General features: G+C 64.1%; 57 protein-coding genes (2 of these 57 only partly in view). 28 read left to right on the plus strand and 29 right to left on the minus strand.

Annotation, left to right across the window (positions count from 1 at the left end; all coding sequences use genetic code 11):
- The 3 genes from F474_RS18710 to F474_RS18720 all read right to left on the minus strand — a co-directional run.
- On the minus strand, positions 1-968 hold the 5' portion of the coding sequence (locus F474_RS18710) for a M12 family metallo-peptidase (RefSeq protein ID WP_097087107.1). Its footprint begins 754 nt before the window's first position; the window shows 968 of its 1,722 coding nt (coding positions 1-968); the start codon lies at positions 966-968; its stop codon lies beyond the left edge, outside the window.
- A gap of 86 nt (positions 969-1,054) precedes the next feature.
- Positions 1,055-2,158 (minus strand): GlxA family transcriptional regulator, encoded by a 1,104-nt coding sequence (locus tag F474_RS18715; RefSeq protein WP_097087105.1) that lies wholly within the window; start codon positions 2,156-2,158, stop codon positions 1,055-1,057.
- A 361-nt stretch (positions 2,159-2,519) separates the two neighbouring features.
- Positions 2,520-3,896, minus strand: a complete 1,377-nt coding sequence (locus F474_RS18720; protein WP_097087103.1) for an L-serine ammonia-lyase — start codon at positions 3,894-3,896, stop codon at positions 2,520-2,522.
- Positions 3,897-4,324: 428 nt separating this feature from the next.
- Here F474_RS18720 and F474_RS18725 point away from each other — a divergent pair, with 428 nt between their 5' ends.
- The 4 genes from F474_RS18725 (at position 4,325) to betI (ending at position 8,249) form a co-directional block, all read left to right on the plus strand.
- Entirely contained in the window at positions 4,325-5,272 is a 948-nt protein-coding gene (locus F474_RS18725) for a choline ABC transporter substrate-binding protein (RefSeq protein WP_097087100.1), read from the plus strand.
- A 69-nt stretch (positions 5,273-5,341) separates the two neighbouring features.
- Entirely contained in the window at positions 5,342-6,187 is an 846-nt protein-coding gene (gene choW, locus F474_RS18730) for a choline ABC transporter permease subunit (protein WP_097087671.1), read from the plus strand.
- Positions 6,184-7,407 carry a choline ABC transporter ATP-binding protein gene (choV, locus tag F474_RS18735; RefSeq protein WP_097087098.1) on the plus strand — a complete coding sequence of 408 codons (1,224 nt, stop codon included), beginning with the start codon at positions 6,184-6,186 and terminating at the stop codon, positions 7,405-7,407. Before choW ends, choV begins: the two co-directional genes overlap by 4 nt.
- 242 nt (positions 7,408-7,649) lie before the next feature.
- A complete protein-coding gene (gene betI, locus F474_RS18740; protein ID WP_097087095.1) occupies positions 7,650-8,249 on the plus strand; it encodes a transcriptional regulator BetI in 600 nt (199 codons plus the stop codon).
- A gap of 23 nt (positions 8,250-8,272) precedes the next feature.
- Here betI and serB read toward each other — a convergent pair whose 3' ends face one another.
- A complete protein-coding gene (gene serB, locus F474_RS18745; protein WP_165830346.1) occupies positions 8,273-9,466 on the minus strand; it encodes a phosphoserine phosphatase SerB in 1,194 nt (397 codons plus the stop codon).
- Between the two features lie 121 nt (positions 9,467-9,587).
- On the opposite strand from serB, the gene F474_RS18750 reads away from it, so the two are divergent.
- Positions 9,588-11,093 (plus strand): AhpA/YtjB family protein, encoded by a 1,506-nt coding sequence (locus F474_RS18750; RefSeq protein ID WP_097087094.1) that lies wholly within the window; start codon positions 9,588-9,590, stop codon positions 11,091-11,093.
- Here F474_RS18750 and F474_RS18755 read toward each other — a convergent pair.
- From F474_RS18755 to F474_RS18765, 3 genes are read right to left on the minus strand one after another with little or no spacing between them, the layout of a single operon-like run.
- On the minus strand, positions 11,090-11,680 hold the full coding sequence (locus F474_RS18755; RefSeq protein ID WP_097087092.1) for an LON peptidase substrate-binding domain-containing protein: 591 nt from the start codon (positions 11,678-11,680) through the stop codon (positions 11,090-11,092). The two genes, F474_RS18750 and F474_RS18755, sit on opposite strands and share 4 nt — an antisense overlap.
- Positions 11,681-11,694: 14 nt before the next feature.
- Positions 11,695-12,411, minus strand: coding sequence for an LrgB family protein (locus tag F474_RS18760; RefSeq protein ID WP_097087090.1), 717 nt, complete (start codon positions 12,409-12,411; stop codon positions 11,695-11,697).
- Positions 12,408-12,755 (minus strand): CidA/LrgA family protein, encoded by a 348-nt coding sequence (locus F474_RS18765; RefSeq protein WP_097087088.1) that lies wholly within the window; start codon positions 12,753-12,755, stop codon positions 12,408-12,410. The genes F474_RS18760 and F474_RS18765 overlap by 4 nt, the downstream gene beginning before the upstream one ends.
- Positions 12,756-12,877: 122 nt before the next feature.
- On the opposite strand from F474_RS18765, the gene F474_RS18770 reads away from it, so the two are divergent.
- The 3 genes from F474_RS18770 (at position 12,878) to F474_RS18780 (ending at position 15,835) form a co-directional block, all read left to right on the plus strand.
- On the plus strand, positions 12,878-13,333 hold the full coding sequence (locus F474_RS18770) for a MaoC family dehydratase (protein ID WP_097087667.1): 456 nt from the start codon (positions 12,878-12,880) through the stop codon (positions 13,331-13,333).
- A 62-nt stretch (positions 13,334-13,395) separates the two neighbouring features.
- Positions 13,396-15,099 carry a C13 family peptidase gene (locus tag F474_RS18775; RefSeq protein WP_097087085.1) on the plus strand — a complete coding sequence of 568 codons (1,704 nt, stop codon included), beginning with the start codon at positions 13,396-13,398 and terminating at the stop codon, positions 15,097-15,099.
- A gap of 94 nt (positions 15,100-15,193) precedes the next feature.
- Complete coding sequence (locus F474_RS18780; protein ID WP_097087083.1) at positions 15,194-15,835, plus strand: NAD-dependent epimerase/dehydratase family protein; 642 nt, start codon at positions 15,194-15,196, stop codon at positions 15,833-15,835.
- 31 nt (positions 15,836-15,866) lie between these two features.
- Here F474_RS18780 and F474_RS18785 read toward each other — a convergent pair whose 3' ends face one another.
- Genes F474_RS18785 through F474_RS18800 form a run of 4 tightly spaced genes read right to left on the minus strand, consistent with a single transcriptional unit; the run spans position 15,867 to position 20,067 of the window.
- On the minus strand, positions 15,867-16,154 hold the full coding sequence (locus F474_RS18785) for a YceK/YidQ family lipoprotein (protein ID WP_097087080.1): 288 nt from the start codon (positions 16,152-16,154) through the stop codon (positions 15,867-15,869).
- Positions 16,147-16,776, minus strand: a complete 630-nt coding sequence (gene ubiX / locus F474_RS18790; protein ID WP_097087078.1) for a flavin prenyltransferase UbiX — start codon at positions 16,774-16,776, stop codon at positions 16,147-16,149. The genes F474_RS18785 and ubiX overlap by 8 nt, the downstream gene beginning before the upstream one ends.
- Positions 16,773-18,122 carry a UDP-N-acetylmuramate:L-alanyl-gamma-D-glutamyl-meso-diaminopimelate ligase gene (mpl, locus tag F474_RS18795; RefSeq protein ID WP_097087075.1) on the minus strand — a complete coding sequence of 450 codons (1,350 nt, stop codon included), beginning with the start codon at positions 18,120-18,122 and terminating at the stop codon, positions 16,773-16,775. Before mpl ends, ubiX begins: the two co-directional genes overlap by 4 nt.
- A gap of 58 nt (positions 18,123-18,180) precedes the next feature.
- Positions 18,181-20,067, minus strand: coding sequence for a sigma-54-dependent Fis family transcriptional regulator (locus F474_RS18800; RefSeq protein ID WP_097087073.1), 1,887 nt, complete (start codon positions 20,065-20,067; stop codon positions 18,181-18,183).
- 271 nt (positions 20,068-20,338) lie between these two features.
- Here F474_RS18800 and F474_RS18805 point away from each other — a divergent pair, with 271 nt between their 5' ends.
- The 4 genes from F474_RS18805 (at position 20,339) to ppa (ending at position 24,074) form a co-directional block, all read left to right on the plus strand.
- On the plus strand, positions 20,339-21,859 hold the full coding sequence (locus F474_RS18805; RefSeq protein ID WP_097087070.1) for an aldehyde dehydrogenase family protein: 1,521 nt from the start codon (positions 20,339-20,341) through the stop codon (positions 21,857-21,859).
- A gap of 113 nt (positions 21,860-21,972) precedes the next feature.
- Positions 21,973-22,620, plus strand: a complete 648-nt coding sequence (locus F474_RS18810) for a DedA family protein (protein WP_097087068.1) — start codon at positions 21,973-21,975, stop codon at positions 22,618-22,620.
- The gene (locus F474_RS18815; RefSeq protein ID WP_097087066.1) at positions 22,620-23,426 is read left to right on the plus strand and encodes a zinc-dependent peptidase; all 807 of its coding nucleotides are present in this window, start codon (positions 22,620-22,622) and stop codon (positions 23,424-23,426) included. The genes F474_RS18810 and F474_RS18815 overlap by 1 nt, the downstream gene beginning before the upstream one ends.
- A gap of 120 nt (positions 23,427-23,546) precedes the next feature.
- Positions 23,547-24,074 carry an inorganic diphosphatase gene (gene ppa, locus F474_RS18820; RefSeq protein WP_097087063.1) on the plus strand — a complete coding sequence of 176 codons (528 nt, stop codon included), beginning with the start codon at positions 23,547-23,549 and terminating at the stop codon, positions 24,072-24,074.
- A gap of 261 nt (positions 24,075-24,335) precedes the next feature.
- Here ppa and hpxZ read toward each other — a convergent pair whose 3' ends face one another.
- The 3 genes from hpxZ to hpxX are packed head-to-tail and all read right to left on the minus strand — an operon-like array spanning position 24,336 to position 26,276.
- On the minus strand, positions 24,336-24,719 hold the full coding sequence (hpxZ, locus tag F474_RS18825) for an oxalurate catabolism protein HpxZ (RefSeq protein ID WP_097087061.1): 384 nt from the start codon (positions 24,717-24,719) through the stop codon (positions 24,336-24,338).
- A complete protein-coding gene (locus tag F474_RS18830) occupies positions 24,709-26,088 on the minus strand; it encodes an AtzE family amidohydrolase (protein ID WP_097087059.1) in 1,380 nt (459 codons plus the stop codon). Before F474_RS18830 ends, hpxZ begins: the two co-directional genes overlap by 11 nt.
- Entirely contained in the window at positions 26,085-26,276 is a 192-nt protein-coding gene (gene hpxX, locus F474_RS18835) for an oxalurate catabolism protein HpxX (protein ID WP_097087057.1), read from the minus strand. Before hpxX ends, F474_RS18830 begins: the two co-directional genes overlap by 4 nt.
- Positions 26,277-26,357: 81 nt before the next feature.
- Here hpxX and F474_RS18840 point away from each other — a divergent pair, with 81 nt between their 5' ends.
- The 8 genes from F474_RS18840 to F474_RS18875 all read left to right on the plus strand — a co-directional run bounded on the left by F474_RS18840 (position 26,358) and on the right by F474_RS18875 (position 34,371).
- Complete coding sequence (locus tag F474_RS18840; protein ID WP_097087055.1) at positions 26,358-27,197, plus strand: MurR/RpiR family transcriptional regulator; 840 nt, start codon at positions 26,358-26,360, stop codon at positions 27,195-27,197.
- 227 nt (positions 27,198-27,424) lie between these two features.
- Positions 27,425-28,210 carry a transporter substrate-binding domain-containing protein gene (locus F474_RS18845; RefSeq protein ID WP_097087053.1) on the plus strand — a complete coding sequence of 262 codons (786 nt, stop codon included), beginning with the start codon at positions 27,425-27,427 and terminating at the stop codon, positions 28,208-28,210.
- A 12-nt stretch (positions 28,211-28,222) separates the two neighbouring features.
- Positions 28,223-28,885 carry an amino acid ABC transporter permease gene (locus F474_RS18850; protein WP_097087051.1) on the plus strand — a complete coding sequence of 221 codons (663 nt, stop codon included), beginning with the start codon at positions 28,223-28,225 and terminating at the stop codon, positions 28,883-28,885.
- Positions 28,882-29,541 (plus strand): amino acid ABC transporter permease, encoded by a 660-nt coding sequence (locus F474_RS18855; RefSeq protein ID WP_097087048.1) that lies wholly within the window; start codon positions 28,882-28,884, stop codon positions 29,539-29,541. Before F474_RS18850 ends, F474_RS18855 begins: the two co-directional genes overlap by 4 nt.
- Positions 29,522-30,259, plus strand: a complete 738-nt coding sequence (locus F474_RS18860; RefSeq protein WP_097087046.1) for an amino acid ABC transporter ATP-binding protein — start codon at positions 29,522-29,524, stop codon at positions 30,257-30,259. Before F474_RS18855 ends, F474_RS18860 begins: the two co-directional genes overlap by 20 nt.
- Before the next feature lie 30 nt (positions 30,260-30,289).
- Entirely contained in the window at positions 30,290-31,528 is a 1,239-nt protein-coding gene (locus F474_RS18865) for an alanine--glyoxylate aminotransferase family protein (protein WP_097087043.1), read from the plus strand.
- Positions 31,525-32,778 carry an allantoate amidohydrolase gene (gene hpxK, locus F474_RS18870; protein WP_097087040.1) on the plus strand — a complete coding sequence of 418 codons (1,254 nt, stop codon included), beginning with the start codon at positions 31,525-31,527 and terminating at the stop codon, positions 32,776-32,778. The genes F474_RS18865 and hpxK overlap by 4 nt, the downstream gene beginning before the upstream one ends.
- A gap of 3 nt (positions 32,779-32,781) precedes the next feature.
- The gene (locus F474_RS18875) at positions 32,782-34,371 is read left to right on the plus strand and encodes a gamma-glutamyltransferase family protein (RefSeq protein ID WP_097087038.1); all 1,590 of its coding nucleotides are present in this window, start codon (positions 32,782-32,784) and stop codon (positions 34,369-34,371) included.
- A 13-nt stretch (positions 34,372-34,384) separates the two neighbouring features.
- Here F474_RS18875 and F474_RS18880 read toward each other — a convergent pair whose 3' ends face one another.
- The 3 genes from F474_RS18880 to F474_RS18890 all read right to left on the minus strand — a co-directional run bounded on the left by F474_RS18880 (position 34,385) and on the right by F474_RS18890 (position 39,210).
- Positions 34,385-35,725 (minus strand): hypothetical protein, encoded by a 1,341-nt coding sequence (locus F474_RS18880; RefSeq protein ID WP_097087036.1) that lies wholly within the window; start codon positions 35,723-35,725, stop codon positions 34,385-34,387.
- A 162-nt stretch (positions 35,726-35,887) separates the two neighbouring features.
- Positions 35,888-38,371, minus strand: coding sequence for a lytic polysaccharide monooxygenase (locus F474_RS18885; RefSeq protein WP_256577815.1), 2,484 nt, complete (start codon positions 38,369-38,371; stop codon positions 35,888-35,890).
- Between the two features lie 236 nt (positions 38,372-38,607).
- Positions 38,608-39,210 (minus strand): response regulator transcription factor, encoded by a 603-nt coding sequence (locus F474_RS18890; RefSeq protein WP_097087031.1) that lies wholly within the window; start codon positions 39,208-39,210, stop codon positions 38,608-38,610.
- A 36-nt stretch (positions 39,211-39,246) separates the two neighbouring features.
- On the opposite strand from F474_RS18890, the gene F474_RS18895 reads away from it, so the two are divergent.
- Complete coding sequence (locus F474_RS18895; RefSeq protein ID WP_097087029.1) at positions 39,247-40,554, plus strand: HAMP domain-containing sensor histidine kinase; 1,308 nt, start codon at positions 39,247-39,249, stop codon at positions 40,552-40,554.
- Here F474_RS18895 and F474_RS18900 read toward each other — a convergent pair.
- Both F474_RS18900 and F474_RS18905 read right to left on the minus strand, forming a co-directional pair.
- Positions 40,545-41,054, minus strand: a complete 510-nt coding sequence (locus tag F474_RS18900; RefSeq protein ID WP_097087026.1) for a hypothetical protein — start codon at positions 41,052-41,054, stop codon at positions 40,545-40,547. The two genes, F474_RS18895 and F474_RS18900, sit on opposite strands and share 10 nt — an antisense overlap.
- A gap of 194 nt (positions 41,055-41,248) precedes the next feature.
- Positions 41,249-41,908 (minus strand): M24 family metallopeptidase, encoded by a 660-nt coding sequence (locus F474_RS18905; protein ID WP_097087023.1) that lies wholly within the window; start codon positions 41,906-41,908, stop codon positions 41,249-41,251.
- A 180-nt stretch (positions 41,909-42,088) separates the two neighbouring features.
- On the opposite strand from F474_RS18905, the gene F474_RS18910 reads away from it, so the two are divergent.
- The 3 genes from F474_RS18910 (at position 42,089) to dxs (ending at position 45,208) form a co-directional block, all read left to right on the plus strand.
- On the plus strand, positions 42,089-42,331 hold the full coding sequence (locus F474_RS18910; RefSeq protein ID WP_097087021.1) for an exodeoxyribonuclease VII small subunit: 243 nt from the start codon (positions 42,089-42,091) through the stop codon (positions 42,329-42,331).
- On the plus strand, positions 42,328-43,215 hold the full coding sequence (ispA, locus tag F474_RS18915) for a (2E,6E)-farnesyl diphosphate synthase (RefSeq protein ID WP_097087019.1): 888 nt from the start codon (positions 42,328-42,330) through the stop codon (positions 43,213-43,215). Before F474_RS18910 ends, ispA begins: the two co-directional genes overlap by 4 nt.
- A 106-nt stretch (positions 43,216-43,321) precedes the next feature.
- Positions 43,322-45,208 carry a 1-deoxy-D-xylulose-5-phosphate synthase gene (gene dxs, locus F474_RS18920; RefSeq protein ID WP_097087017.1) on the plus strand — a complete coding sequence of 629 codons (1,887 nt, stop codon included), beginning with the start codon at positions 43,322-43,324 and terminating at the stop codon, positions 45,206-45,208.
- Positions 45,209-45,226: 18 nt separating this feature from the next.
- Here the strand turns inward: dxs and ribA are convergent, their stop codons facing one another.
- The 10 genes from ribA to nrdR form a co-directional block, all read right to left on the minus strand.
- Positions 45,227-45,826, minus strand: coding sequence for a GTP cyclohydrolase II (gene ribA / locus F474_RS18925; RefSeq protein WP_097087014.1), 600 nt, complete (start codon positions 45,824-45,826; stop codon positions 45,227-45,229).
- 64 nt (positions 45,827-45,890) lie between these two features.
- Positions 45,891-46,625, minus strand: a complete 735-nt coding sequence (locus F474_RS18930) for an ABC transporter substrate-binding protein (protein WP_097087665.1) — start codon at positions 46,623-46,625, stop codon at positions 45,891-45,893.
- Between the two features lie 47 nt (positions 46,626-46,672).
- Positions 46,673-47,176, minus strand: a complete 504-nt coding sequence (locus F474_RS18935; protein ID WP_097087012.1) for a phosphatidylglycerophosphatase A — start codon at positions 47,174-47,176, stop codon at positions 46,673-46,675.
- On the minus strand, positions 47,173-48,138 hold the full coding sequence (gene thiL / locus F474_RS18940) for a thiamine-phosphate kinase (protein ID WP_097087011.1): 966 nt from the start codon (positions 48,136-48,138) through the stop codon (positions 47,173-47,175). Before thiL ends, F474_RS18935 begins: the two co-directional genes overlap by 4 nt.
- A gap of 11 nt (positions 48,139-48,149) precedes the next feature.
- Entirely contained in the window at positions 48,150-48,647 is a 498-nt protein-coding gene (gene nusB, locus F474_RS18945; RefSeq protein WP_097087008.1) for a transcription antitermination factor NusB, read from the minus strand.
- Entirely contained in the window at positions 48,644-49,120 is a 477-nt protein-coding gene (ribE, locus tag F474_RS18950) for a 6,7-dimethyl-8-ribityllumazine synthase (protein WP_097087006.1), read from the minus strand. The genes nusB and ribE overlap by 4 nt, the downstream gene beginning before the upstream one ends.
- A gap of 79 nt (positions 49,121-49,199) precedes the next feature.
- Positions 49,200-50,291 (minus strand): bifunctional 3,4-dihydroxy-2-butanone-4-phosphate synthase/GTP cyclohydrolase II, encoded by a 1,092-nt coding sequence (gene ribBA / locus F474_RS18955; RefSeq protein ID WP_097087005.1) that lies wholly within the window; start codon positions 50,289-50,291, stop codon positions 49,200-49,202.
- Between the two features lie 17 nt (positions 50,292-50,308).
- On the minus strand, positions 50,309-50,971 hold the full coding sequence (locus F474_RS18960) for a riboflavin synthase (RefSeq protein ID WP_097087003.1): 663 nt from the start codon (positions 50,969-50,971) through the stop codon (positions 50,309-50,311).
- A gap of 25 nt (positions 50,972-50,996) precedes the next feature.
- Positions 50,997-52,133, minus strand: a complete 1,137-nt coding sequence (gene ribD, locus F474_RS18965) for a bifunctional diaminohydroxyphosphoribosylaminopyrimidine deaminase/5-amino-6-(5-phosphoribosylamino)uracil reductase RibD (RefSeq protein WP_097087001.1) — start codon at positions 52,131-52,133, stop codon at positions 50,997-50,999.
- On the minus strand, positions 52,130-52,594 hold the full coding sequence (gene nrdR / locus F474_RS18970) for a transcriptional regulator NrdR (RefSeq protein WP_097086998.1): 465 nt from the start codon (positions 52,592-52,594) through the stop codon (positions 52,130-52,132). Before nrdR ends, ribD begins: the two co-directional genes overlap by 4 nt.
- Before the next feature lie 117 nt (positions 52,595-52,711).
- Here nrdR and F474_RS18975 point away from each other — a divergent pair, with 117 nt between their 5' ends.
- The 4 genes from F474_RS18975 to F474_RS18990 all read left to right on the plus strand — a co-directional run.
- Positions 52,712-53,170: a hypothetical protein gene (locus F474_RS18975; RefSeq protein WP_097086996.1), complete on the plus strand. Its 459-nt coding sequence runs from the start codon at positions 52,712-52,714 to the stop codon at positions 53,168-53,170.
- A complete protein-coding gene (locus F474_RS18980) occupies positions 53,171-53,824 on the plus strand; it encodes a methyltransferase (protein ID WP_097086994.1) in 654 nt (217 codons plus the stop codon).
- Between the two features lie 66 nt (positions 53,825-53,890).
- Positions 53,891-54,763, plus strand: coding sequence for a thioredoxin (gene trxA / locus F474_RS18985; protein WP_097086992.1), 873 nt, complete (start codon positions 53,891-53,893; stop codon positions 54,761-54,763).
- Positions 54,764-54,819: 56 nt separating this feature from the next.
- Positions 54,820-55,547 carry the 5' portion of an aldo/keto reductase gene (locus F474_RS18990; protein ID WP_097086990.1) on the plus strand. Its footprint extends 97 nt past the window's final position, so only the first 728 of its 825 coding nucleotides appear in the window; its start codon is at positions 54,820-54,822; its stop codon lies beyond the right edge, outside the window.

Raw genomic sequence — 55,547 nt, forward strand, 5'->3', positions numbered from 1 at the left:
TTCACCACGGAGAAGGCTGAAGTTTTGGTACTGCTCAAATAAGCCATCCCGCAATACTCGCCGGCCCTTATGACCATCGTCACCATGTCTGCCCGCGCACGCTGGCGCTCCAGGTCCACCGGGCGGCCCAAGGGGCCGGCGGTATTGCGCAATGCCGCTAATAAAGAACCGTGGCCCTGCCCGTTTTCGGCGTAATCCGCATTATAGATACCCGCCAGGCGGTAGGTCAGGTAGACCTTGCTATTCTTGTTGATTCGGTTGAGCAGCTCGATCTCATTAACGATCCTCATTTGAAGATCCGGCCACTTTTCCCGGGCGTCGGCGGTGGTGACATACAACAGCCGAACGATCGTCTGTTCATCGGCTGCCGCCCGCGAAGGGGATGTTTCGGGTTGAGCGCTGGAGGGCGCCACCTCAGGTTCCCCCTCTGGCGGCAAACGATTCTCGTCGACCTGAAGCACGGCATAACGCCCATCTTCTAAGGTCACCAACTCATAACGAATGCCCTCGACTCTCATCGTACCTATTAGCAGATCATGGTCTCGTACGAACTGGGCGTTGTTGAAGGGATCGATATCCACCTCGGTCGGCTCGGAATAACGTTGCTTTCGTTCAGAGGGCGTTTCGCCCTGCCAGATCAACATCTGGTCGGACACAACGAAATTGCGCATCGCAAAATGCGCCGTTGTACCGTTGGGCAGCGGCACATCGAGAGTAGGCGTGGTTTCATTGACGAGCGCGGGAGAGCCGTTACCGAGCAACACCGCCACATTGGCAGGGTCCTCCAGCAACCTTGCAAGGTAGCCATGCGCATGGCTTGCGACTGCATCGCGGCTGTTGACGGGCTCGGGCTGAAGCAAAGCCGGTGCAGCGGCGGCGCGCGGGTCAGCGCCAACCGTGCACCCTGTACTGAGCAGGGCCGCCGTCAGTAACGCCGCCCAAGACAAGTTTCCATTATTCCAGGCCATTTCTCTTCTCCTCACCCTCGGTTGTGCAAGGAGAACAGAAATGGCTCACGCTGGGAGCTGGTGGATCTTACAGTTTTACCGCTGCGTCAGACCCTGACGCTGGCAAAGGTCGACTCATTACGCGCCTGGCTCAATGCAGCCATTGGCCCCGACAGCGGCGCCATGACCATTGCCTGAGGAATCGGCATCATCGCCACCTGCTGAGTAGTGTTGGAGCTGACACGTTCGTCACGCGGCGGAATGCCGAAATACTCGCGGTAGCACTTCGAGAAGTGCGGCGTAGAGACGAAACCGCACACCGAGGCCACTTCGATGATCGACATCGGGGTTTGCTTGAGCAGCTGCCGCGCGCGGATCAGCCGCAATTTCAGGTAGTAGCGCGACGGCGAACAATGCAGGTACTTCTGGAACAGTCGCTCCAACTGGCGACGAGAAACCTGTACGTAAACGGCCAACTCGTCGAGGTCGATAGGCTCTTCGAGGTTGGCCTCCATCAGCGCCACGATTTCTTGCAACTTGGGCTGGTTGGTACCGAGCATGTGCTTGAGCGGCACGCGCTGGTGGTCCTGTTCGTTGCGAATGCGTTCGTAGACGAACATTTCGGAGATCGCTGCCGAGAGCTCGCGGCCATGGTCGCGGCTGATCAGGTGCAGCATCATGTCGAGCGGCGCGGTGCCGCCGGAGCTGGTGAACCGGTTGCGGTCGAGGGTGAACAGGCGCGTGCTCATCGCCACCCGCGGGAAGGCTTCCTGCATGGCAGCCAGGCATTCCCAGTGCACGCTGCACTCGAACCCATCGAGCAACCCGGAGCAGGCCAGCGCCCAACTGCCGGTGCAGACCGCACCCAGGCGGCGCGACTGGCGGGCCTGGGCCTGTAGCCAGCTCACATGCTCCCGGGTGACAGCACGCTGGATGCCCACGCCGCCGCAAACGATCACGGTGTCCAGCGCAGGCGCCTGGGCGACCGACGCGTCCGGGGTGATCTGCAAACCGTCGCTGGCCCATACCTGGCCGCCGTCCAGGGTCATGGTGGTCCAGCGATACAGCTCGCGACCGGAAAGCTGGTTGGCCATACGCAGCGGCTCTACTGCCGACGCCAGCGAAATCAGCGTGAAGTTATCCAGCAGCAGGAACCCGATCGACTGCGGTGTACGGTTTTGAGCGGCAGTGCCGGTATTGATCGACGTCATCACTGTGTCTCCTCACAAGGCGGTTTTGGCCTCACCCGGGAGGCTCTTGTTATGTTCGCGACCGAGGTTGGCCGTCGTTGGCATTGAAAGAGCAAATGCCGTGCCGAGAACGGTGAAGTCGCTTACAGAAACCTGTATGCGACGTCGCAATCGGTCTGTGGTGGGGTTTCAGCCCCTGCGAGGAAATACCCTGAAACATGCGGGTTTGAAGGCTTTGAGCACTTTGGTAGCACCGGTGATAAAAAAGGGGCCGTTACCGGCCCCAGAGGTGTCACCGCAAGCACATTCAGAGGAGGCGACTGGCGGTGCGCCAAAACGCGGCGCCAGAGAGGTTGCGTGTACGAAAAGCGGGCATGAGCCCTCAGCACTCGATGGCGTTGACCGCCAGGCCGCCGCGGGAGGTTTCCTTGTACTTGTCATGCATGTCTGCGCCGGTGTCGCGCATGGTGCGGATGACCTTGTCGAGGGAAATGAAGTGCGAACCGTCGCCGCGCAGCGCCATCTGCGCTGCGTTGATCGCCTTGACCGCAGCAATGGCGTTGCGCTCGATGCAGGGCACCTGCACCAGCCCGCCAACCGGGTCGCAGGTCAGGCCCAGGTTGTGCTCCAGGCCGATTTCGGCGGCGTTCTCGAGTTGCTCGGGCGTGGCGCCGAGCACCTCGGCCAGCCCCGCCGCCGCCATGGCACAGGCAGAGCCCACCTCCCCCTGGCACCCTACTTCAGCGCCGGAGATCGATGCATTCTTCTTGCACAGGATGCCCACGGCGGCAGCACCGAGGAAGAAGTCCACGACATTGGCCTCGCTGACCTGGTCGCTGAAACGCATGAAATAGTGCAGCACCGCCGGGATGATGCCAGCTGCGCCGTTGGTGGGGGCTGTTACCATGCGCCCGCCTGCGGCGTTTTCTTCGTTGACGGCCAACGCGTACAGGTTCACCCACTCCATGGCATTGAGCGTGGAGCCGATGACGTTGGGCTTGCCCAGCTCCTGGAGGCTGCGGTGCAGGCGCGCGGCACGGCGGCGCACGTTCAGGCCACCCGGCAGGATGCCTTCCTCGCGCAGCCCCTGGGTCACGCAATCCTGCATGGCGTGCCAGAGCTTGAGCAGGCCGGCGCGGATCTCGCCTTCGCTGCGCCACACTTTCTCGTTGGCCATCATCAGTTCGGACACGCGCAGGTTGTGCTGCCGACACAGACGCAGCAGTTCTTCGGCGCTGTTGAAGTCATAAGGCAGCTCGGTATTGTCGGCATCGAGCACGCCGCTGGCGGCCTGGGCGGCATCCACCACGAAACCGCCACCGACCGAGTAGTAGGTGTCTTCGTACAACACACCGCTGTCGCCCTCGGCAACCAGGGTCATGGCGTTGGGGTGGTAAGGCAGGTTTTCTTCCAGCAGGCGCATGTCGCGTGCCCACACGAAAGGCACCTGGAACCGCCCATCGAGCTGAAGCACATTCTGCTCGCGCAACTGCGCCACGCTCGAGCCGATGATCGAGGGGTCGACCGAATCGGGCCACTGCCCCATCAGCCCCAGAATCACCGCATTGTCGCTACCGTGGCCGACGCCGGTGGCCGACAGCGAACCATACAAGCGCACCTCGATGCGGCGTACGCGATTCAATTCGCCGCGCTCGCGCAGCGTTTGAACGAACAGCGCCGCTGCACGCATGGGCCCTACCGTATGCGAGCTTGAAGGCCCGATCCCGATTTTGAACAGGTCGAACACACTGATCGCCATTATTTTTAAACCTCCGGGGCTAATCACGGTCTGCGATCCTGCTACGCTCACGCTCGCATACCGCCATTTGCCTTGATCATCGGCCTTTTGGCGGCGGATTCGTCGTCTGCAACCGACTTGCTCTTGTCCAGCAACGCCCCGGCCTCAAAGCGGCCGTTTTCAGGCGTCAAACCGTCGATTTAGCGGCCTTAGCCCAGTGGATCGCTACTGTATGCGACCTCATCGACACTGGATGCGACCCTGCCTGTACTGGTTACGACCCCCCCAGTAGGCGAAGCAAACCCACTGGGGGATTATCGAAAACGACCCGCTTGCAAGGTGAAGTCGGCCAGAGCAGCCGCAGGCAGCGAATCCTCATGTGATCTCGCAGCAACCAAAGAAACGACGCCCCCTGGGTCGTCGACGTGAATCGCCAAGGAGTCCTCTCGATGAAAGCTTCCACTTCCGTGTTGTTGGCTACGCTGCTCAGCTTGCCGGTCATGGCCCACGCTGCCGAACCGGCGCAATGCTCCACCGTCAATTTCTCCGACGTCGGCTGGACCGACGTGACCGTTACCACCGCTACCGCAAGCGCCGTACTCCAGAGCCTGGGCTACAAGACCAACACCACCATGATTTCCGTGCCAGTGACCTTCAAGAGCCTGGCCGACGGCAAGAACATGGACGTCTTCCTGGGCAACTGGATGCCCACCATGGAAAACGACATCAAGCAATACCGTGATGCCGGCACCGTGGTGAGCGTTCGCGCCAACCTGGAAAACGCCAAGTACACCCTGGCAGTGCCGCAAGCACTCTGGGACAAAGGCCTGAAGGACTTTGCCGACATCGTCAAGTTCAAGGACGAGCTGGGCGGCAAGATCTATGGCATCGAGCCGGGCAACGACGGCAACCGCACCATCCAGACCCTGATCGACAAGAACGCCTTCGGCCTGAAAGACGCAGGCTTCAAGGTGGTCGAGTCAAGCGAAGCCGGGATGCTGGCCCAGGTGGATCGCGCCGAGAAACGTGGCACCGCCATCGTGTTCCTGGGGTGGGAGCCGCACCCGATGAACAAGCGTTTCAAGATGAAATACCTCACCGGTGGCGATGACTCCTTCGGCCCGAACTTCGGCCAGGCGACCGTCTACACCGTGACCCGCAAGAATTACGAGCAGGAATGCCCGAACGTTGCACAGTTCCTGAAAAACCTGAGCTTCACCCTGGACATGGAAAACACCCTGATGGGTAACGTCCTGGACGACAAACAAAAACCCGATGCGGCCGCGAAGGCCTGGCTGAAGAAGAACCCACAGGTTCTCGACACCTGGCTCAACGGCGTGACCACCATCGATGGCAAACCAGGCCTGGAGGCCGCCAAGGCAAAACTGACCCAATAAAGCCGCTGAGCTCCCGGCGGCCAGGGCCGCCGGGATTTGTAGACAAACCGCAGGTGGATGCCCGATACCATGCTGACCGATCATAAACTTCCCTTAGGCGAGTACATCGCCTCCTTCGTCGACTGGCTCACCCGCCACGGCGCCAATGTATTCGACTGGATTGCCGTTACCCTCGAAGGAATCATCCACGGCTTCACCAACGGCCTGACCTGGTTCAACCCCTACGTGCTGGTGGTGCTCTTCGCAGCCCTGGCGTACTACATTCAGCGCAAAATCAGCCTCACAATATTCGTCGCCGTGTCGTTCCTGCTGATCCTCAACCTGGGGTACTGGCAGGAAACCATGGAAACCCTCGCCCAGGTGAGCTTCGCGACATTGGTCTGCGTGGTCATCGGCGTTCCCCTAGGCATCATCGCGGCCCACAAACCCTGGTTCTACACCGGCCTGCGCCCACTGCTCGACCTGATGCAGACGGTGCCCACCTTCGTGTACCTGATCCCGACCCTGACGCTGTTCGGCCTGGGCGTGGTTCCTGGCTTGATTTCCACGGTCGTGTTCGCAATCGCCGCACCGATCCGCCTGACCTACCTGGGCATCTGCGATGTGCCTCACGAATTGATGGACGCCGGCAAAGCCTTCGGCTGCTCTGGCCGCCAGTTGCTCACCCGCATCGAGCTGCCGCATGCCATGCCCAGCATCGCTGCCGGGGTTACCCAATGCATCATGCTGTCGCTGTCGATGGTAGTGATTGCCGCCCTGGTGGGCGCCGATGGCCTGGGCAAGCCGGTGGTCAACGCCCTGAACACCGCCGATATCGCCCTGGGCTTCGAAGCAGGCCTGGCCATTGTGCTGTTGGCGATCATGCTCGACCGCATCTGCAAGCAGCGTGAAGTGAAAGTGGGAGGTGACGCATGAGCATCATCCGTTTCGAAGATGTCGACGTCATCTTTTCCGAGCGCCCGCGCCCTGCGCTGGAATTGCTCGACCAAGGCCTTTCGCGGCCAGAGATTCTCAAGAAAACCGGCCTGGTGGTCGGCGTCGAAAAGGCCAACCTGGAGATCAACAAAGGCGAGATCTGCGTGCTCATGGGCCTGTCGGGCTCGGGCAAATCGAGCCTGCTGCGCTGCATCAACGGCCTGAACACCGTCAGCCGCGGCAAGTTGTTCGTCGAGCACGAGGGTTCGCAGATCGACATTGCCAACTGCACCCCGGCACAGTTGAAAATGATGCGCACCCAACGTATCGCCATGGTGTTCCAGAAGTTCGCCCTCATGCCCTGGCTGACGGTGCGTGAAAACATCAGCTTCGGGCTGGAGATGCAAGGCCGCCCCTCCGAGGAGCGGCGCAAGCTGGTAGATGAGAAGCTTGAGCTGGTGGGCCTGACCCAATGGCGCAACAAGAAACCCGACGAGCTTTCCGGCGGCATGCAGCAGCGGGTGGGCCTGGCCCGTGCGCTGGCCATGGATGCCGACATCCTGCTGATGGACGAACCCTTCTCCGCACTCGACCCGCTGATCCGCCAAGGCCTTCAGGACGAGCTGCTGGACCTGCAACGCAAGCTGCACAAGACCATCGTATTCGTCAGCCACGACCTGGACGAAGCGCTCAAGCTCGGCACGCGCATCGCCATCATGAAAGACGGCAAGATCATCCAGTACAGCAAGCCTGAAGACATCGTACTCAACCCGGCCGATGACTACGTGCGCACCTTCGTGGCGCATACCAACCCGCTCAACGTGCTGCGCGGCCGCAGCCTGATGCGCCCGCTCACGGCGTGCACTGGCAGTGGCCGCGACGCCCTGCTCGACCCAGGCAGCGACACTTGGTTGAGCCTTTCGGAAAACGGCTACCTGCAAGGCGCCCGCCAGGGCAACGTTGCATTGGACGTGCAGAACTGGGCGAACGGGCAAGACATCGAAAGCCTGGCACGCCGCCCTACGCTGGTCCAGGCGGACATCTCCATGCGCGATGCGTTGGCGATTCGTTATCACACCGGCAACAAGCTGGTGCTGCACGATGACAACCGCGTCGTCGGCATCCTGGGCGACAGCGAGCTGTACCATGCGCTGCTGGGCAAGAATCTCGGCCACCATGAGGAGCAGGGGCAGGTCGTTCCGCTTCGCAAAGCCAACTGACCCTAAGCTGTAAGCGCCTGGCCGCAAGCCTCACGTTCGAAGCGCAGTACTTCGAGCGTGGGCTTGCGGTTTTTGCATCTGGGGTGTTTGAAGTTTTTCTGGCGAGTACAATCCCTCCTCTTTGCATAGCCACTAACGACGTCGCTTTCGTTAATTGAACGACCAATCAAAATAAAATAGACTGGCCCTCGCCAGCGCTCGATGGTTCGCCATGGGCACTTGGGCCGTGAGGAGATTCACCGATGCCTAAAGTCGGGATGCAACCCATCCGCCGCCAACAGCTGATCGAGGCCACCTTGCAAGCGGTCGATCAAGTAGGTATGGCCGACGCCAGCATCGGCAGAATCGCCAAGATGGCCGGGGTTTCCAACGGCATCATCAGCCATTATTTCCAGGACAAGAACGGCTTGATCTTCGCCACCATGAGCTACTTGCTCAAGGAGCTGTCGACCAAGGCCGCCGAACGCCGCCGGGCGCTGACCTGCAATAGCCCGCGTGCACACCTGCAGGCAATCATCGAAGCCAACTTCGACGCCAGCCAGGTGAACAACGCAGCGATGAAAACCTGGCTCGCCTTCTGGGCCGCCAGCATGCACCAAGCCTCGCTGCACCGCCTGCAGCGGGTCAATGACCACAGGTTGTATTCGAACCTGTGCAGCCAATTCCGCCGAGCGCTGCCGCTGCCACAGGCACGCAGCAGCGCACGGGGGCTGGCCGCCTTGATCGACGGCCTATGGCTGCGCGGTGCGCTTTCGGGCGATACCTTCGATACCGCACAGGCCCAACGTATCGCGCTTGAGTACGTCGACCAGCAACTGGCCAAGCAACCGGCGCAGGGCTGACCGGCGCCGGGCATGTGACGTGGCTACCGGGCCTTGAGCTTGCCGTTGGCAACACCCAGCAGATAGAGCACGCCGTCCAGGCCCAGGGTGGTAATGGCATGCTGGGCCGACTGGCGCACCAGAGGCTTGCCGCGAAATGCAACGCCCAGCCCGGCCAGCGCAAGCATCGGCAGGTCGTTGGCGCCGTCACCCACAGCGATGGTCTGGGCGAGTGTCAGCCCTTCCCTGGCGGCCAGCTCACGCAGCAGGTCGGCCTTGCGCTGGGCATCGACGATCGGCTCGACGGCGACCCCCGTGCATTTGCCATCGACGACTTCGAGCTCGTTGGCGAACACATAATCGATGCCAAGGCGCGCCTGAACCTGCTTGGCGAAGTAGGTAAAGCCGCCGGAGAGAATGGCGGTCTTGTAGCCAAGCCTGCGCAGGCCGGCGAACAGTTCTTCTGCACCCTCGCTCAGGCGCAAACCGGCCCCTATCGAATCCAGCACGCTGACATCCAGCCCCTTGAGCAGCGCCAGGCGCTCCTTGAAGCTGGCACGGAAGTCGAGCTCGCCGCGCATCGAGCGTTCGGTGATCTCCGACACACGCTCGCCGACCCCTGCCGCCTTGGCCAGCTCATCGATGACCTCGGCCTGAATCAAGGTGGAGTCCATGTCGAAAACTGCCAGCCGGCGGTGAGTACGTTCGAGGGTATCGGCCTGGATGGCTACATCCATGCCCAGCGCGTCAGCGGCGGCCAGGCAGTCGGCACGCAAACCTTGGGGGTCGACGGGGGCACCGGCCAACGTGAGCTCAACGCAGCCCCTTTCGCCCCCGTCGAGCGGGGTGATGGCCGAGAGGCGTTGGGCGCTTTCGACCTGCAGGCCATGAGCCTGCACGATCGCCACCACGCGGCCCAACTGCTCAGCGGTAACCCGGCGGGACAGCAACGAAAGGACGTAGCGCTGCTCGGCCTCTAGCTGCATACGGTCGTGATACTGAACTTGCGTGAGCACGCAGGTCTCGACTTTCGCCGCCAGCGCGTTGAGCGCTACCTGCAAACCGTCACTGCTTTCCAGTGGCAGGCGCACGATAAACCCCATGCTGTGCTTGCCCAATGTCGTCGCGCTTTTGACTTCCAGCAATTCGGCACGAGCCTTTGCCAGCAAGCCAGCCACCTCGCCGAACAAACCTTGCGTTTGCTCAGCGGTGATGTTGATCAGGACGATTTGAGCCAAGACACACCTCGATTTCGCAAAAAAAAGCGCATTCTACTCAGTTTCCGTGCCGGGCGGCGCTTTGACGCCCAATAGGCCCTCGCTATACTGCGCAACAAATTTATGGCCAGAGAAAAGCGAAGTGAACCGGCCCGCGCCTGTGAAAAACGATAATTTCTTCCTGCTGATCTTTCGCGCCCTGCGCCATCGCCGCACCCCGATCGCTCTGCGAATCGCCAGCCACAACGTCATCATCGTGGCAGTGGCGCTGGTGATCTACACCTGCGTGATGGGTTTGCAGTTCAAGGAGGCCATGCACAAGCAGGCGGATGCGGTCGGCACGAGCCTGACCACCCAGACCGCCTCCTCAGCCACCGAGCTGTTGATGTCCAACGACATCCTCAGCCTGAATGTGCTGCTGGGTAACCTTGCCAAGAACCCGCTGGTGGCGCACGCCGCTATCTATAGCGCAGACGGCCGCACCATCGCCGAAGCGGGTCAGAAGCCTCGAACCGGGCTGCTGACCATGTCGGGGGGGGTGTACGAGCAGAAGATCAGCTTCCAGGACGTCAATACAGGCACGCTGCGCGTGAGCCTCGACATGAGCCAGTTCCAGCAGCCGATGACCATCAGCCTGCAAAGCATGGGCATCCTCAGCGTGATCCTGCTGGCACTGTCGCTGGCCTTCAGCCTGCGCATCGGGCGAAACATCACCCTTCCGCTCCTTCAATTGCGCGTCTGGCTGCGTGACCTGGACCCCTACACCCCAGGCGTTGAACGCCAGGACGAAGTTGGCGATCTTGCGCGCAACCTTCAGAAGAAGTTTGCTGCGCCCATGCCAGAGCCTGAACCAGAGCCGGAGCCTGAAGACGACCTGGACGACGAACCTGCCTACACACCTCCGCCCAATGCCAAGGCCGCCTTTGGCAGCAAGCCGGCGCCACAGCGGCAGGTGCGCGCCGAAGAGGACGACGAGGATGATGAAGTCTTCGCCGATTTGGGCAGCTTCGATGAACAAGGCGAGGCACCGCGCAAGGCCGTGCCGGCTGTCGCCCAAGCGGCTGCTGATGTGCGCGCACCGCAGTTCACTGCGCTGCTGGCCGTTCAGCTCGGCGCCCAGGAGCAACTGCGTCGCCTGCCTCGCACCCGCCTGCTGGAGCTGCTTGAGCGTTATCGCGATGTGCTGGCGCAGGCTGCCTCGTTGTACCAAGGCGTCGTACACACGCTCAGCGATGGCAGTTCGTTGATCCTTTTCCATACCGACGATTGCGGTGACGACTACCTGACCAACGCCCTGTGTTGCGGTGAGTTGTTGCGGGCCATGGGGCATCAGCTGCAGATCGAAGTCGCTGACAGCGGCATCACCCTGCAACTGCAATTGGGTTTGATGCTGGCCGATGACCTCTATGGCATCAGCCAAGTCGACCTGTTGCTGACCGAGCCGGCCCAGGCCGCACTGGCGCTTTCTCAGCACAGCCGCAACCTGCTGCTGGTAGAGCGCCGGGTCGGGGAAGACCTGCTGATCCGCCAGCGCGCGCGCATCCGCCCGATCGCCAGCCCTGAGGGGGCTTGCTGCGTCGAGCGTCTGCTGGAGCCCTATCCGTCGCTGCTGGAGCGCCAGCTCACGCGGATGGCCGACCGTAACTAGACCAGCAAATCGCCCTGCATGCGTTCCAGCAGGCCCTGGATCGCATCCAGGCGCAGGCCAGGGTCGTCGGTTTCCAGCAAGCGCAGCTTCTCCTGGTCCTCGAACGGCAGCAGGTAGGCCAATTTGTTGCCCAGGGCATGCTGGCCACTGGCATGGCTGCCCATGTCCAGCGACTCCACCAGCGGGTGCTCAGCCAGCGCCGCCAGCAGCGCGAGCAGGTCTTCGTCACGCTCCTCCAGCGGTGCATCCGGCAACTCGTTGAGCCACTGCACCTCGCCGATCAGCAATTGGTCCTTCTGGGTGTGGGTTTCGAGCACTCGGAAGCGGCGCCCGCCTTCGACCCGGATGCCCAACAGGCCGTTGTCCTGGCGCTGGAAGTCGCGGATCAGGGCCTCACAGCCTACCTTGGCGTGCTCACGGGGGGGCGCGCCAACTTCATCGCCCTGCACGATGCACACCACACCGAAACCGGTGCCTGCCTTCATGCAGCGGCCGATCATGTCCAGGTAGCGCGCTTCGAAGATCTGCAGGTCCAGTGTGCAGCCCGGAAACAGCACGGTATTGAGGGGAAACAGCGGCACATTCATGGTTGCATCCTTCATCAAACGAAGAGGCTGATCGACAACGGCAGCAGGATCGCGGTGCTGACGCCCATCAGGCTCATGCCCAGCGCCGCGAAGGCGCCGCACTCCTCACCTTCGGTAAGCGCTACCGAGGTGCCCACAGCATGGGCACATATACCCAGCGCCATGCCGCGCGCCGCCGGCGCATCGACCTTGAGCAGGCGCAACACACCCGGGCCGACGATGGCACCTACGACCCCGGTGATGAGCACGAACACCGCCGCCATGCCCGCCACGCCCCCAAGCTGGTCAGCCACCAGCATGGCGATCGGCGAGGTCACCGATTTGGGGGCGAGGGTCATCAGCAAGAGATGGTCGGCGCCCAGCCAGGTGCCCAAGGCCAAGCCGGAAACGGTCGCGAACACACCCCCTGCCACCAGCGTAGCCAAGGTGGGCCAGAACAGTTGGCGAATACGCCTGACATTCAGATAAAGCGGCACGGCCAGGGCTACCGTGGCGGGCCCCAGCAGAATGCCGAGGATCTCGGTATTGCGCTTGTACTCATCGAACGCCAGGCCACACAGCCAGAGCACAGTGATCACCGCCACCATCGACAGCAACACCGGCTGCAGCAGCACCAGGCGAGTTTTTTCGAACAGCTTCAGCGCCAATTGATAAGCACCCAAGGTAATGCCGAGCGCGAACAGCGGGTGATGCACTACCGCACTCAAGGCGTGCTGCCAGGCCAGGTTCATTGCCCACCTCTGCGCAACAGGCGATTCATCAGCGCGCCGGCGAACGCGATACTCAGGACGACTGAAACGCATAACGAGCCGACGATCGCCCAGAAATGCTCCGCGATTACGCCGGCATAGGCCATTACCCCCACTGCCGGCGGCACCAGCAGCAGCGGCAGGTAACGCAGCAGCGAAGCCGAAGCCTCGCTCACAGGTGCCGGCACCTCGCCGTTCCACATCAGCCAGGCGAACAGCAGCAGTAGCCCGATGATGGGCCCAGGCAGCAGCGAAAGGCCCAACGCATTCAGGCCCGTGCCCAGCAATTGGAAGAAAATCAGCCATGTCAGGCCGCGCAACAGCATAGAATCGCCCCCTTCGTTGGTGGCGCAAGTATACCCACCGAACCCTGCGAGCGAACCCGCCTTGGCGGCACGATGGTCGGATGCGGCCGCCCCTGGCAGCCTTGATGAGGAGTTTCGACACCATGCGCTATGTACCGGTTGCTGACCTGGCACAGTACGTTGGCCAGCACCTGGGCCATTCCGGCTGGCTGGTGATCGACCAGCAGCGAATCGACCAGTTCGCCACAGCCACTGGCGATCACCAGTTCATTCATGTCGACCCGGCGCGCGCCGCCGCGACGCCGTTCGGGGGCACCATAGCCCATGGCTTTCTGCTGCTTTCGCTAATGCCGCAGTTGATGGCAGGGGTGATGGTGATGCCCGAAGGCACCGAAATGGCTGTTAACTATGGTGCCGAGCAGGTGCGGTTCATTCGGCCGGTGCCGGCGGGCGCTGAGGTACGGCTTGGGGTCGAGTTGCTCGAATCCCGGGAAAAACAGCCTGGCCAGTGGCTGCTACGTGCCCGTGCGACGCTCGAAATCGCCGGCCAGGAAAAGCCCGCCTGTGTCGCCGAGCTGCTTTCATTGTGTTTCATCTGACGGCTGTGTCTTAAGGCCATTATCTACGGCATACTCGGCGCCTCGATTTTCCGGACCGGACCATGCGCCTGATCTACCCCCTCGCCCTGGCCTTGCTGCTCACTGCGTGCGGCGAGGGTGAATCCCTGCTGCCTCCCGATGCACGGCTGCCCGACGGCGGCCGCTACCGCGGTGATATCGTCAACGGCGTGCTGCAGGGCAACGGCCGCATCGACTACCCCAATGGCAGCTGGTACGAAGGGCAGTTCGAGCATGGCCAGTACAACGGCCAAGGCCAATGGCATGGCAGCGATGGGCACATCTACCGCGGCGGTTTCGCCGGTGGGCTGTTCGATGGCCAGGGCAGCCTGACCACCCCGCAAGGCAGCTACAGCGGCGGCTTCAGCCAGGGCAAGCGCGAGGGTGAAGGCACCCTGAAAGAGCCGGGCCGCACGTACCGTGGCAACTTTCACAACGATCAGTTTTCCGGCAACGGTCGCTTGGAGCTGGCCGATGGCACCACGCTGCAAGGCCAGTTCGAACAAGGCCGCCTCAACGGCGAGGGCGTGCGCACCGATGATGCCGGCAACCAGTTCAGCGGCCACTTCGTCAACGGCCAGCTCGACGGCCATGGCAACTTTGTCGGTACCGACGGCGACCAGTACACCGGTGCGTTCAGCAAAGACCAGATGGAAGGCCACGGGCGGTACGAGACCCAAGGCGGCGACGTATGGGTGGGCGCCTTCCACAACGGCTCACCCAACGGCCTCGGTGAACTGATCGGCGCCGATGGCAGCCGCTACGTCGGCGAATTCGCCGACTGGCACTTCAACGGTAATGGTCGCCTGACATTGGCAGATGGCACGGTGTACCAGGGCCAGTTCCAGAACGACGCCTATCAGGGCCGCGGCACGCTGACCCGCAAAGACGGCAAGGTCGAAAGCGGCTACTGGGCCAACGGCCAGCGCGTGCGCGACGGCAAGGGCCGGCTGCTGCCCGACCCGCTGGAAGTCGGGCTGCTCAAGCAAGGCCAACTGCTCGACAACGCCTTGGCGCAGATCCCGCCCTCCACACCTGCTACCGAGCTGTACAGCCTGGTGCTCGCCGGTGACGGCCAGCAAAGCGTGTTCATGCGCGAAGCCGATTACGTGACCCAATTGCTGGCCAGCCGCTTCGGTGCACACGGCCAGGTGACCCTGGTCAACCACCGCGACCATCTGGCCGACCGCCCCATGGCGAGCCGCGAGACCTTGAGCCGCTCAATCCAGGCCCTGGCCCGGCGCAGTGGCCCGGAAGACCTGATCTTCATCTACCTCACCAGCCACGGCACCCATGACCATGAGCTGGTGCTCGACCAGCCGCGCCTGGAGCTGGGCAACTTGCCAGCCGACGAGCTGGCGTCGCTGCTGGCACCGCTGAAGAATCGCGATAAAGTCGTGGTGATCTCCGCCTGCTATTCCGGCGGGTTCATTCCCGCCCTCAAAGACAACCACACCTTGATAATGACCGCTGCAAGCGCGGATCACGTGTCGTTCGGCTGCTCGGAAGAGGCAGACTTCACTTATTTTGGCGACGCGCTGTTCGCCCAGGCGCTGCACCAGACCGACGATCTCGAGCAAGCTTTCAACCAGGCCAGCGCCATTGTCGCAGCGCGCGAACTCAGCGAGAACTACGAGCCTTCCGAGCCACAGCTGTGGGCGCCCAAGCCTGTGCTTGAGCACTGGCGCCTTTTGCGTGCTCAGCAGGCCAGCCGGGCCCTTCAGAGTGCCGGGTTGAGCCGCCACTGAGTCATCGCGCCCGGCGGGTGGTCAAACCGCATGAGCACGCAGTGCCCGCTGCGCTGCGCTACAGTCAGGTTGATGGCCATGAGAGGGACTCCCGATGTATCTCACACCGCAGCACATCCTGCTTGCCGGGGCCACCGGCCTGACCGGCGAGCATTTGCTCGACCGCCTGCTCAGCGAACCGACCGTCAGCCGGGTGCTGGCGCCCAGCCGCCGGTCGCTTGCTCCTCATTCACATCTGGAGAACCCGGTCGGTGAACTGGCCGAACTGCTGCCCGCCCTAGAAGGCCCGGTCGACATTGCTTTCTGTTGCCTGGGCAGCACGTTGAAGCAGGCCGGCTCGCAAGGGGCCTTTCACGCTATCGACCACGACCTGGTGGTTGCCTTCGCCGCCCGTGCACGTGAGCTAGGCGCCCGGCACCTGTTGGTGATCAGCGCTGTGGATGCCTCGCCGGACGCCTCGGCGTTCTATAACCGTGTCAAAGGTGAGATGGAGCAGTCGCTCAAGGCACAGGGCTGGCCACAGCTCACCCTCGCCCGCCCTTCCCTGTTGCTGGGCCAACGGCGGGAGGCGCGGTTGGTCGAGCAGTTGGCAGGGCCGTTGTCCAGGCTCATTCCAGGCAAATACCACGGTATCGAAGCATCCCATCTGGCCAGGGCGCTGTGGCGGCTGGCGCTGGAGGAGCAGGATGGGGTTCGGGTGGTGGAGTCCGATGAATTGCGCAAGCTGGGTAAATAGGCCCGGTCACAGGGCCGCTCAACCTATCAGCTCAATTGCCACCTTCGGCGTGATAGCTCACGCCCAATGTCGCCAACAGCGACAGCGGCAGCACTACGGTGTCGAATACCGCGCTGGCGGGCATATCAAGGCGCGGCCAGCTGGGCGCTTCGGCACCGAAGTGATCTTTGGCACAACAGCCACCCTGCGCGGCGTACCAGTCCAGGCGCGTGCCGGCGTACACCAGCGGGCCGCCTGGCTTGCTGGCATCGAGCACGCGCAGGCTGGCGCAGCCGCTGAGCAGCGCCAGGCAGAGGCAGAACAGCACTTGTTTATTCATCGTGCGCCACATGGTGTTCGCCCCAACGCGGGAGCATGTCCTGGGGAATGTCGAGCAAGTTGAGCACCCGCGCCACCACGAAATCCACCAGGTCGTCGATGGTCTGCGGCTGGTGGTAAAAGCCTGGCGAGGCCGGGACGATCACGGCGCCCATCTGCGACAGCTTGAGCATGTTCTCCAAGTGGATGGTGGAATACGGTGCCTCGCGCGGCACCAGAATCAGCTGCCGACGCTCCTTGAGGGCCACGTCGGCGGCCCGCTCGATCAGGTTATTGCAGGCGCCGGCGGCAATGGCCGACAGCGTACCGGTAGAGCAAGGCACCACCACCATTGCCGAGGGCGCGCCGGAACCAGAAGCTACGGGTGCCATCCAGTCTTCCTTGCCGTATACGCGAATCTGGCCGCTGGCGGCGCCGGTGTATTCGGTCAGAAAAGCCTGCATGGCCTGCGGCTTGGCAGGCAGGGCCACGTCGGTTTCGGTGGCCATCACCAACTGCGCCGCCTTGCTGATCAGAAAGTGCACTTCGCGGTCTTCGCTGACCAGGCAATCGAGTAGGCGCAGCCCGTACTGCGCACCTGAAGCGCCGGTCATGGCCAGGGTTACGCGCTCTGGGCCAGTCATTTCAGCGCCTCGGCCAGCTTGCCGTGCAGGCCACCGAAGCCGCCATTGCTCATGATCACCACCTGGGTGCCCGGCGTGGCGGCGGCCTTGACCTGCTCGATGATGGCGTCGAGGCTGCCCGCCACAGTGGATGGGGTCGAGCACTGGGCGGCTGTCGCCGCCAGGTCCCAGCCCAGGTTGGGCGGGGCGTACCAGATCACCTGGTCGGCATCGCGCACGCTCTCGGGCAGCCCGTCTCGGTGGGCGCCCAGCTTCATGGAGTTGGAGCGCGGCTCGATGATCGCGATCACCGGCGCCTCGCCTACCCGCTTGCGCAGGCCGTCGAGCGTCATGGCGATCGCCGTGGGGTGGTGGGCAAAGTCATCATAGATAGCGACGCCGTTGACCTGGGCCACCAGCTCCATACGCCGCTTGACGCTTTTGAATGCACACAGTGCCGCGATGCCCATGGCCGGCACCACACCCACATGCCGGGCTGCCGCCAGGGTGGCCAGGGCATTGGCAACGTTGTGCTGGCCGGTCATGGCCCATTCGACCACCCCTTGTGGCTGGCCATCGAACAGCACTTCGAACCGCGAGCCGTCATCTGCCAGCAGGCGCGATTGCCATTGGCCGCCCTCGCCGGTGGTCTGCACCGGGCTCCAGCAACCCATGCCCAGCACGCGATGCAGCGCCGTTTCGGCCTGAGGGTGGATGATCAGCCCTTCGCCGGGGATGGTGCGAACCAGGTGATGGAACTGCCGCTCGATCGCGGCCAGGTCAGGGAAGATGTCGGCGTGGTCGAATTCCAGGTTGTTCAGGATTGCCGTTCGCGGGCGGTAGTGCACGAACTTGGAGCGCTTGTCGAAAAAGGCGCTGTCGTACTCATCGGCCTCGACCACGAAGAACGGGGTGTCGCCCAGACGAGCCGATACTGCGAAGTTCTGGGGCACGCCGCCGATCAGAAAGCCCGGCGCCATGCCGGCATGTTCGAGTACCCAGGCCAGCATGCTGCTGGTGGTGGTCTTGCCATGGGTACCTGCAACGGCGAGCACCCAGCGGCCTTGCAATACATGGTCGGCCAGCCACTGCGGGCCCGAAACGTAAGGCAGCCCCTGGTTGAGCACATGCTCCACCGCCGCGTTGCCACGCGACAACGCGTTGCCGATCACGACCAGGTCAGGGGCGGGGTTCAGATGGGCGGGGTCATAGCCCTGCATCAGCTCGATGCCCTGCGCTTGCAGCTGCGTGCTCATCGGCGGGTAGACATTGGCGTCGGAGCCGGTCACGCGGTGGCCCAGTGCCTTGGCCAGCACGGCCAGCGAGCCCATGAAGGTGCCGCAGATACCAAGAATGTGAATATGCATGTTCGACCTCGGGAAATCTTGCCGCAGGGTAGCCCAAGCGGCAGAAAATCTCACCCGGTCATCGTGCCAGGCCGTGGCGGTGCAACTTGCGGTACAGGGTATTGCGGCTCACGCCCAGGCTCGCCGCCACGCGCGTCATGTGCCAGCGCTCTTGCTCGAGCACCCGCAGCAGGGCCGCGCGCTCGGCGTCGGCCAACGGTGCCACCGGCTCCTCCAGCGGGCGGTGGCGGCGCAACGGGGCCGGCAGGTCATCGAAGCGCACCGTGCCGCCCTCGCACAAGGCCACCAGCGTGCGCAGCACTGTGCGCAACTGCCGCACATTACCCGGCCAGTCGTGCGCCAGCAGTGCCTGGCGTGCCGCCGCCTCCAGGCGCACGGCTTCGCCGCCTGCTTCGAGCGCCAGCAGATGATCGATCAACGTGCCCTTGTCGGCGCGCAAGCGCAGTGGTGGCACACTGACCTCCAGGCCGTTGAGGCGATAGTAGAGGTCTTCGCGGAAGCTGCCGGCCTGAACCCGCTCGCGCAGGTCGTGGTGGGTGGCGCTGAGGATGCGCACATCCAGCGCCTGTGGCTCGCCGCCGATAGGCACCACCTGGCGGTCTTCGAGCACGCGCAGCAATCGCGTCTGCAAAGCCAGCGGCATGTCGCCGATTTCGTCGAGCAGCAGCGTGCCACCGTCGGCTTCAAGCAACTTGCCGCGCATGCCTTCCTTGCGCGCGCCGGTGAAGCTGCCGGCGGTGTAGCCGAACAGTTCGCTTTCGATCAGGCTCTCGGGCAACGCGGCGCAGTTCAGGGCCACGAAGGGGCGGCTGGCGCGGCTGCTGGCCTGGTGAACGGCGCGGGCGAAAGCCTCTTTGCCCGAGCCGGTTTCCCCCTGGATCAACAAGGGCACGTCGCGCTCATAGACCTTCACGGCACGCTGGTGCTCACGCGCCACGACCGGGTCTTCCAGGCACCAACGCGAGCGCTTGGCCACCTTGTTGGTGGGCACAGGGCCGGGTGCACGCGCCACCCGCGGTGCGATGCCGCGCACGCTGGCGAACAAGGTTCGCCCGTCGTGGCAGCGCAACGGCCAGCGCAGGGCCCCGCTGTCATTGGCGCGGCCGAACAGCTCGCTCGGCCGGCAGTCGAACAGCGCCTCCAACGGCTGCTGCTCCACTGCGCTACGGGGCTGGCGCAGCAGGTTCAGGCCACTCTGGTTGATCGCCAGCACTCGCCCTTCATTGTCGAACGCCAGCAGGCCCTCGCTGAACAGCCCGGCCGGGTCAGCCTGCAAATGAAAACGCAGCAGCCACTGGTGCTCGAAGTGCCGCAGGAAATACGCGCTCTCGATCATCTTGGCCGAGAGGTTGACCAGCGTCATGGTGTGGAACTGGCTCTGGCGCGAGTCCTGGGCCTGTGCCGAAGAAACGTCCAGCACTGCCATAAGCTCACCATACGGGTCGAAGACCGGGCTGGCCGAGCAGGTCAGGCCAGTGTGGCGGCCCCGGAAGTGTTCTTGTTGATGAATGGTGATGGCCTGGCGCTCCACCAGGCAGGTGCCAATGCCGTTGGTACCCTCGCGGGCCTCGCTCCAGTCGGCGCCCAGCCACAGGCCTGCCCGCTCGAACACCTGGCGCTCGCTCGGCGCGGTGATGCAGTTGAGGATCACGCCACGCGCGTCGGTCAGCAGCACTGCATGGCCGGCGCCGGCCAGTTGCTGATGCAGGTGGTTCATCTCGCCGTCGGCGATCATCAGCACCTGGCGCAGGCGCTCGCGCCCTGCCAGCACCTGGCTGTGCTCGACCACAGTTGGCGCCAACGCCTGGGCCGGGTCGAGGTTGTAATCGCGCAGGCAACGCTGCCAGGAACGGGCGATGGAGGGATCGCTGAGCAGCCCGGCGGGTTCGCCTGCGGCGACGGTCATCACATGGTGCGCATGGCGGCGCAGTTGCTCGCTGTGCATGGTGTTCGGCTCCCTTGGCGGGTTGGCCCAGCATGGGGCAGGCGCTGGTGCAAGGCAATCCCGCTACGACCATGGGAGCAGGATAATGCGCCGAAAGTCGTACGAAGTGTCACGCATGACTGTTCCATAAATGACACACATTGGAGGGCGCTCTCCCCTACCCACGCCGATTCAGGCCTGTGCCCGGGCACTGGCCCAACCTTTGCTCTACGCTTGATAGCGCCACAGAGCGCGTGTTCTCACCTAAAACAAGAGCCAGGAGACACCTACCATGCGTTACGCACATCCCGGGACCGAGGGCGCCAAGGTTTCCTACAAGAGCCAGTATGGAAACTACATCAATGGCGAGTTCGTCCCGCCGGTCGATGGCCAATACTTCTCCACCACTTCGCCCATCAACGGCAAAGTGATCGCCGAATTTCCTCGCTCCACTGCCAAAGACATCGACAAAGCGATAGACGCTGCCCACGCCGCCGCCGAAGCCTGGGGCGCAACCTCCGTGCAAGCCCGTTCGCTGGTGCTGCTCAAGATTGCCGACCGCATCGAGCAGAACCTCGAAACCCTGGCCATCACTGAAACCTGGGACAACGGCAAAGCCATCCGCGAAACCCTCAACGCCGACATCCCACTGGCCGCCGACCACTTCCGCTACTTCGCCGGCTGCCTGCGTGCGCAGGAAGGCAGCGCTTCGGAAATCGACGGCAACACCGTGGCCTATCACATTCACGAGCCGCTGGGCGTGGTCGGGCAGATCATCCCGTGGAACTTCCCGATCCTGATGGCCGCCTGGAAGCTGGCCCCTGCCCTGGCAGCCGGCAACTGCGTGGTGCTCAAGCCTGCCGAGCAAACCCCGTTGGGCATCACCGTTCTGGTCGAGCTGATCGGCGACCTGCTCCCACCCGGGGTGCTGAACGTGGTGCAAGGCTTCGGCAAAGAGGCCGGCGAAGCCCTGGCCACCAGCAAACGCATCGCCAAGATCGCCTTTACCGGCTCCACCCCGGTGGGCTCGCACATTCTCAAGTGCGCCGCCGAGAACATCATCCCCAGCACGGTCGAGTTGGGCGGCAAATCGCCAAACATCTTCTTCGAAGACATCATGCAGGCCGAGCAAAGCTTCATCGAAAAAGCGGCCGAGGGCGTGGTGCTGGCGTTCTTCAACCAAGGCGAGGTGTGCACCTGCCCATCACGGGTACTGGTACAGGAGTCGATCTACCCGGCCTTCATGAAAGAAGTGATGAAAAAAGTCGAGCAGATCAAGCGAGGCGACCCACTGGACACCGACACCATGGTCGGCGCCCAGGCCTCCCAGCAGCAGTTCGACAAGATCCTCTCCTACCTTGAAATCGCCAAGCAAGAAGGCGCCGAGTTGTTGTCGGGCGGCCAGGTGCAGAAGCTCGAAGGCGACCTGGCCTCGGGTTACTACATCCAGCCCACGCTGCTCAAGGGCAACAACAAGATGCGCGTGTTCCAGGAAGAAATCTTCGGCCCGGTGGTGAGCGTGACTACCTTCAAGGACGAAGCCGAAGCCTTGGCTATCGCCAACGACACCGAGTTCGGCCTGGGCGCTGGCGTGTGGACCCGCGACATCAACCGTGCCTACCGCATGGGCCGGGGCATCAAGGCCGGCCGCGTATGGACCAACTGCTATCACCTGTACCCGGCCCACGCCGCGTTCGGGGGCTACAAGAAGTCCGGCATCGGCCGTGAAACCCACAAGATGATGCTCGACCACTATCAGCAGACCAAAAACCTGCTGGTGAGCTACGACATCAACCCGCTCGGGTTCTTCTGACCCCCTGCACGCTGCCGGCCAATACGGCGGGCAGCGTGCAGCTTCATCCTCTCGCCTGCCGTATACTGCGCCCTTTTCGCTTGCCTACCGCAGGCGACCGAACAGGTGTGCACATGGACTTCAACCCGCTTGACCTCATCCTGCATCTCGACGTCTACCTCGACATGCTGGTCAATCACTACGGCGCATGGATCTACGCCATCCTGTTCGCTGTTATCTTTTGCGAAACCGGCCTGGTGGTCACCCCGTTCCTGCCGGGTGACTCCTTGCTGTTCATCGGGGGGGCGGTGGCGGCTGGCGGCGCGATGGACCCGGTGCTGCTCGCGGCCCTGCTGATGGCCGCAGCCGTGCTCGGTGACAGTACCAACTACGTGATCGGGCGCACGCTGGGCGAGCGGCTGTTTCGTAATCCGAACTCAAAAATCTTCCGCCGCGACTATCTGGAGCAAACCCAAGCGTTCTATGCCCGCCATGGTGGCAAGACGGTAACGCTGGCGCGCTTCCTGCCGATCCTGCGGACCTTCGCCCCCTTCGTGGCAGGCATCGGCAAGATGGCCTATCCCCGCTTTCTGGCCTTCAGCGTGCTGGGCACCGTCGCCTGGGTCGGTGGGCTGGTCGCGCTGGGGTACTTTTTCGGCAACGTGCCATTCATCAAGCAGCACCTGACCGTGCTGATCCTGGCGATCATCCTGCTTTCGCTGGTGCCGATGCTGATTGGCCTGGTTCGTGCCCGCCTCAATCGCCCGGTAAAAAGCCACTGATGGGCTGGCTACGCGCCTGGCGCCGGCGCAGGGCCCTGGCGCGGCAGCCTATCCCCGAGGCGCTGTGGGCCGAGGTGTGCGGCCGGCTGCCGGTGCTCGACGGCCTGACCGACGAAGAAAACGCCCTATTGCGTGAGCGCGCCACCCTTTTTCTGCAGGACAAAACCCTGACCGCGCTGCCAGGCCTTGAGCTGGATGACGGCGGGCGCGCCCACCTGGCCGCCCTGGCGCAACTGCCGTTGCTGCACTTGGAAGAGCTGAACTGGTACCAGGGCTTTCACGAGATCGTGCTCTACCCCGGCGACTTCCTCAGCCCCCAGCGCCACCGGGACGCCGGTGGCATCGAGCACGAGTGGGACGCTGAGCACAGCGGCGAGGCGTGGCAACAGGGCCCGGTGATCATGGCCTGGCCCGGCGTACAGGCCAGCGGCGAATGGGAGGGCTACAACCTTGTGGTTCACGAGCTGGCGCACAAGCTCGACATGCTCAACGGTGACGCCAATGGCCTGCCCCCGCTGCATGGCAACATGCGTGTAAGCGCCTGGGCGCAGGCCATGCAAGCCGCCTACGACGATCTCAACCATCAGCTGGACGAAGACCCGGACCGCGAAACCGCCATCGACCCTTATGCAGCAGAGAACCCGGCCGAGTTCTTCGCCGTGTGCTGCGAATACTTCTTCAACGCCCCCGACTTGCTGGCCGAGGCTTACCCGGCGGTGTACGAGCAATTGAAGCTGTTTTTCCGGCAGGATCCGCTGGCGCGCTTCGAACGCCTGCACCCTGCCAACGCGCAGCGGGTGCCATAGCACTATGGTCGTGCGGCACGGTCCGATGCGTGGCATGGCCGGGCGTATATGCCTATAATCGCCGCCACTTTCGCCGGCAACGGCCAAATCGATCCGACTGATTAACGGGGGCAACACCCAATGAGCTACAGCAAGATCCCTGCGGGCAAGGACCTGCCGAACGACATCTACGTCGCCATCGAAATTCCGGCCAACCACGCGCCCATCAAGTACGAAATCGACAAGGACAGCGACGCGCTGTTCGTCGACCGCTTCATGGCTACCCCGATGTTCTACCCGGCCAACTACGGCTACATCCCCAACACCCTGGCCGACGACGGCGACCCGCTGGACGTGCTGGTAGTCACCCCGTACCCGGTCGCCCCGGGTGCCGTCATTCGCGCCCGCCCGGTTGGCGTGCTGCACATGGACGACGAGAGCGGTGGCGATGCCAAGGTACTGGCCGTTCCGCACGACAAGCTGAGCCAGCTGTACGTCGACGTGAAGGAATACACCGACCTGCCCGCGCTGCTGCTGGAGCAGATCAAGCACTTCTTCGAGAACTACAAAGACCTCGAAAAAGGCAAGTGGGTGAAGGTCAAGGGCTGGGAAGGCGCCGAGTCGGCCCGTGCCGAGATCACCAAGGCCGTGGCTGCCTACAAGGGCTGAACCGTACCAAACCGCTGGCCAGGGCGCGCGCAGCTGAGTATCATCGCCGCCCACAGCGTGGCCCGGTATCGGGCCATCGGCAGGTGGCCTACCGTAGCGCACCTGCTATCCTCTTTTTCGGCCCTTGCGGCTGAACTGTTTAACGGCGAGTGCGGGGTGTCACAAACAACCCAAGCCCGTCCGCGAGAAGCCGGCCACAAGCCGGCTTTTTAATGCCTGCGATTTCATGCCGAAACCGGCCTTGCGGCTTCCCGCGCACCCTCACCCCATCAAACTCACCTGCGCCCCCACGATGCGCCACTGGCCTTCGAGTTTGACCCAGGTCTGCTGCTGCCGCCCGATCCGTTCACTGCCATCGCGGCTGAACTCGGTGCTGCACAGAGCGAAGGCGTCGCCGTAGGTAGTGATCACGGTATTGCGCAAGGTGCGCTGCAACCCCGCCGCTGGCCGCGCGTTGCGAAACGCTCGGATGGCGGTGATGCCGTAGAGGTTTTCAGTGGCGCCCAAGCGCACGGTGCGTTCGTCGTGCCAGAACAGCTCGTCGAGCACGGCAATGTCGTTGCTGACCAAGGCCTGTTCATAACGCTCGAAGGCTGCGGTTACCTCGGCAAGCACTTGGGGCTGGTCAATCTGCTCAGGCGACATGGGTCACCTGCATCTGCTCGAGGGCATGGGCGGCACGCAGGCAGGCTTCTTCGCGAAACGGTGCTGCGATCAATTGCACGCCGATCGGCAGGCCATTCTGGCTGCGCAGCGGCACGCTCACCACCGGCAGCCCGAGGAACGAAATAGGCTGCGCGAGCATGCCCATACTGGCGCGAGTGGGCAGGTCGGTGTGGTTGATGCGCATCGTTGGCTGGCCGATCAGCGTGGCGGTGGTGGGTGTGGAGGGTGCCAGGAGCACATCGAATGTGTCGAACAGCGGCAGCACCTGCTGCTGGAAGTGCCGGCGCAGGCGCTGCGCCTGCACATACCAGGCTGCCGGGATCATAGCGCCGGCCAACAGCCGCTCCCGCGACAGCGGCTCGAACAGCTCAGGCGTTGCCCGCAAGGCGGGCAGGTATTGGTTGCCACCTTCGCTGGCGCTGATGATGAACGCGGCAGTACGTGCCAGTTCAGCCTCCGGCATCAGCACTTGCTCGTGGGCCTGCAACGCCTTGGCCACGCGGCCCACGGCTTCGCGGGCGTTATCGTCGCACCATTGCTGGAAGTACCCCCCGAGCACGCCAACGCGCAACCCCTCGGTGCCGCGGGCAAGCATCGGGGTGGCGGCCTCTACTGAACGCTCGGCCTGAAAGGCATCCTCTGGGTCTGCCCCTTGCAGCACGTCGTAGACACATGCCAGGTCGGCCACCCGCCGTGCCAGCGGGCCGATGTGGTCAAGGCTGCCCACGAACGGATGCGTACCGGCGCGCGACAGGCGGCCAAAGGTAGGCTTGAGGCCAAACACGCCGCACAGTGAAGCCGGCACGCGGATCGAGCCGTTGGTGTCGCTGCCCAGGCTGAAATTGACCAGCTTGGCCGCAACCGCCGCCGCCGAGCCTCCTGACGAGCCCCCTGCGATGCGCTGGGTATCGTGCGGGTTATGGGTCGCGCCGTAGTGGGTATTCTCGGTGGTGAAGCCGTAGGCGTAGGCGTCCATGTTCAGCAGGCCGCTGAGCAGGCCACCGTGGGCACCGAGCTGCCGTACCGCCCAGGCGTCACGCGCGGCCGGCGGGCGCGTCTCGAACAGTCGAGCGCCCGCCAAGGTCGTGTGGCCGGCCACATCGAAGAGGTTCTTCACCGCGTAAGGAACGCCGGCCAGTGGCGGCAAAGGCAGTTTCTTCTCGACGGCCCTGTCGAGGGCCTCGGCTTCCTGAAGCATGCGTTGCTGGGTCAATGCGGTCCACGCATTGAGCTGGGTATTCTGCTCGGCAATGGCCGATAGGCTGTGCGCTGCGATCTCCGCAGCGCGGACCTCGCCGTTTGCCAGGGCACTGCGGATCTCTTTGATCGAACCGGTGGCGATATTCATGCCTTGTACACCCCTGCCACGTCCGTGCGCTCATCCAGGGGGTAGGCCATCAACGGCTCAGCCATGGCGGCGATGCGGGTGAACTGCAGCTGCAGCTCCTGGCGGCGGGCATCGTCCAATTCCAGCGCCAGTACCTGTTCCATCTGTGCGAGGTAGGCGGCCCAATCAGGCACGGGGGTCTGTGACATGCTTTTCCTCCATCGGGCCTATGGGCCGGGGTCGTGTTGCATTATCATCGCGCCAATGAAACGAAAGTTACAAGGCTCTCCATGACTCCACTCGACCAACGTCTGCGCGAGCACTACGCCCAGCTGGCCCCTCAGGAACAGCGTATCGCTGATTTCGTGCTGGACCATTACAACGACCTGGCCAGCTACAACAGCGCAGAGCTCGCGCGGCTGACCGGCGTATCGAAAGCCACCGTCAGCCGGTTGTTCAAGCGCCTGGGCTACGACAAGTTCAAGGACCTGCGCGAAGAGCTGCGTACCCTTCGCCAAACCGGCATGCCGGTGGCCGACAACCGTGACGTGGTGCAGGGCAATACGCTGCTTGCGCGCCATTATCAACAGGAGCTGGCGAACCTGGCGCAGTGGGTAAACGCCTTGGACGCCGAGCAGTTCGGCCAGGTGGTGCAGGCCCTGGGCAACAGCGCACGGGTGTTCGTGCTGGGCATGCGCAATGCCCACCCAGCAGCCTTGCACTTGCGCCAGCAGCTGCTGCAGATCCGTAGCCAGGTTCACCTGTTGCCCCAGCCTGGGCAAACCTTGGCCGAAGAACTGGTGGACCTCAGCCCGGCCGACATGGTGGTGGTGCTGGCCTACCGCCGTAGGCCAAGGATTATCCGCACCGTGCTGCACGCCTTGCGGGAACGGCAGGTACCCACGGTGGTGATGTGCGAGCCCCAGGCTCAGTCGATCATCGAGCTCGGCACCTGGCAGCTGTGCGCGCCACTGGACAGCGTGTCGGCTTTCGATAGCTACGCCAGTGCCAACAGCCTGATCAACCTGCTGGCCAATGCGGTGCTGCATGAGCAATTGAGCCAAGGCCGCCAACGTATCCACCAGATCGCCGAGCTGTACGATGCCCTGGAAGAACTGGAACAGCGCTGACGCACCACTTGAGCGCACGCCCCCATAAAAGGCGCCATTTTGGCGCCTTCGTTTCACTTGCACTGTGGTCGTTTAAACCGCGTGCAAAGTGGCGACTCTTGCCGCAAGCCCGCAGAAGACGGGCGATGGAAATGAAATGAAACCCCCACCCGCTGGATGGCACATTGGTTGCAAAATCACGATCAACGAACCTTTCGTTTCATTACCAGCTCAAGCAGGGTGCGAACATGAAAAAGGCATTGACCGCGGTACTGGCAGGCGCGCTGTTGTTGACCCAAGCCGCCAGCGCATTGGCCGACCAGCTGCAGGACATCGAGAAACGCGGCGTGCTGCGTGTGGCAGTGCCGCAGGATTTCCCGCCGTTCGGCTCGGTGGGCACCGACCTGCAGCCACAGGGTTATGACATCGACATGGCAGCCTACCTCGCCAAGCAGATGAAACTGAAGTTGCAGCTGGTCCCGGTAACCAGTGCCAACCGGGTGCCCTACTTGCAGACCGACAAGGTCGACCTGGTGATCTCCAGCCTGGGCAAAAACCCAGAGCGGGAGCAAGTGATCGACTTCAGCCGCGCCTACGCACCGTTCTTTCTCGGGGTGTTCGGGGGCAAAGACGCACCGCTGGAAAACGCCAGCGAGCTGGCCGGCAAGTCGGTAGGCGTGACCCGTGGCGCCGTCGAAGACATGGTGCTTACCCAAGTGGCCCCGGCAGGCACCGAGGTCAAGCGCTACGAAGACAACAACACCACCCTGTCGGCCTACCTCTCTGGGCAGGTGCAGTTCCTTGCCACTGGCAATCAGGTGGTGGCGGCCATTGCGCGGCAGAACAGCGAGCGGGCCCCGGTAGCCAAGTTCACATTAAAGAATTCACCTTGCTTCATCGGCCTGCGCAAGAATGAGCCGACCCTCAAGGCCAAGATCAACGCCCTGGTCGACCAGGCGCAACAGGACGGCATCCTCAACAGCCTGTCCGAGCAGTGGCTCAAGGCACCGCTGCCAGCCGACCTGGGCGCCTGAGGCCGCATAGCCATGGCTCAGCTCAATTTCATGGCCTTGTGGCCGTACTGGCCTGCACTGCTGGCGGGCCTGTGGGTGACGATCAAACTCAGCCTGGCGGCCACGGTGGGCGGCGTCGCGCTGGGCATCGCTGGCGCTGCACTGCGCAGTGGCCGGCCGGGGGTGGCCAGCCGGCTTTGGGGGGCCTACGTCGAGCTGATCCGCAACACGCCGTTCGTGGTGCAGCTGTTCTTCATCGTGTTCGGCCTGCCCAGCCTGGGCCTGAAGCTCACGGCGGGCGAAGCGGCGTTGCTGGCGATGTTGATCAACCTGGGCGCCTACAGCACCGAGATCATCCGCGCCGGCATCCAGGCCACGCCGCGTGGGCAGTGGGAAGCTGCACGCGTGCTCGGCCTGAGCCGTGGCCAGGCGTTCACACGGGTCATCCTGCCACCTTCGCTCAAGCGCATTTACCCGGCGCTGGTGAGCCAGTGCATCATCGTGATGCTCGGGTCTTCGGTGGTGTCGCAGGTGTCCTACGAAGAGCTGACCTTCTCGGCCAACCTGATTCAGTCGCGCACCTTCCTGAGCTTCGAGGTGTACCTGGTGACCACACTGATGTACCTGGCCCTGTCGATCGCCATGCGCCAACTGCTGCTGGCGGCCGGGCGCAAATGGTTTGGAGAGCAGCCATGAGCGGTGCATTCACCGATTGGGACATCCTTCGCAACCTGCTGCTGGCCGCTCGCTGGACGGTACTGCTGTCGCTCACGGCGTTCATCGGCGGCACGCTGGTAGCCTCGGCACTTGTGGTCGCACGGCTGTCGCGCCACCGCTGGGCGCACCGGCTGATCCGCGCCTATACCGAGTTGTTCCAGGGCACGCCGCTGCTGATGCAGTTGTTCCTGACGTTCTTCGGCGTGGCGCTGCTGGGCGTGGACGTATCGCCCTGGACGGCGGCAGCGCTGGGCTTGACCCTCTACACCAGTGCCTTTCTGGTGGACATCTGGCACGGCAGCATCCGCGCCCTGCCCCGCGGCCAATGGGAAGCCTGCCGCTGCCTGGGCTTGGGTTTCGGCCAGGCGCTGTGCCGGGTGATCGTGCCGCAGGCCCTGCGCATCGGCCTGGCGCCCACGGTGGGATTTGCCGTGCAGGTGATCAAGGGCACGGCGCTGGCCTCGATCATCGGCTTCGTCGAGCTGACCAAGGCCGGCACCATCCTCAACAACGTCACTTTCGCGCCGTTCAAGGTTTTCGGGCTGGTAGCGCTGGGCTACTTCCTGATGTGCTATCCGCTGTCGCGCTACAGCCAGTATCTGGAGAAGAAATTCAATGCCGCTCATCACCATTGATCAGGTGCAGAAGTACTACGGCGACAACCATGTGCTCAAAGGCGTGGACCTCGACATCGAAGTGGGCGAGGTGGTGTCGATCATCGGCCGCAGCGGCTCAGGCAAAAGCACCTTGCTGCGCTGCATCAACGGCCTGGAAAGCTACCAGCAAGGCAGCATCAAGCTGGCCGGCATGACCGTCACCGACCGCGAATCCCAGGCGCGCAACATCAGCCGCCAGGTGGGCATGGTGTTCCAGAGTTTCAACCTGTTCCCGCACATGACTGCGCGGGAGAACGTGATGCTGGCGCCGCGCCGGGTATTGAAGAAAAGCGACGCCGAGTGCCGTGAGCTGGCAGCGCGCATGCTGGAGAAAGTGGGCCTGGGCGACCGCCTGGACTACTACCCTGCCAACCTTTCCGGCGGCCAGCAGCAGCGGGTGGCGATCGCCCGCGCGCTGGCCATGTCGCCCAAAGTGCTGCTGTGCGACGAGATCACTTCCGCGCTCGACCCCGAGTTGGTCGGCGAGGTGCTCAAGGTGCTGGAACAGCTTGCCCGCGAAGGCATGACGCTGATCCTGGTGACCCACGAGATGAACTTCGCCCGTGAAGTGGGCGACCGCGTGGTGTTCATGCACCAGGGCCGGGTGTGGGAACAAGGCCCGAGCCGCGAGCTGTTCGCCAACCCGCACACCGCTGAACTCAAACAATTCATTTCGTCCGTGCGCGGGCTGAACTGACCCCTGCCTTTGAACGAGAGTTGCCTGCCGATGAACACCTCTGCCTTTGCCCCGGTCAACCCACCCGCGCGCCTGTTGATGGGGCCCGGCCCGATCAACGCCGACCCGCGTGTGCTGCGCGCGATGGCCAACCAACTGGTGGGCCAATACGACCCGGCCATGACCGGCTACATGAACGAAGTGATGGCGTTGTACCGCGGTGTGTTTCGCACCCAGAACCCCGCCACGCTCTTGATCAACGGCACCTCGCGCGCCGGTATCGAAGCGGTGCTGGTGTCGGCGATCCGGCCGGGCGATCGAGTGCTGGTACCGGTGTTCGGGCGCTTTGGCCACCTGCTGTGTGAAATCGCCCGGCGCTGCCGTGCCGAGGTGCACAGCATCGAAGTGCCGTGGGGCGAGGTGTTCGACCCTCAGCAGATCGAGGACGCGGTCAAGCAGGTCAAGCCTCGCTTGCTACTGACCGTGCATGGCGATACCTCCACTACCCTGCTGCAACCCTTGGCGGAGCTAGGCGACATCTGCCAGCGCCACGGGGTGCTGTTCTACACCGACGCCACCGCATCACTGGGCGGCAACCGGCTGGAAGCCGACGCCTGGGGCCTGGACGCGGTTTCGGCCGGCCTGCAGAAGTGCTTGGGCGGCCCGCCCGGCACCGCACCGGTGACCCTCAGCCCGCGCCTGGAGGCGTTGATCCGACAGCGCAAGTGCGTGGAGGCGGGCATTCGCAGTGCCGATGAGCAGGATGGCGATGACCAGCTGATCTACTCCAACTACTTCGACCTGGGGATGATCCTCGATTACTGGAGCCCGCAGCGGCTGAACCACCATACCGAGGCGACTTCAGCGCTGTTCGGTGCCCACGAGTGCGCGCGCATCCTGCTCGAAGAAGGCCTGGAGGCAGGCATCGCCCGCCACAAGCTGCACGGCGACGCGATGCGCAAGGGCCTGGAAGGCATGGGCCTGAAGGTGTTCGGCAACCCGGCTTACAAAATGAACAACGTGGTCGCGGTGTACATCCCCGACGGCGTGCACGGCGAGCAGGTGCGCCAGCTGATGCTTCAGGATTTCGGCATCGAGATCGGCACTTCCTTCGGCCCTTTGGCCGGCAAAGTGTGGCGCCTCGGGACCATGGGCTACAACGCCCGCAAGGATTGCGTGATGCAGACCCTCTGTGCGCTCGAGGCGGTGCTGACCCACCTGGGCTGGCGCACGCGCCAGGGCGCCGCCCTGCAAGCCGCCTGGGACCACTACCTCGAGCCACGGCCATGAACAGCGAGCAGGCGCGCAGCGCCGCCGCGCGCATCATGGCCCGCTGCGATGAGCTGGCGGCGATCAGCGAAAGCCCCTCCCAGCTCACCCGCGTCTATCTTTCACCCGAGCATCTGCGCGCCAACCAGTGCGTCGGCCGATGGATGCAGGCCGCAGGCATGCGCGTATGGCAGGACGGCGTCGGCAACATCTGCGGCCGCTACGAAGGCCAGCAGGCCGGCGCTCCGGCGGTGCTGCTCGGCTCGCACCTGGACACGGTCCGTAATGCAGGCCGCTATGACGGCATGCTCGGGGTGGTCAGCGCCATCGAGGCGGTGAATCACCTCAACACACAGGGCATTCGCCTGCCGCTGGCCATCGAGGTGGTGGGTTTTGCCGACGAGGAAGGCACCCGCTTCGGCATCACCTTGCTCGGCAGCCGGGGCCTGGCCGGCACCTGGCCTGCGCAATGGGCCGATGCCCAGGACGCCGACGGCATCACCGTCGCCCAGGCGCTGGCCACGGCAGGGCTGGACATCGCTCACATCGCCAGCGCCGCGCGGCATCGCGAGCAGATCGCGGCCTATCTGGAGCTGCACATCGAACAAGGCCCTTGCCTGGAGCGTGAAGACCTCGCGCTGGGCGTGGTGACTGCCATCAACGGCGCGCGCCGGCTCAACTGCACCTTCACCGGCCATGCCGGGCATGCCGGCACCGTACCGATGCAGCACCGCCACGACGCGCTGGCGGCGGCTGCACACTGGATGGCCTGGGCCGAGCAACACACGCTTCAGGCGCCGGGGCAGCAGGTGGCAACGTTCGGCACCTTGCAGTGCTACCCAGGCGCGGTAAACGTCATTCCCGGCGAGGTGAAACTCTCGCTGGACATCCGCGGCCCCGAAGACCAAGCACTGGAACGCTTGCTTGCCGAGTTGCTGGCACACGCCGAGCAATTGGCGCAGGCGCGGGGCTTGAGCTTTATCGCCGAGGAGTTTTACCGCATCGAAGCCACCGGTTGCGACCCTCGCCTGCAGCGCAGTGCCGAGGCGGTGCTGGCGCGGGTGCAGGGCCGCAGCTTTTCGCTAGCCAGCGGGGCGGGCCACGATGCCATCGCCCTGGCGCGCCACTGGCCGTCGGCAATGCTGTTCGTGCGGTGTGCCGGTGGCGTCAGCCATCACCCCGCCGAAGCGGTGAACGTCGAAGACGTAGGCCTGGCCGTACAGGCCTACACCCACTGGATCACTGACGTGGCAAACGCCGCAGGAGTTTGATCGATGCAGCCCGCCCACGGCATCGCCGTAGCCCCCCACGCCCTAGCGTCCACCACCGCGTTGGCTGTGCTGCGCGATGGCGGCAATGCCATCGAAGCGATGGTAGCGGCGGCGGCCACCATCGCGGTGGCCTATCCGCACATGAATGGTATCGGTGGCGATAGCTTCTGGCTGATCAGCGCCAACACCGCCACGGGCCGGCAGGTCATGGGTGTAGAAGGCTGCGGCAGCGCGCCAGCGAGGCTGCCGGAGGGCTATTTCGACGGCATGCAGAATGTCCCGTATCGAGGCCCAAAGGCAGCGCTCACCCTCGCTGGCACCGTCAGCGCCTGGGAACGCAGCCTTGAAGTGTCACGCACCTTGCTTGGCGGCCGGCTGCCACTTTCAAGGCTTCTGGAAGACGCCATCGCCCACGCCCGCGACGGCGTGCCGGTGACCGCCAGCCAGCATCGCAGCACGCAGGGCAAGCTACCAGAGCTGGCGCAGGTGGCCGGCTTCGCCCAAACCTTCCTGGCCGGCGGTGCAGCGCCTGAGGTGGGTGCTCGGTTCCGCCAACCTCGCCTGGCCAGTACCCTGGAGCAACTGGGCCGCGCCGGGCTCGCCGACTTTTACCAAGGCGAGCTCGCGCGCAGCATGGCGGCTGACCTCTCGGGCGTGGGCAGTGCCCTGACGCTGGAGGACTTCCTGCAGCACCGCGCACAAACCTGCACCCCACTGATGCTGCAACACAGCCAAGGCCAGGTGTATAACCTGCCGCCACCGACCCAAGGGCTGGTGTCGTTGCTCATCCTCGGCCTGATGGACCGCCAGCCCGGCGCAAACGCCCACCACCTGAGCGCTGGCTACGTGCACAGTGCAGTAGAGGCGGCCAAGCAGGCGTTCGCGATACGCGACCGCCACATCACCGACCCGCGGCACATGAGCGTGGAAGCCGTGCACTTCCTGGAGGCGGCGGAGCTGGACGCGCTGGCCGCCCGCATCGACCCGAACCGGGCTGCCCCGTGGGGCTCGGGCAAGGGCCCGGCCGACACGGTGTGGCTTGGCGTGATCGACAACCAGGGCAACGCGGTGTCGATGATCCAGAGTATCTACCACGAGTTCGGCTCCGGCATCGTGCTGGCGCAAAGCGGGGTGAACTGGCAAAACCGCGGCGCCTCGTTTTCGCTCGCCCCCGGGCATATCAATGTGCTCGCACCGGGCAAGCGGCCGTTCCATACACTCAACCCGGCCCTGGCGCACCTGGCCGACGGCCGCCTGATGGCCTACGGCAGCATGGGCGGTGATGGCCAGCCGCAGAACCAGTCGGCGGTATTCACCCGCGTCGTCAGCCATGGGCTGAGCGCCCAGGAGGCGGTGAGCGCCCCCCGCTGGCTACTCGGGCGCACCTGGGGGCAAGCCTGCGATTCACTCAAGCTCGAGGGCCGCTTCCCTGATGACACCCTGGCCGAACTTCGGGCGTTGGGGCATGAAGTGGAACAGCTGGCCGATTACGACGAAACCTGCGGGCATGCCGGCTGCCTGATCCGCTACCCCGACGGTTCGCTGGAGGGAGGCAGCGACCCTCGTAGCGATGGCGCCGTGGCAGTGGCTTGAACAGGCGCTTGCCTCAACCCGGTAGTGAAGCCGTATCGGGCAGGCTCTGAAGTACCTGCGCCAGGGCATGCTCAAGCGGCATGCCGCTGGCCAGCGCTTCGCTCAACCGCTCGATGGAGGCCAGGGCCTGGTCCGCGCCCAGTGCGCGGATCATCAGCCGCCGCGCCATGGCCCCGTTAGCCGGTTCGGTTGCCGAACCGGCCCAGGCTTCGCTGCGATGTGAGAACGCGGCCCAGGCCAGGGAGCCTGCACTGTTCTCGCTGAGGCCGAAAAGATCTTCGAAGACCATGCCCAATGTGCCGGCCGGCTGCTGCTCGGGGCGGCGCCAACAGCGGACTTCCAATGCCTCTCGGCGGGCGCGCTCCAGGGCGCGGCGCAGCTTGCCCGGGATCGTGGCGGCCGCTTTGGCGCGGTTGTAAAAGGTGTGCCGGGACAGGCTCGCGGCGTCGCGGACCACCCGCCAGATCAATGACCACAACTGCGCCACGCAGTAATGCTCAAGCCCTGCACGCAAGATGCTGCACACCTCGGCGCGCTCCTCGTCGAACACCTCGTGAGCGTAGAGCGCCGCCTGCATCTCGAAATAGGCCATGCAGTCGGCCACCGAGTAATCCAGCCACAGGTCATAGAGCCGCGGTGCGTCGTCGAACAGCCTGCCCTGCTGGGGCCGGACCATGCTCACAAGGCCCTCCCCGTCCAAGGCCGGCGCAAGGGAGTACACCTTCGCCGAGGGCCGAGCCATCAAGCTGCCATGCTCCAGAAAATAGGTGCCGTCGCTTGCCTTCATCGGCTCTTCGCGCAGCACTCCGGCTTGGCGCAGCCGCTCAAGAAACTGCGGGGCGTGCGCTGCAACTAGCCCGTGGCATTCGGTGGCGCGAAACTCACCGGCGCCCAGGCGCGGCGCCAGCGCGGCGTCCAGCGCCATTAACAGCAGCGCGCTGTCGTCAGCGAGCGCGCCGTAGCTGGTTACCTGCGCAGGCTGGGCCTGCATGTAGGCCTGGAGCTTCTCGGCCAGCGCCCGCTCCTCCCGGGCGCGGGCCTCCAACATGGCATGCGCCAGCTTGGCCGCGCAGGCATCGCAAGGCCGGTGTGCACGCACCAGCGAGGGCTGCACGGCCGAGCGGCTGGTAATTGCGATGGCAGCCTGGCAACGGGGGCAGCGCTGGTTTTCGTCCAGTACCCGGCAATGCTCGCGCAAAAACTGCGTGAGCTGGGCGGCTTGGCGCAGGTCGCGAAACGGTAGCAAGTCACGCACACGCTCAAGGAAGCGGCCGTCTTGGTCCGCCGCCCAGTAACGACTGGCGAGCGAGGCGATTTCAGGGTCGTCAGTGAGCATGTGAAGGGTGATGTTCATAGGCCGCCCGGCTCCGGTGGTTGTCAGCAAATGTGAAGGGAGGCGAACCTTAGCGGGCTGAACAAGACCGTTCCATCGGGCGTTTCCGACAGTTCTGTAGGAAAAATTACCAAGCTTGAGATAACTGGCCCATCCCCGGTACGGGCATGGGCCAGTGCCTATTCAGGCAAGTGGGCTCCACAGCGTCGGCGCCTGTTCAGGGCTCCAGGCAGAGTTGGACACGTGGGCCTGGATGCAGCGATAACCCGCCCCCTTGTAACTGACCTGGTCACCCACGCGGTAGCTCACCCCGGCCGAGCTCCAAGGGCGGGTGCCCTCCTCGCCCTGCGGTGTGACCCGCAACACGTTGCTGGGCACCGATTCGCCGCTGGCGTTGTAGGCAGTCACGAAGAACTCGTACTCCACCCCTTCGCTAAGCCCTTCGGCGGTGTAGGTCAGCGCTGGAGGGCTCAATTGCTCCAGAAGCGCGCCGTCTCGGTAGAGGCGATAGCCGTCTACACCGGCCTGGCCAGTAGCGGGCGCGCCCCACATCAGGCTGGCGCTACGGGCAGTCACGCCCATCGCATGCAGCGCCAGGGGCTCGGTCGGTTTTACGCCCTCTTCCAACGGCAAGGTAGCGGCGCTCACGCGCGCGGGCTGCGAACGATGGCCCTCGCGATCTACCGCAACCACCTCGTAGGCATAGGCGGTTCCAGGTTGCAGGCCTTCATCCAGCCATTCCAGGTCATGGGCACCCCGGTAAGCGGCGGGCTGGCCGTCACGGGCGATTTCATACCCCGCGGCTGCGGTGCCGGACGTACTGGCCTGCCATGCCAGGCCGATGCTGCTGGTGGTGCGGGTAGCGACGCGCAGGTTGGATGGGCTGCCGGGCTCACCTGTGGAGCCAGCTTCGAAACTCAGGTCGACGACCTGATAGAACGCCATGCCGGTATCGGCCACCTCCCATACTGCCAGCAAGACGTGGTAACCCTCACGGTAAGGCAGGGTTATCTCATGCACGGTGGGGTCGGGGGGCAGCAGCTCTTCGCGATATCGCCAGGTCGGTACCAGATCGAATTGCACCGTGGTGAACGGCTCGCTCTCGAACTGGGCACGGCTGAGCTTTTTCGACGGGTCCCAATCCGGGCGCGTGATGAAGTAGTTCCAGCGCCGCGCGGCGTGGATCGCAGAGTAATGCCACTCGAAGCGCAGGCTCTGGCGGGCTTGCACCGAATGCGTCGGCCAGGGCGCACCGGTTTCGCTGGCCACCTCATCCAGCAAGCGCGCCTGAGGGTGCCCGGCGCTGGCGATCTGGCCGTCGGCAGGCTGCAGGTGGCTAGGCGAGTCGTCGGGGCCGCCAACAGGGTCGATCAGGCCCGTTTGGTAAGCCGGGAAAAACTTGCCGGCCTCCAGTGAGTAGGGGATCGAAGCGTCCATCCCTGCAACGCCACGCTCCCAGGCCCGCACGGCGCGAGACTTAGGCAGAAACACGCCGCCGTGAGCCGGCGTGATCGGCGCCCCTTGGCTGTTGCTTGCGCCCCACAGGTTGTGCGCCGCATCGGGCGCCCAATCCATGCGGGCTGTGTGTTTGCCCTTGCACAGGTACTTTTGACCTTTCCACATCACTGTGTCTCCCCGAACGTACAGCTTGCCTTCCTGCCATTGAGCCGGTTCTGGTTCCGGCTCTGGATCTGGATCCGGCTCTGGGTCCGGGCCTGGGCCTTCCCCGCCCTCGGTGATCCAACGATAACGCTCGACGAACTCCCACCCGTAGGGCGTGCCCTCTCTACTGCGGCCTGCATCCCAGTTGACCGACCAGGTCATCAGCCCGCGCACTGGGGTTCCTTGCTCGGTAAGCCGAAGCAGAGCAGTGTTGGCTTTCTCCGCTTCGTCTACATAACCGGTTGCAGCGGCGTCGACGTTCGAGGGCAGGCCGATCACGAACTTATCGGCGGGAATTTTCAGATAGCCGCGCGTGCCATGCACGAGGCTATCGGTGAGGTAGAACAGAAAGTCTGCCTTCTGCGCATCGTTATTCTGGGTCAGCCAAAGGTTGAGCTCATCGACCCAGACGCCGTCGCCGCCCTGGTTGTAGAACTGCGGCGCGATGAAGTCGTAATAGCCTTCCAAGCCGCTGATATAGGGCTCGTAGGCATTGCCGGGCTTCAAGTAGGGAAACTCCGGGGCCATGCTGATGATGAAATGCTTGCCCTGCCCGGCGTAGTGATCGCGCACCAGTTTCAGCGCGGCCGGGATCACCTGTGCATTGGCACCGGCTTTGATGGCGCTTTGTTCCAGGTCGATGTCCAGGCCGTCGAAACCATAGGTCTCCACAAGGCGTACCAGCTCGAACGCGAATGCCTGCTCGTCGCCCTCGCGAAACTCGATCTCGGCATCGGCACCGCCCAGGGAAATCAGTACGGCGCGGCCTTGGGCATTGAGCGCTCCGACTTGTTGGCGAAACGCTTCATCACTGAGCGCATAGGGCTTGAAGGTCGGGATGCCATGGCCTTTCATGAAGGCAACGGCCACTACGTTGTAAGGCGTAGGCACGTCGGTGAGCTGCAGAGCGGCGAACTCCCCACGCTGATAGCCGTCGCCACCCGGGTTGGGGGCCCAGTTGTGCCAGAAACCCATGAGAATCTTTTTGCCGCGAATGTTAGGCATCGTGCTGGCGGCATCTTCGACCCGCAGACCTGCTGCCGACCGTTTTCGAGCGATCGTTGCCTTGAGCGTTTTCGCTGCATGCTCGAACCAGCGTGTTGGCTTTGCCATGCTGTTCAATCCTCTGTTTGTCAGTGCGCAGGACTGCCGGGCAAGCGCAAGGCGACAGGACGTCGCCGACACCCATGGTAGGGACAAACACAAGGTGACAAAGCTGGCAAATCTACTGGTTTTCGTGCCTAGAGGCCGAGCCCGCGCAATGCGGCCTCGGTTCGGCTCGCCACGCCGAGAGCTTTGAACAGAGCCGAAACATGGATGCGCACCGTGAACGGCGAAATGCCCAGCTCACGCGCGATTTCTTTGTTGCTCTTGCCGGCGGTGATCAACCGCAGTACGTCCTGCTGGCGAGGCGTCAAGGGCAACGGTGCCGTGCCCTGCCGAGCGCCCTGGGAAGGTAGGCACACCAGCACCTGCCCAGCGCATGCCGCCATCAAGGTGTCGCAGAACTGCCTGGCAGGCACTCCTTTACCGATGAAAGCATTCGCGCCTGCGGCAATGGCCTGGCGGGCGATCGAATGCCGTTCGAGCATCGATACCACCACGATCACTGAGCTTGGAAACGCCTGCCGCAGGCGGGTTACGTGGGCAGTGCCGTAGACACCCGGAAAGCACAGGTCCAGAACGATCACCCGCGGCGCGGCCCCCGACTGCGCCAACGCCTCGACCTCATCGACCGTTGCTGCTTGTTCGATGGTGGCATCAGGTATCAAGCGTTTAACATTGCGCGCTACACCCTCGCGAAACAGTGGGTGGTCGTCGGCGATGATGATGCGATCGGCCACGGGGTTACCGGCCCCCTGCCAGAGGAAAGCACTGCCATGTATCCCATGAAAGACACCGAACTGGAGCAGGCCACCGTGAGATTGGTGGTGGCAAGTTGCGCTGCGCTGTATGTGGCGGTGGTATCGATGTTGCCGAGCTCGGTATTTGCATCATTCGCTCCGGTGTTGGCCTACAGCTTTTTCTTTCTGATTGTATCTGCACTGTTACGCCGCCATATCAAGAAACGCCCCGGCTATCGCCCGCTGCGCCGGTTGATGGAAATGCTCCATGACTATGCCGCCATTACCTTCGCCATGGTGCTCGGCGGTGAGCCGGCACTGCCGCTGTACGCGGTGCTCTTGTGGGTGACCGTCGGTAATGCCGTGCGCTTCGGCCGCCGTGACCTGGCATTGGCCACCACGCTGGGCCTGAGCTCGCTGGCTTTGGCCTGGTACCTCACGCCCATGTGGCAGGCCCATCCGTTCATGGTGGTTGCCCTGGTGCTGGCTATGCTCGCTGTGCCCAGCTATGCCTGTTTTCTCACCCGGCAAGCACACCGGATCGCCGCCGAACACCAGCGCGGCCACCTGGAGAACTCGAGGTTTCTGGCCCAGGCCAGCCACGACCTGCGCCAGCCGATTCAGTCGATCGGGCTGTTCACCGCATGCCTGCGCGAAGGGCCGCTCGACGCCACACAGCAGCGCATGGTCGACAACATCGACCAGTCGCTGCTCAATGCCTCGCAGCTGTTCCGGCGTTTTCTCGACGGTTACCAGATGGACCGCAGCCCGCTGCAGCCTGTAGCCCAAGCGGTCGACCTGCACCAGTTGGTGGAGGAAGCCTTGCGCCCCTTCGAGCAACAAGCCCGCGCCAGCGGCGTTGTACTCAGCTCGCGATTGACCCGGCGCCTCGTGGAAAGCGACCCGGACCTGCTGGCCCGCATGCTGCAAAACCTGATCGCCAACGCCCTCACCTACGCCCCCGGCAGCCGTGTTCTGGTCGGCACCCGGCGCTGCGCTACGGGCTGGTGGCTGCAAGTGCATGACAACGGCCCCGGAATGGCCCAAGCGCAGTTGGCCCGGATATTCGATGAGTGCTACCGGATCACGGCGAGCGCTTCGGTCCCGGGCCAGGGCCTGGGGTTGGCGATCGTCAGCCAGCTGGCTCAAAGCTTGGGCATGAGCGTTGCGATTCGCTCCCGGCCAGGGCAAGGTACGTGCGTCGGCGTGGGCCCGCTGCGGCCAATCGACACCGGGCTGGCGCGCGCCCCGCTGCCCGGCCTGCATATGCGCGCTGAACCAGCCGAGGGCTTGCAAAGGATGGAACAGCCGCAGCGCGCAGGCCGGGCTGCGGATCACTGGTAGCTGAAATCTTTCACCACGCCCTTGGCAAAGCGAACGGTAACGTTGCGCGGGCCGTTGCCTGCCGCCCCACCTTGCTGGCCCTTGAGCGCCCCATTGGCGAACTCGAGGATATCGGACGCATAGCCGCCTTGAGAGGTGTTGCGATTGATGCTGGTATTGACCCGGTTGCGAGTCTGGGTAGGCAGTGAGTTGGTCAGGCCGCTCAGCGGGCCGCTGTCACTGGCGCTTGCAGTGCCGGTATCACGCAGGTATTGCCAGGTTTCTTCGCCAGCGCCGGTGGCCTGGCGAGTGGTTGGCGCGCCCATGGCGGTCAACACCTGGTCGGAGGTCGTCTTGCCGGGCACCAGGGTGCGGTTGAGCTGCACCAGGTCGAAAGGTTGAGTCTGCGCGGGTTGGCCAGTGAGGCTGTTGATCACGTTGAGCCCGCCGCCGGTGCCATTGGGCATGTTGGCGCAGCCTGCCAAGGCCAGGGCAGCGATCACGAAAAGAGGCTTTTTCACAGGTCCGGTTCCTTGCGCGGGACCCTCGCCACACCCCAATAGGGGTACCACGAGCTCGCCGGGTCCATGGCGCTGTTGTATGCAAAATGAATGAAAGGTGGTTTGCCGCGACAGTAAACACCCCACCCCCTCCACCACCAATAGTACGGATGTGCTAATTCAGGGCACTCGTGGCTATCGGTGGTGTCGCGCTTTCAGACCAGAAGGTCCTCATAGAAGGCCCCATAGGCCTTGCTGGGGTGGCGGATCTGGATTTCCAGAATCCACAGCCCGGACGACGGACGGCCGGTGTAATCGCCAAGGTCGCCGGCCTTGTAGATCGCGTGGGGGAAATCACTCACGCGGTGGCCCTTGATGTCCAGATTCAGCTGCCAGCCCATCGCACCGGCGCGCTCACGGGCGAAATCGTACAGCTGCGGGCCCGTAGCACCGGTGCTGCGCCACCGCGCCTCGACCTCGTCGTACAGGGTTTTGGCAGCTGCGGCGCAGGCGATCATTTCCGGGTCGCTGCCGGTTGTGAAACTGGCGCCCGCATCGCCTTCATGGCCGCCATACACGGCCCCGAGGTCGATGAAGAAGATATCGTGCTCGCCCAGTACCGGGTCGCCATCGGAACGTTGGTGAAACATCTTCAAGGTGTTTTCCCCAAAGCGCACCAGCAGCGGATGCCAGATACGCGGTGTCTCAAGCTCCGCCAGCACCTGCTTGCCGATGGCCTGCGCATCGGACTCACGCATGCCGGGTTCGATGCGGGCGGCCAGGCGCTCGATCACCTGCCAGGTAGCAGCCTGGGCCTGCTGCATGGCGGCAAGGCTGTAATGCTGGCCGGTGGCTTCTTTGGAGTAGGCGGTCACAGTGGCGGCTCCTGGGGCGCGGGATGGCGTAGGGTGCCTGCGACTATAGCCCCCGCGGCATGGCCGTGCAGCCTTCATTTAGCCACGCGGCGCCTTGCGTACGGCAGCGAGTGATTTGCCCCGCCTGCGCGGCTCTGCTAACGTCGCGGCCGTTCATAATCGGTTACCGAGGCGCCTAGCATGGCCCGTAAAAAAGCTCCCGTTGACTTCGAAGCGTCCCTGGCGGAATTGCAAACGCTGGTCGAAAGCCTGGAAAACGGCGAGCTGTCGCTGGAAGACTCCCTGGCCGCCTTCGAAAAGGGCATCGGCCTGACCCGTGATTGCCAGGACGCCCTTACCCAGGCCGAGCAGAAAGTGCAGCAACTGCTCGAGCGCGACGGCGAGCTGGTCGAGGCCCCTCTGGACCTGGATGGCGCCGAATGATCGCGCAGTATCAAGCACTGTGCCAGGCGCGCGTCGACCAGGCACTGGCGACACTGTTTCAGGCACCGCTGGCCGACCTCGCTCGCCTTTACGAAGCCATGCGCTACAGCGTGATGAACGGTGGCAAGCGGATACGCCCGCTGTTGGCCTACGGGGCCTGCCAAGCGCTGGGCGCTGCGCCGGAACGAGCCAATGGTGCAGCCTGCGCGGTTGAGTTGATACACGCCTATTCGCTGGTGCACGACGACCTGCCGGCGATGGACGACGACGACCTGCGCCGCGGCCAGCCCACGACTCACAAGGCTTTCGACGAAGCCTGTGCGATCCTGGCGGGCGACGGCCTGCAAAGCCTGGCCTTCACCGCCCTCACCTCGCCTGCGCTTGCAGACCTCAGCGATGCCACGCGCCTGGAGATGGTCCGCACCCTGGCGTTGGCTGCCGGGCCGGCCGGCATGGTCGGCGGCCAGGCCATCGACCTGGGCTCGGTGGGCAAGCATCTGGACCAAGCGGCACTGGAGCGCATGCACCGGCACAAGACCGGTGCGCTGATCGAAGCCAGCGTGCGCCTGGGTGCTCTGTCCAGCGAGCGCGCCGACAACGCTGACCTCAATGCGCTGCAGGCCTATGCCCAGGCCGTGGGGTTGGCCTTTCAGGTGCAGGACGACATCCTCGATGTGGAGAGCGACACTGCCACGTTGGGCAAGCGCCAGGGCGCCGATATCGCCCGCGACAAGCCGACTTATCCGGCACTTCTAGGGCTGGCCGAGGCCAAAGCCTATGCGCAGGAGTTGCGCGACCAGGCCTTGCATGCACTGCGCCCCTTCGATGCCGCCGCCGAGCCCCTGCGCGAGCTGGCGCGCTACATCGTCGAGCGCCGCCACTGAGCCTTCGACGCCTTGGTTGGCCGTCAATCAGTGCCAGGTAGCTGTTCCCCGGCACTCATTGGGTTAAACTGCGGCCTTTTATACACGCCAAAAAACGACCCGCCTGATGCCTACGACGTTTCAAGAGATTCCCCGCGAACGCCCGCTCACGCCCCTGCTTGACCGTGCCGCGACACCCGCAGGCCTGCGCCGGCTGGGCGAAGCCGAGCTGGAAGAGCTGGCTGACGAGCTGCGCCTGGAGCTGCTGTATTCGGTCGGCCTGACGGGCGGGCATTTTGGCGCGGGCCTGGGGGTGATCGAGCTGACCATCGCCCTGCATTACGTCTTCGACACCCCCGACGACCGCCTGGTGTGGGACGTCGGCCACCAGGCCTATCCGCACAAGATTCTCACCGAGCGCCGTGAGCGCATGCCCACGCTGCGCCAGAAGGACGGCCTGGCGGCCTTCCCACGTCGTAGCGAAAGCCCCTTCGACACCTTCGGTGTAGGCCACTCCAGCACGTCGATCAGCGCCGCGCTGGGCATGGCCATCGCTGCCCGCCTGCAAGGCAGCGAGCGCAAGTCGATCGCAGTGATCGGCGACGGCGCGTTGACTGCGGGCATGGCCTTCGAGGCCCTGAACCACGCGCCCGAAGTGAATGCCAACATGCTGGTTATCCTCAACGATAACGACATGTCGATCTCGCGCAACGTCGGCGGGTTGTCCAACTACCTGGCGAAGATCCTTTCCAGCCGCACCTATGCCAGCATGCGCGAAGGCAGCAAGAAGGTGTTGTCGCGCCTGCCCGGGGCCTGGGAGATCGCCCGGCGCACCGAAGAATACGCCAAGGGCATGCTGGTGCCCGGCACGCTGTTCGAAGAGCTGGGCTGGAACTACATCGGCCCCATCGATGGCCATGACCTGCCCACGCTGATCGCCACCCTTCGCAACATGCGAGACCTCAAGGGCCCGCAGTTCCTGCATATCGTGACCAAGAAGGGCAAGGGGTTCGCGCCAGCGGAGGTCGACCCGATCGAGTATCACGCCATCACCAAGCTCGAGCCGCTGAACCCGCCACCTGCACCCAAGAAAGCCGTTGGCCCCAAATACTCTGCGGTGTTTGGCCAATGGCTGTGCGACATGGCCGAGGCCGACCCGAAACTGGTGGGCATCACGCCGGCGATGAAGGAAGGCTCGGATCTGGTTGCCTTCAGCGAGCGCTTCCCAGAGCGTTACTTCGACGTGGCGATCGCCGAGCAACATGCCGTGACGCTGGCCGCCGGCATGGCCTGCGAAGGCGCCAAACCAGTGGTTGCCATCTATTCGACCTTTCTGCAGCGCGCCTACGACCAGTTGATTCATGACGTCGCCGTGCAGAATCTCGACGTACTGTTCGCCATCGACCGGGCGGGCCTGGTAGGTGAAGACGGCCCGACCCACGCCGGCAGTTTCGACCTGTCTTACCTGCGCTGCGTGCCGGGCATGCTGATCATGGCGCCAAGCGATGAGAACGAGCTACGCCTCATGCTCAGCACCGGCTACCACTATCCAGGCCCGGCAGCGGTGCGCTACCCGAGGGGTAGCGGCCCGAACGCTGTCATCGAAGGTGGCCTGCAGACCCTTGAAATCGGCAAGGGCGTAGTGCGCCGCCAGGGCCGTAAAGTGGCCGTATTGGTGTTCGGCGTGCAACTGGCCGATGCGCTGGTGGCCGCCGAGGCGCTGGATGCCACGGTGGCAGACATGCGCTTCGTCAAACCGCTGGATGAAGCGCTGGTTCTCGAACTGGCAGGCAGCCACGAGTTGCTGGTCACGGTGGAAGAGAACGCAGTGATGGGTGGCGCTGGCAGTGCAGTGGGCGAATTCCTGGCCCGTGAGGGTATGGCCAAACCGCTGTTGCATCTGGGGCTGCCAGACCTCTATGTCGAACACGCCAAGCCGGCACAGATGCTCGCCGAGTGCGGGTTGGACGCCGCCGGGATCGAAGCGGCCATCCGCCAGCGCCTGGCGAAGTGACCGCACGCCCGCCAGCACTTAGCTGGCGGGTGTTCCCATCATGTGCCCCAATTTCACGGCTTTGGTCGCCAGGTAGTACTTGTTGTGCGGGTTGTGCCCGGTATGCAACGGCACACGCTCGGCCACAGCTACGCCCAAGTCGGCCAATGCCTGGACCTTGCGCGGGTTGTTGGTCATCAGGCGCATGGCCTTGACGCCCAGGTGCTCGAGCATCGGCTGCACGATGCGGTAATCGCGCTGGTCGGCAGCGAAGCCCAGGCGCTCGTTCGCCTCGACCGTGTCAGCACCGCCATCCTGCAACTCATAGGCGCGGATCTTGTTCAGCAGCCCGATCCCGCGCCCTTCCTGGCGCAGGTAAAGCAGCACGCCGCGGCCTTCGTGGGCGATGGCCTGCAGGGCCGCTTCCAATTGCGAACCACAATCGCAACGCTGGCTGAACAGCGCATCCCCCGTAAGGCACTCTGAATGCAAACGGCCCAGTACCGGCGCACCGTCGGCGATATCACCCAACGTCAGGGCTACATGCTCTCGCCCGCTTTGCTCTTCTCGAAAGCCATGCATGGTGAAGGTGGCAAAGGGGGTCGGCAGTTGGCAGGCGGCAACGAACGCAACAGGCACAGGGCGCTCCTGAACGGGCTTGAAAGGAAAGTGTGACAGTGTAACAGCAGCCTGGGCCAGAGGCTTATTCCAAATTATTGGGCACACCTATCGAAGCGCTCGATCCAGGCCTGGCGGCGCCCTCGAAGGGGTAAGGTTGCCTCCATCGGCCGAAGATCGGGCGAAGCGCACCGGCTGGGACCAATTCGTCCATGCGCCGGTCGAACACCTCACGCAGCCGCTGGCCATCGGCGGTGTTGGCGAACCCCAAGTACAGCGGCAACTCTGCCAGGTGGCTCAGCCGGTAATCCTGCGGGTTGGCTGCGGCCTGAAGAATCACGTCTATCTCGCTCAGTGCATCGACGTAGTAGTCGATACGGCCCTTGTCGAGCATCTGCAGGATACCCGTGCGACGCTGCACTTCTTGGAAACTCCGAACACCGGGCAGGTAGCGCTGCAATTCGTAGCCGTACACCCAGGCCAGCCGATAGTCGCCCAATCGCCCGCGGTCCGGTGCTGGTTTGCCGGAGGCTCTCAGGGCATAGATGTGATCGATGTCGTAGTTCCAGCGCGGGTACAGCCCCTCGCGTTCCTTCTGGTAGGAGCCCACCCAGATATCGGCGTGGCCCTCTCGCACCAGCCCAAGCGAACGCACATACAGGTCGGTGCGCGGCTGTACCCGGTAACCGGCCGGTTCGAAGATCGCCCGCAGCAGGTCCCAGGCAAGGCCGGTGCCGTCGGCGTTGGTGTAGTCGGCCCACTCCTTGCTCACCACCCGGACAGTGGCCGGCTCAGCCCGGCCCAGCAGCGGTATGCTCATGAGCAATACCAGCCAGATCCATTTAGCCACCTTCGACTCCCTGCCGATCAGCCTACTGCCCAGACAATCACTTGCATGCTGGCCCACGCAAACACCCCGGCGAGTACGTCATCGAGCATGATGCCCACACCGCCATGCACGTGCCGGTCGATCCAGCGGATCGGCCAAGGCTTGAGAATATCGAAGAAGCGGAACACCAAAAACCCGACCAGCAGCCAGTACCAGCCGGCAGGCACTAGCCAGAGGGTGATCCACATCCCTACAATCTCATCCCAGACAATGCCCTCGTGGTCGTGAACACGCAGGTCATCGGCGACCTTGCCACACAGCCAGAAGCCGAACAGCATCGACACGCCGAGCATCAGCCAGTAGCCCCAATCGGGTAGCATCTGCCACAGCGGAATGAACGGGATGGCCACCAGCGACCCCCAGGTGCCGGGGGCCTTGGGCAAGGTCCCGGAGCCGAAGCCGAAGGCGATGAAGTGCCAGGGGTTACGCCATACCGAGGGCGGTACGAATTCGCCAGGCACCTGATGAGGATGTTCGCTCACAGGGTCTCCTGAAAGTGTTGATAGCCACGCACGGCCGGAGTGATGTCCAGCCCTGCCTCATCGACCAGTTGGACGCCCTGCCCGGCCACTACCTGGCCGATCGGCAGGATCGGCCAGCCCGCCGCTTGCAAAGGCGTGAGCGCATGGCCGGGCAGGCTGAACGCCAAGATATAGTCGTCACCGCCGGCCAGTGCCGCCTGCAATGCAGCAGGCTCGCCCAGCACAGCCCGTAAGGCATCAGACACTGGCACCCGTGATCGTTCGATTAGAATGGCCACCCCCGAGGCTTGCGCAATGTGCCCAGCGTCGGCGAGCAACCCGTCAGAGATGTCGAGTGCAGCACTGGCGTACCCGCGCAATGCCTGGCCCAATAGCAGTTGAGGCTGGGGCGACCAGTAACGGGCCAGCAGTGGCTCAGCCAGCTCGGGCGGGGCCTGGCGCTGGCCCAGCACGAGCGGCAAGGCCCCGGCAGCGTCGCCCAACGGGCCACCGACACAGAACAACTCGCCAGCACGGGCACCGGAGCGCAATAGCGCCCCGCCAGAAGGCACACTGCCAAAAACGGTGAGAGTCAGGCTCAGCGGGCCGCGGGTGGTGTCGCCCCCTATCAACCGCAAGGCGCAGCGCTGCGCCATGTGCGACAGGCCCGCCGCATAGCGCTCCAGCCACTGGGCAGAAAACGCAGGCAGGGTCAGGGCGAGGGTAAAGCCCAACGGCCGGGCGCCCATTGCGGCCAGGTCACTGGCGGCCACGGCCAGTGAACGCTGGCCTAGCAGAAACGGGTCGGCCCCCTCGGGGAAATGGACACCGCTGACCAGCGTGTCGGTGGACACCGCCAGTTGCTCGCCCGCCAGGGGAGCCAGCAAGGCACAATCGTCGCCAATGCCTAAAGCAACTTCGCCGCCGTGCCCAGCACAGGGCGCGGCGGCGAAGTAACGGCCGATGAGTTCGAACTCACCCATAATTGCGGCACTCAGCGCTTGTTCGCCTTCACTTCAGGCCCACGCAGTTGTGGCGCGAGCTTGTCGAGTACACCGTTGACGAATTTGTGGCCGTCGGTGGAGCCAAACAGCTTGGCCAGCTCGATGCCCTCGTTGATCACCACGCGGTAAGGCACGTCGACCCGCTTGAGCATTTCGAAGGTGGAGAGCCGCAGCACGGCCAGCTCGACCGGGTCGAGCTCGTCCAGGGCCAGGTCGAGGCATGGCACCAAAGCGGCGTCGATTTCGGTTTTGCTTGCCGGAACACCGTGCAGAATCTCGCGGAAATAGGCGCCGTCGACATCGGAGAAATCGTTGTCGACACGAAACTGGGCCTCGATCTCGTTGAGCGAATGCCCTGCCAACTGCCACTGGTACAGTGCCTGCGTCGCCAACTTGCGGGCCTCCCGGCGCCGTGCGGAACGGTTCTTGGCTTGGGCGGGGTCGAGCGGGCTGCGCGGGTTGAAGCGCTCGTTGTCGTCGTTGCTCACTTGGCCTCCAACTGCCCGAGCAGGCTGACCATTTCAAGGGCTGACAAAGCGGCTTCAGCGCCCTTGTTGCCGGCCTTGGTGCCAGAACGCTCGATGGCTTGCTCGATCGAATCGACGGTCAGCACGCCGAAGGCGACGGGCAGGCCGAATTCCATGGACACCTGGGCCAGGCCCTTGGTGCATTCACCGGCAACGTATTCGAAGTGCGGCGTGCCGCCCCGAATGACCGCGCCCAGCGCGACGATAGCGTCGTAGTCACCCTGCTGGGCGACCTTCTGCGCTACCAGTGGGATTTCGAAGGCGCCAGGGGCACGGATGATGGTGATGTCGCTTTCACTCACGCCATGGCGAACCAGGGCATCGATGGCGCCACTGACCAGGCTTTCGACGACGAAGCTGTTGAAGCGGCCGACCACCAGGGCAAAGCGACCTTTGGGGGCGATGAAAGTACCTTCGATGGTCTTCACGGTCATTGCGGGTCTCGTATTTAAAGAGCCGGGCCGCATCATTGCGGCCCGTGGGAGAGTAGATGCAAGCAGCGCCGGGCGCCGCTCACTCCGATGGCACGTATTCTACAACTTCCAGGTCGAAGCCGGAAATGGCGTTGAACTTCATCGGCGAGCTCATCAGGCGCATCTTGCGCACACCCAGGTCGCGCAGGATCTGCGAACCGGCACCGACGATGCTGTAGGTGGTGGGTTTCTTGACCGGCGTATGCTCGGTCGCCTCGCGAATCTGGGCCAGCAGCGCGTCGCCATCCGGGGCGTGGCCCAGCAGCAATACGACGCCGCTACCGGCTTCGGCCACGGTGGTCATCGCCGCCCGCAGGCTCCAGCGCCCGGGCTGGCGTACCATGAGCAGGTCGCGCAGTGGGTCCATGTTGTGCACCCGCACCAGCGTGGGCAGGTCGCCGCCGATCTCGCCCAAGGTCAGCGCCATGTGCACCTCGCCCTCGACCGAATCCCGGTAGGTCACAAGTTTGAAGTGCCCCAGCTCGCTGTCCAGCGGCTGCTCGGCGACCCGCTGAACGGTGCGCTCGTGGATCATCCGGTAATGGATGAGGTCGGCGATGGTGCCGATCTTGATGTCGTGCTCGGCGGCGAAGGCTTCCAGTTCGGCGCGGCGTGACATGGTGCCGTCATCGTTCATGATCTCGCAGATCACCCCGGCTGGCTCATAGCCGGCCATACGGGCCAGGTCGCAGGCCGCTTCGGTGTGGCCGGCACGGGCCAGGGTGCCACCGGGCTGGGCCATCAGCGGGAAGATGTGGCCGGGGCTGACGATGTCTTCGGCCACCGCTTCGCGGGCAGCTGCCGCCTGCACGGTGCGCGCGCGGTCGGCGGCGGAAATGCCGGTAGTCACGCCTTCGGCGGCTTCGATCGAGACGGTGAACTTGGTGCCGAAGCCTGAACCGTTGCGCGGGGCCATCAGCGGCAGGCGCAGGGTTTCGCAGCGCTCGCGGGTCATCGGCATGCAGATCAGGCCACGGGCGAAGCGCGCCATGAAGTTGATGTGCTGGGCCTGGCAGCATTCGGCGGCCATGATCAGGTCGCCTTCGTTCTCGCGGTCTTCGTCATCCATCAGGATGACCATCTTGCCTTGGCGAATGTCTTCGACCAGTTCTTCGATCGTGTTGAGCGCCACGCGGCACCCCCTTGCAGTCAGGATTTCAAATAGCCGTTGGCGGCCAGGAAGCTTTCGGTGATACCACCTGCACTCGGCTCGGCAGCCTTGTCGCCCAGCAGCAGGCGCTCCAGATAACGGGCCAGCAGGTCAACTTCGAGGTTCACCCGCCGCCCAGGGCGGTAGTCGGCCATGATGGTTTCAGCCAGGGTGTGCGGCACGATGGTCAACTCGAACTCGGCGCCGTCTACCACGTTCACGGTCAGGCTGGTGCCATCGACGGTGATCGAACCCTTGTGAGCGATATACCGGGCCAGGGCCGTGGGCGCACGCACACGAAACTGAATGGCGCGGGCATTATCGGCACGGGATACAACCTCGCCAATGCCGTCGACGTGACCGCTCACCAAGTGGCCGCCCAGGCGGCTGGTGGGGGTGAGGGCTTTTTCGAGGTTGACCGGGCTGCCCGCCTTGAGGTCGCCGAACGCGGTGACATCCAGGGTTTCGCGGCTGACATCGGCCCAGAAACCGTCGCCTGGCAGCTCCACGGCAGTCAGGCACACGCCATTCACGGCGATGCTGTCGCCCAGTTTGACGTCGGCCAGGCTCAGCTTGCCGGTGTGCACGTAGACTCGCACGTCTCCACCCTTGGGGGTGATCGTACGGATGCTGCCGATCGACTCGATGATGCCGGTGAACATGAAAGTGCCTCCAGAAGAATTCGGTTTATGCGGGCGGCGTAGGCACCGCAGTGATCAGCCAGTCATCGCCTACGGCGCGCAGCCCGGTAATCTTCAGCCGGGGTGCATCGGCCATGTGCGCCAACGGCCAGTCGAGCAGCGGGCGAGCATCAGAGCCCAGCAGGCATGGCGCCATGAACAGCTGGAACTCATCGACCAGCCCCTGACGGGCGAACGCCCCAGCCAGGCGAGCGCCAGCCTCTACCAGCAGCTCGTGGATGCCGCGCGCCGCGAGCTCACGCAGCAGGCTCGGCAGGCATACCTGGCCGTTGTCGCCCGGCATCGCCAGCAACTGAGCATGGGCGCTGGTGTACGCCGCGGTATCGGCAGGCAGGCTGTGGCAGACCACCAGCGAAGGACCTGCGGCGAAAAACGGCGCATCCAGCGGCACCCGCAGCCGCCCGTCGATCAGGATGCGCAGCGGCGGGCGCGCCAAGGCAAGGGCTCGTTGCTCATCGGGCAGGCCCAGCTCGGCGCTGCGCACGGTCATACGCGCACCATCGGCCATCACGCTGTCGGCGCCGGCCAGCACGGCACTGGCACTGGCGCGCAGCCGCTGCACGGCACGGCGCGCGTCGGGGCCGGTGATCCATTGGCTTTCGCCGTTGGCCATGGCGGTGCGGCCGTCCAGGCTCATGGCGAGCTTGGCGCGTACGAAGGGCAGGCCCTGCTCCATCCGCTTGATGAAACCGGGGTTGAGGGCGCGCGCATCGGCTTCGAGCACGCCGACGCTCACCTCGATACCGGCCTCGGCAAGGCGCGCCAGGCCTGCGCCGCCGACCTGCGGGTTGGGGTCGCGCATCGCTGCCACCACCCGCGCCACGCCTGCGTCGATCAACGCATTGGCGCACGGCGGCGTACGGCCGAAGTGGCTGCACGGCTCAAGCGTGACATAGGCAGTGGCGCCACGCGCCCGCTCGCCGGCCTGGCGCAACGCATGGACCTCGGCATGCGGCTCGCCGGCGCGGCGATGCCAGCCCTCACCCACCACCTCGGTGCCGCGCACGATCACACAACCGACCCGGGGGTTGGGGTGGGTCGAATACCGGCCCAGTGCTGCCAACTCCAGAGCCCGCGCCATGTAGCGATGGTCGAGCGCGCCTTGCTCGGCGGAGAGGCTCATGAGCCTGCGGGCTCGCGGGCAAGCCGGTCGATCTCTTCTCGGAACTCGTCCAGGTCCTGAAAGCGCCGGTAAACCGAGGCGAAGCGGATATACGCCACCTCATCGAGCTTGCGCAATTCGCCCATCACCAGCTCGCCGACCACCAGCGACTTGACCTCGCGCTCGCCCGTGGCGCGCAGCTTGTGCTTGATGTGACCAATGGCGGCTTCGAGGCGCTCGATGCTCACCGGCCGCTTCTCGAGCGCCCGCAGCATGCCGGCGCGAAGCTTCTCCTCGTCGAACGGTTGGCGCGTGCCGTCTTGCTTGATCAGCCGGGGCAGCACCAGCTCTGCAGTTTCGAAGGTGGTGAAACGTTCGCCGCAGGCCAGGCACTCGCGGCGCCGGCGCACCTGCTCGCCCTCGGCGACCAGGCGTGAATCGATGACTTTGGTGTCGTTGGCACCGCAAAAGGGACAGTGCATGGGGGCAGGCCACAGCGCTTGCAATAAAGGACGGCCATGGTAGCGCATCCACCCGGCAAGACAAGGCCGAGGCTTTGCGGTATACAGTGATGCCGCCACAGCCAGGACCCCGGCCCCATGAAAGTACGTTCACTCGCCTTGCTCGGACTGTGCGGGCTGCTCGCCGCCTGCGGCAGCGACGCGCCCAAGCCTCAACCGGCCAAGCCGGCGGCGCAGGCCCCGGCGCCCGATATCAAGGCCCCCGAAGCACTCGGCCCGCTGCCGGCCTGGCAGCGGGAAATCAGCGGTACGCTCGAAGGCATACCCGCTGGCGCTCAGGTCGAGCTGGCGCTGCTGGTGGTCGACGAAAAAAGCCGCCCGCAGCGCCTGCTGTCAAGCACCACCCTGGCCGGCAACAACCGCTCGTTGGTATTCCAGCTGCGCTTTGCTCCCGAAGCCTTCCCGCAGAATGCCCGGGTTGAACTGCGGGGCCGCGCCAGCCAGGCAGGTGTTCTGACGCTGCGCCTGGCCCCCCAGGCCATCAGCCAGGGCACTACACAAAACCTGGGCAACTTGCAGATGTACAAGGCGCCCTGAGTGGCACCTGCTGCCCTTGGGCATGCATTGGCGCAGTTGCTGGGCGACGCCCGTTTGGTGCGCACCGAACTGCCGGGCACCGAGCTGGCGCTGTGGCTGATCGACCCTGGGCAGATGGCGCGCCCCTTCAGCGCCGAGGAAACCCAGCGCATTCTCAATGACCCGCCTTACTGGTGTTTCTGCTGGGCCAGCGGCCTGGCACTGGCACGCTGGCTGGCCGACGCGCCGCACTGGGTGGCCGGCAAGCGTGTGCTGGATTTCGGTGCAGGTTCCGGGGTCGCCGGCATCGCCGCGGCTCGTGCAGGGGCGGCCGAGGTAGTGGCCTGCGACCTCGACCCCTTGGCTTTACAAGCCTGCCAGGCCAATGCGGCGCTCAATGGCGTGAGCCTTTCGCTGAGCACAGACTTCTTCGGCGAGGCCGACCGCTTCGATCTGATACTGGTCGCAGATGTGCTCTATGACCGGGCCAACCTGCCTTTGCTCGACCAGTTCCTCAGCCGCGGCCGCCAGGCACTCGTGGCCGATTCACGGGTGCGCGATTTCAACCACCCGCTGTACAGCCCACTCGGCACGCTCGATGCCCTGACCCTGCCCGACCTGGCCGAGCCGGAGGCGTTTCGCAAGGTCAGCCTTTATCATGCCCGGCGCTGCTGACTTCCGGCGCCGAGGTAGAGCCTTTATAGTGGCTGGCATTGCCTAACGGTCATGTTGGAAACCACGATGAGCCAGGACACTTCTTACATCTTCGATGTCACCGATGCCGACTTTCAGCAGCGGGTGATCGAAGCCTCGTTCAACCAGCCAGTGCTGGTGGATTTCTGGGCCGAATGGTGCGCACCCTGCAAGGTGCTGATGCCGATGCTGCAGCAGATCGCCGAAAGCTATCAGGGCGCACTGCTGCTCGCGAAGGTCAACTGCGACGTCGAGCAGCAGGTGGTCGGCATGTTCGGTATCCGCAGCCTGCCGACCGTGGTGCTGTTCAAGGATGGCCAGCCGGTCGATGGTTTTGCCGGTGCCCAGCCCGAATCGGCCGTGCGGGCCATGCTCGAGCCTCATGTGCAGATGCCGCCGCCTGCAGCGGACGACCCTTTCGAACTGGCCCAGGCGCAGTTCAGCGAAGGCCAGTACGCCCAGGCCGAAGCCACACTCAAGGCCCTGCTCACCGAAGACAGCAGCCAGGTCGGCGCGCTGATCCTCTACGCTCGTTGCCTTGCCGAACGCGGTGAGCTGGGCGAGGCGAGCACACTTCTGGACTCGATCAAAAGTGATGAGCACAAGGCCGAGCTGGCCGGGGCCAAGGCGCAGCTCACCTTCCTGAGCCAGGCTGAGACCCTGCCCGATGCGGCCGAGCTCAAGGCGCGGGTGGCACAGAACCCTGGTGACGACGAAGCGGTTTACCAACTGGCGGTCCGCCAGTTGGCACGGCAGCAATACGAAGCCGCGCTCGATGCCCTGCTCAAGCTGTTCGTGCGTAACCGCGCATGGAACGAGGGCTTGCCGCACAAGACCTTGCTGCAGGTGTTCGACCTGTTGGGCAACGATCACCCGCTGGTGACTACCTACCGCCGCAAGCTGTTCGCCGCGCTTTACTGAACGCCAGCCGGGCGAACCGGGTCAGTATTTCTTTGCCACTGACCCGGGAGAAGCCCATGAGCACTTCACATCCTCTAGTCACGCTCAACGACGGCATCAGCATGCCGCAGCTGGGGCTGGGCGTCTGGAAGGCCAGCGACAGCGAAGCCACGTTGGCGGTGAGCGAAGCGATCCAGGCCGGCTACCTGGCCATCGACACCGCAGCGATCTACAAGAACGAAGCGGGCGTGGGCGAAGGGGTACGCAAGGCCGGCAAGCCACGCGACAGCCTGTTCATCACCACCAAGGTGTGGAACGACGATCAGGGTTACGACTCAGCCATCAGCGCGCTGGAAAGCAGCCTGCAACGCTTGAAGATGGACCATGTCGACCTGCTGCTGATCCACTGGGCGCAACCGGCCAAGGACCTGTACGTGGAAACCTGGCAGGCACTGATCGAGCTGAAAAAGCGTGGCCTGACCCGTTCGATCGGGGTGTCGAACTTTCATGCACCGCACCTGCGCCGCATCATCGATGAAACGGGCGTGACGCCATCGGTCAACCAGATCGAGCTGCACCCCTACCTTCAGCAGAAAGAGTTGCGCGCGCTGCACCAGGAACTGGGCATCCATACCGAAGCCTGGAGCCCGCTGGCTCAGGGCAAGGCGATCGAAGACCCGGCCATCGAAGCCATTGCACGCAAGCATGGCAAGAACGCCGGCCAGGTGATCATCCGCTGGCACCTGGACAGCGGCACGATCGTGATCCCCAAATCCGTCACACCCGAGCGGATCCGCAGCAATGC

Origin of the sequence: Pseudomonas sp. URIL14HWK12:I12, from assembly GCF_003097135.1 — a bacterium.
GTDB lineage: Bacteria > Pseudomonadota > Gammaproteobacteria > Pseudomonadales > Pseudomonadaceae > Aquipseudomonas.

Coding starts and splice junctions, on each gene's coding strand:
- F474_RS18715 (WP_097087105.1), bottom strand. CDS start 2,158: ATGACGTCGATCAATACCGGCACTGCCGCTCAAAACCGTACACCGCAG.
- F474_RS18720 (WP_097087103.1), bottom strand. CDS start 3,896: ATGGCGATCAGTGTGTTCGACCTGTTCAAAATCGGGATCGGGCCTTCA.
- F474_RS18725 (WP_097087100.1), top strand. CDS start 4,325: ATGAAAGCTTCCACTTCCGTGTTGTTGGCTACGCTGCTCAGCTTGCCG.
- choW (WP_097087671.1), top strand. CDS start 5,342: ATGCTGACCGATCATAAACTTCCCTTAGGCGAGTACATCGCCTCCTTC.
- choV (WP_097087098.1), top strand. CDS start 6,184: ATGAGCATCATCCGTTTCGAAGATGTCGACGTCATCTTTTCCGAGCGC.
- betI (WP_097087095.1), top strand. CDS start 7,650: ATGCCTAAAGTCGGGATGCAACCCATCCGCCGCCAACAGCTGATCGAG.
- F474_RS18755 (WP_097087092.1), bottom strand. CDS start 11,680: ATGAATGTGCCGCTGTTTCCCCTCAATACCGTGCTGTTTCCGGGCTGC.
- F474_RS18760 (WP_097087090.1), bottom strand. CDS start 12,411: ATGAACCTGGCCTGGCAGCACGCCTTGAGTGCGGTAGTGCATCACCCG.
- F474_RS18765 (WP_097087088.1), bottom strand. CDS start 12,755: ATGCTGTTGCGCGGCCTGACATGGCTGATTTTCTTCCAATTGCTGGGC.
- F474_RS18770 (WP_097087667.1), top strand. CDS start 12,878: ATGCGCTATGTACCGGTTGCTGACCTGGCACAGTACGTTGGCCAGCAC.
- F474_RS18775 (WP_097087085.1), top strand. CDS start 13,396: ATGCGCCTGATCTACCCCCTCGCCCTGGCCTTGCTGCTCACTGCGTGC.
- F474_RS18780 (WP_097087083.1), top strand. CDS start 15,194: ATGTATCTCACACCGCAGCACATCCTGCTTGCCGGGGCCACCGGCCTG.
- F474_RS18785 (WP_097087080.1), bottom strand. CDS start 16,154: ATGAATAAACAAGTGCTGTTCTGCCTCTGCCTGGCGCTGCTCAGCGGC.
- ubiX (WP_097087078.1), bottom strand. CDS start 16,776: ATGACTGGCCCAGAGCGCGTAACCCTGGCCATGACCGGCGCTTCAGGT.
- mpl (WP_097087075.1), bottom strand. CDS start 18,122: ATGCATATTCACATTCTTGGTATCTGCGGCACCTTCATGGGCTCGCTG.
- F474_RS18800 (WP_097087073.1), bottom strand. CDS start 20,067: ATGCACAGCGAGCAACTGCGCCGCCATGCGCACCATGTGATGACCGTC.
- F474_RS18805 (WP_097087070.1), top strand. CDS start 20,339: ATGCGTTACGCACATCCCGGGACCGAGGGCGCCAAGGTTTCCTACAAG.
- F474_RS18810 (WP_097087068.1), top strand. CDS start 21,973: ATGGACTTCAACCCGCTTGACCTCATCCTGCATCTCGACGTCTACCTC.
- F474_RS18815 (WP_097087066.1), top strand. CDS start 22,620: ATGGGCTGGCTACGCGCCTGGCGCCGGCGCAGGGCCCTGGCGCGGCAG.
- ppa (WP_097087063.1), top strand. CDS start 23,547: ATGAGCTACAGCAAGATCCCTGCGGGCAAGGACCTGCCGAACGACATC.
- hpxZ (WP_097087061.1), bottom strand. CDS start 24,719: ATGTCGCCTGAGCAGATTGACCAGCCCCAAGTGCTTGCCGAGGTAACC.
- F474_RS18830 (WP_097087059.1), bottom strand. CDS start 26,088: ATGAATATCGCCACCGGTTCGATCAAAGAGATCCGCAGTGCCCTGGCA.
- hpxX (WP_097087057.1), bottom strand. CDS start 26,276: ATGTCACAGACCCCCGTGCCTGATTGGGCCGCCTACCTCGCACAGATG.
- F474_RS18840 (WP_097087055.1), top strand. CDS start 26,358: ATGACTCCACTCGACCAACGTCTGCGCGAGCACTACGCCCAGCTGGCC.
- F474_RS18845 (WP_097087053.1), top strand. CDS start 27,425: ATGAAAAAGGCATTGACCGCGGTACTGGCAGGCGCGCTGTTGTTGACC.
- F474_RS18850 (WP_097087051.1), top strand. CDS start 28,223: ATGGCTCAGCTCAATTTCATGGCCTTGTGGCCGTACTGGCCTGCACTG.
- F474_RS18855 (WP_097087048.1), top strand. CDS start 28,882: ATGAGCGGTGCATTCACCGATTGGGACATCCTTCGCAACCTGCTGCTG.
- F474_RS18860 (WP_097087046.1), top strand. CDS start 29,522: ATGCCGCTCATCACCATTGATCAGGTGCAGAAGTACTACGGCGACAAC.
- F474_RS18865 (WP_097087043.1), top strand. CDS start 30,290: ATGAACACCTCTGCCTTTGCCCCGGTCAACCCACCCGCGCGCCTGTTG.
- hpxK (WP_097087040.1), top strand. CDS start 31,525: ATGAACAGCGAGCAGGCGCGCAGCGCCGCCGCGCGCATCATGGCCCGC.
- F474_RS18875 (WP_097087038.1), top strand. CDS start 32,782: ATGCAGCCCGCCCACGGCATCGCCGTAGCCCCCCACGCCCTAGCGTCC.
- F474_RS18880 (WP_097087036.1), bottom strand. CDS start 35,725: ATGAACATCACCCTTCACATGCTCACTGACGACCCTGAAATCGCCTCG.
- F474_RS18885 (WP_256577815.1), bottom strand. CDS start 38,371: ATGCCTAACATTCGCGGCAAAAAGATTCTCATGGGTTTCTGGCACAAC.
- F474_RS18895 (WP_097087029.1), top strand. CDS start 39,247: ATGTATCCCATGAAAGACACCGAACTGGAGCAGGCCACCGTGAGATTG.
- F474_RS18910 (WP_097087021.1), top strand. CDS start 42,089: ATGGCCCGTAAAAAAGCTCCCGTTGACTTCGAAGCGTCCCTGGCGGAA.
- ispA (WP_097087019.1), top strand. CDS start 42,328: ATGATCGCGCAGTATCAAGCACTGTGCCAGGCGCGCGTCGACCAGGCA.
- dxs (WP_097087017.1), top strand. CDS start 43,322: ATGCCTACGACGTTTCAAGAGATTCCCCGCGAACGCCCGCTCACGCCC.
- F474_RS18930 (WP_097087665.1), bottom strand. CDS start 46,625: ATGAGCATACCGCTGCTGGGCCGGGCTGAGCCGGCCACTGTCCGGGTG.
- thiL (WP_097087011.1), bottom strand. CDS start 48,138: ATGGGTGAGTTCGAACTCATCGGCCGTTACTTCGCCGCCGCGCCCTGT.
- ribE (WP_097087006.1), bottom strand. CDS start 49,120: ATGACCGTGAAGACCATCGAAGGTACTTTCATCGCCCCCAAAGGTCGC.
- F474_RS18960 (WP_097087003.1), bottom strand. CDS start 50,971: ATGTTCACCGGCATCATCGAGTCGATCGGCAGCATCCGTACGATCACC.
- ribD (WP_097087001.1), bottom strand. CDS start 52,133: ATGAGCCTCTCCGCCGAGCAAGGCGCGCTCGACCATCGCTACATGGCG.
- nrdR (WP_097086998.1), bottom strand. CDS start 52,594: ATGCACTGTCCCTTTTGCGGTGCCAACGACACCAAAGTCATCGATTCA.
- F474_RS18975 (WP_097086996.1), top strand. CDS start 52,712: ATGAAAGTACGTTCACTCGCCTTGCTCGGACTGTGCGGGCTGCTCGCC.
- trxA (WP_097086992.1), top strand. CDS start 53,891: ATGAGCCAGGACACTTCTTACATCTTCGATGTCACCGATGCCGACTTT.